The sequence below is a fragment of the Antarcticibacterium flavum genome, from assembly GCF_006159205.1.
GTDB lineage: Bacteria > Bacteroidota > Bacteroidia > Flavobacteriales > Flavobacteriaceae > Gillisia > Gillisia flava.
The window spans coordinates 2,940,200-2,997,870 of record NZ_CP040812.1 but is presented as its reverse complement, the minus strand read 5'-3'; the positions used below and the strand labels follow the sequence as shown (position 1 = coordinate 2,997,870).

Below are 57,671 nucleotides of genomic sequence, written 5' to 3'. Positions count from 1 at the left end.
GGCACTGGATCATTGGGAAGAAAACCAAGGTCCCAGTTAAATGGAGCTGTTACAAGCCCCCAGCCAATCATGAAGATAAGCAATAGAATGGTAACAAGCCTGTTGTAAAGAAAATATTTTATGAATTTGTTGAACATCCTTAAATGTTATTTAATGAAATTGATCCTTCGAAAAAAAATGCGATGCTCCAAAATTGGAGCATAGCAAAGGAGGCATTATCAGAATTACTTCTGCTTAGCCAAATTCATTAAATATCAAATAAGAAAGACCTGGTCCAACACCTGAATGTCGGTGACCAGCAAAGGTGGAGTGTAATCTTTATAAGAAGCTGCCTCTATAGGAAGGCCTTCGAAAAGATGTATATAAGAATATGTAAAAGTGGCAAGAAAAAGCTGCTGGTCAAAATTAAGAGAATTATAGGAAGCCTTTAATTCATCCTGTCCTTCAATAGCTATTTTTTGATTTTCACAACAGAAATCCAGATCTACAAAACCTTCCGTTGTATCGGAATGTTCGTGCATTTCCATTCCGCAGCTTTCAGCCTCTGAAAATATTGCTATGTCCATCAACATACTTCCACAAAAATGCTTATCTACCGTAAAAGAAGATGTAGAGAACAGCACCAAAAATGCCATAGCAATAGAAATAATATTATGGAAAGCTTTTTTCATCGAGGGCAAAGATAGCTTTTTTTTATTACTCTGTAAATTAGTTCTTTCACTATTATAGAAAAATCGTTTAAATGTAAGGAATTCAGCTCCTAAAATTTTTGAGTGGCTATAGATTTAAAGCTTCTCTCAGTCAAGAGTTCGCGGTGGAAAATGAATCTGCTCATTACACGGGGAGTTTAGGAAATAAACGCCCCCCATACCTAAAAGTCACTATGTTAATCTTGGATAAATTCTAATAAAAAAGCGGAGGAACCTCATTCCCCCGCTTTCAACTAATTCAACTAATTCAACAACATTCCATTAGAAGCTTATAGCAGCTTCAAGCACTAATCCATTAAATTGTCCATCAAAGAATCTGCTGTTAGGACGGAAACCATCATATTGCTGATTTACATACTCAACTTTTGCAAGAATGTTCTTTGTCATAAACCAACCTGCAGAGAGCTGCATTCTATTAATGTCTACTTCTACACCACTAACATCATCACCATTAACCGTGTTGTAACGACCTGCGACATACAGGTTTTCATTTTGTCCAAAGCGGTAAATTAATTCTCCTGCCATTTGAGTAAAAGAACGGTTTTCAGTTTGTGTAGATCTTTTTCCACTTGCCACTTCATAAGTTCCAAAGAATTCAAGCCCGCCAAACTTTAGGAAAGGATTCACCATAAACGCAGTTACCTCATTTCCAAAAGCCGGATCGTAACGGCCAGATCTAAAACCATGTACACCTTCTAATTCCATAACCTCATAGTATCTTGATCCAGCACGATCAGCACTGTACAAATAGGAGTTTGGCACCTGGCTTGTGTGGTATACAGAACCAGTAAACCTAAACCTAAAGGCATCTGGAGCAGCAAACTGAAAGTTATCGTATCCAACTTTTCCTAACCAGGATACACCGGCTGAAGATGGATTTGCAACACTCTGGTTTAATTTACCGTTGGTAGCACCTCCCATTAAAAGGAAGCCGTTTTGTCTGTAATAAATTTCAGCTCCCACCTCTGTAGTAAATGAATCCATAATAAGGTTACCTACAAAAGGGTTATAAATAGTTTGAGCGTTATCACTTCTTCTAAAATGAGCATCACCATAATTATTTTCCATATGTCCAATTTTCACTGTAACCTTTTTCATCAAATCTTCCATAAAGCCGGGGGATATAAAATCCAGTGCGTCAATTTGGATATAACCGTCTTTTACATATGGTTCATTGTGGTGACGTGAAGAAAGATAAGTTCTAAGGTGCATTCTTAATCCTGGTGCCAATGCCACGTCTAAATCAAGATTTGCAGTAGGCAGGTTAAAGTTGCTTCCTATTTCTTCAAGGGCCTGAGGATTCCCATTTGCATCTGTCAATTGTCCGGATGTCTCATGACTTAAGCTCTGGAACTGGATGGTAGATGCTCCACCTATTCTTACTCTTACACCATCAAAAGTGCTTACTGTGTCTTTTGGAGCTTCAAACATGTTGATGCCGCGCTGATCAAGTGGCCTGAAGTTATCCAGGTCACGTTGTTGGGCCTGAACATGGAAGCCAAACAGTACTAAGAGTACTATTCCGAAATATTTAACTGAGTTTTTCATTTTAGATTAATTTAATTATTGATTGATTATTTATTAAATGTTGATTGAAATTTAATGGTTACCTGTAAAGGACTCATTATTTAAATTGTATGTTTGGGCCAATGGGATTTGTGAAGTCACAATCATTATAATTAGGCTCCCAAGTACTTTTTTCAAATTTTTAAAATGTTCATGATTATTGTTTTTAATTTGATACAAAGTTGCATAAGGAATGGTGAAAATTATATGACGGGAATCAGCTTTTGGAAAGGTTTAAATAAGCATTCGTTAAGCTGTATTGTTGTGAAGAGAACTTACCGTTTTTTCCGCGTTAAAGAAGAATACGGGGGCCACGAAAGGAGACTGGCCAAGGTAAGCGTCCCTAAAAAGGTGATACTAAATTAAATATACCTCGTATAGCACCTGAAGGTCTTCCGCCAATGTAGGGGATAGATAATGCTTGAAAGGCGGAAGACTTTCTTCAAGTACCACACAACATTTACTGGTGTTAAAAATGAGTTGGGGTGAATATAGGACTGGATATTTATCTTCTTCTGAAATGCTCTTTTTAAGAAAATTATCTGCCATTTTCTTATCGAAAACCTTTAGGCTACAACAATTTGTTTCTCCGGCACAAGGTTTTTCCGTTTGATCAGTTGTTGTTGGTGTTTCATGACAGGTTTTTGAATTACCCAGGAAATCAATATCCACCAAATTATCAGTACAAAAATGAAGACTTGCTGCAAAAGAGGAGGGTGCAAAAAGAACCAAAAGAGCTAAAGCAACGATCGCTATTTTCCGTCTTACAAGGTTCATGACTGCTCTTCTTTACAAATGTTATTTATTTTACTTGGTTAAAGTTAAGGCTCTCCTTTAAACCATTTTATGATATATATCATATTTTAAATTATTTTAAATAAAATTAACCGACTGGAGAAAACCCTACTCATCCCTGGTCGAAAACCCAAACAGATTTCTTTCTCTGCTTTTCAGAAGAAATGTCCTTTAAAATATATTGCTAACTTGAATTGAGAAAGAAGTGAAATTAAATATTCAATGAAATTAAAGCTTGACCAACGATGTTGCTAAACCAACAAGGATTTACATATAACAAAACATTTGGACCGATTAATATAATTTTGGTTTACGTCTGTATTTATCTGACAGTTTGCCTCAAAACAAAGACAAAAACTTATTGAAATAATGGATAAATGCTCGTAAGCAAACCCATGTGGAAGTTGATTAAATCGGTATTGATTTTGCCTTTTAAAGCTAATTTTCAATATAGTAAGAGAGTTGGCAGGAATGTGCCACACTCTACCATTACAATAAAAAAACTCAACAGGATTATAATTCCCCCATTGAGGTTTTTTACCTTAATCATTACTTTTTTCGCATTTTGGCTTTTAGCAGTTGAGCATTAATAGCCACAATAACTGTACTCAAGCTCATAAAAACTGCTCCAACGGCTGGCCCCAGCACAAAACCTGTGGAATAAAGGACTCCTGCTGCCAAAGGAATTGCAACCACATTATAGCCGGTTGCCCATATGAGATTTTGAATCATCTTGTTGTAGGTGGCTTTACCAAACAAAATTAAGTTGGCAATATCCTGTGGATTGCTGTTGACCAGAATAATGTCAGCTGTCTCTGCGGCCACATCTGTACCCGAACCTACTGCAATGCCAACATTGGCCTGTGCCAATGCAGGTGCATCATTAACACCATCTCCAGTCATTGCCACGAATTCATTTTTCCCTTGTAATTCCTTTACAATTTCCACCTTTTGATGAGGCAAAACTTCTGCATAAAAGCCATCCAGTCCAAGTTTATCGCTAACTGCCTTAGCTGTCCTTTCATTGTCTCCGGTAGCCATCAACACCTTTATGTTGTTCTGTTTGAATATTTTTATAGCATCGGCAGATTCCGGTCTTATTTCGTCCGCGAGAGCAATGTACCCTGCTAACTTCCCATCAATGAGAACAAAGACTACTGTTTCCGCAGCATCGCTGTATGCATCTTCCGGGATGGTAATTTTTTCATCCCTTAAATAACCGGGACTAACTACTTTTACCTGCTTACCTTCTACATTTGCTTCTACGCCTTTGCCGGTAATGGCATTGAAGTTTTCGGGTTTTGGAATTGCCACTTTATCTTCTTTTACTTTTTTGATAATACCCACAGCAATGGGGTGCTCCGAACTCTGTTCCAGGGCGCTGGAGAGTCTTAAAATTTCCTCTTTTGAAAATTTTTCATCTACAGACTCTACCCGTGTAACTCCAAAATCACCTTTGGTAAGGGTGCCGGTTTTATCGAAAAGTAAAGCGGAAATTTTTCGCGATTCTTCAAAAGCTGTTCTGTTACGAATCAGTAACCCGTTTTGTGCAGATACGGCAGTAGAGATGGCAACTACGAGTGGAATTGCAAGTCCAAGTGCATGAGGACAGGCAATGACCATAACGGTGACCATCCGCTCCAGGGCATAAACAAAAGGAAAACCTAAAATTAGCCATACAGCCAGAGTCCCAAAGCCGATAGCCAATGCAATGTAAGTAAGCCATTTTGCAGCCCTGTCTGAGAGATTTTGCATTTTGGACTTTGACTTTTGGGCTTCTTCGACCATGGTAATTACCTTGTTCAGGTAGCTGTCCTTCCCTGTATGTTCAACTTTTACTTTTAGTGTGCTATTGCCATTTACCGAACCGCCAATTACTTTATCTTTTTCTTCTTTTTTAACAGGTTTGGATTCGCCGGTGAGCATAGCTTCGTTTAGGTAACTCGAACCTTCCACGATAATTCCGTCTGCAGGGACCTTTTCTCCCGGTTTTATCAATATTACATCACCCTTGAGTAACTCCTTAAGAGGAATGTCTTCAATATTCTCTCCTTTTATCCTGTGAGCCTCAGCGGGCATCATACTCACTAAAAGCTGTAAAGCTTTTGAAGCACCCAGCACGCTCTTCATTTCTATCCAGTGACCAACTAGCATGATGGCGATTAACGTCGCCAATTCCCAGAAGAAATCAACTCCTTCCAAACCAAACACTGTAGCTGAACTATAAACATAGGCCACAGTAATTGCCATAGAAATAAGGGTCATCATTCCGGGTGATCCCTTTTTTATTTCTGACCAGAAACCTTTTAAAAAGGGCCAGCCCCCATAAAAATAAACTACAGATGATAAAGCAAAAAGCACATAGGAGTTACCCGGGAGTAAAAATTCATATCCAAAAAAATCCTGAATCATTTGCGAGAAAAACAATATGGGAATGGTAAGCACAAGCGTTACCCAAAACCGTTTCCTGAAGTCAGCAATCATCATTTTATGGTGGTCATGTCCCATTTGCCCGTGACCGGGCTCATGGCCCGAATGGTCTTTTTGATCGTCATGATCGTAGTGATCCATTGCTTTATCATGACCGTGTTTCGTCTTTTCTGCCAGGTTTTCTTTGAACTCCTTTTCTGCTTTTACGGCATCCTTTTTGGCAGGAAGTTTTTCATTGCTATGATCCGGATGATGATGTTTGTGATCTTTCATAATTGGTGTTGTTTAACAAGTTATCGTAATTTTTTTCTCATTGCTTCCGAAATATTTTCGGCATACACGCCATAGGCATCTACCAAAAGACCCTTTATACCATTTTTGGCAGAAATTGCATAGAGAACGCTGTTGTCATCGGTACTGCTCATTCCTTCAAAGCGATAGGTTTTATCTACTTTAAAATCTTCGGGGTGAATTTCAATTTTCAGTGAAGCACATTCCAGACATTCAGGCTTCAAGTTGAAATCATAGGTATAACCATTTGCTTGCAAATCGCTTATAGCTTCTGAAAGTGTATCGAAATTTTTCATTGATTTTCTATTGGTAATTCATTGTAAAATAACTGCCATCTTCTTCGGTGAATTTTTGAAAGGTCAATAAGCCACTATCGTTAATTTTTTCGTTGACAGAATAATGCAGTTGCTTGATAGGAACACCCCACGCATAGGCTTTAATATTTATTTTTGATGTCATACTGTTCTTATTTTCATCCAATTTTCGGTCGTGAATTTTTATAATGCTTTTTGAACCGAAGAAATTCAACAAGCCCGAATCAAAACTCATTTCCAGTTCAATATTTTCCAGATTATCCAAATTGTACAGTTCTTTAAAGTTTTTTGAAGCGGTATTGATTTCGGTTTCCTTTGATTTCGGATTTGAAAATGGAAATGCCATTACCATTATCCTGGCCTCATCTGGTTTACAGCGATACGTCGTAGTGTATTTATCGGTCAGTTTTTTGTCTTTGTCGAATAATTCAGTAATTACCTCAAGTTCATAATAACCGTTCTTCTCAACAAGTTTTCCCGCTTGAAAGGTTTGTTTATTCAAGAAGGCACCATTTTTATCAAAATTTTCCCGGACTACAAGTCTGTCCGAAATCTGCCCAATGAGCATTTCTGTTTGAGCATTAAGTGTTGTACTGCATAAAAATAAAACCAACAAGAGGAATTGCACCACAACCCAAAATAAATTAGGCTTATGTATTGAACTTATAGTAATATTATGATTTTTTCTCATTAAATAAAATTGTTACTTTCAAGGTTTAAACATTTTTTAAAACAATTTTTACATTATTATATATTTTTTAAAATGAATTTCACACGTTCCATAGGTGGCAGAACGGGAACAAAAACAATTGGAAAACCTAAATTTTCATAAGCCTCAATGATTAATTGGTGAATTTTTTTTTGATCATCTTCATTTTCTGTTCTGGCATAGTCTTTTTTAAAAGGTAGTCTATCTAAAATAAATATTTTTTTATAGGAGGTTTTGTCTATTGCCTTTATTAATTCTTCATCATAATCTAGCTCCAAAAATTGATAATAGGCCAAAGCATCTGGAATGGCTCTATCCAAAAAAACAATGTCTTTTGTTTTAATTGAAGCTTCTTGTTGAATTTGCATATCTAAAACTCCTAATTGAAATTTTCTTTTATTATTTCTAATTTCTTCAATAGAATGTCCTTCATTTCGCATAGAATCGATGTAATGTCTGGCATGCTCTATTGTAGTAGTATATCCTTGTTTTTGCAATAAATCAATTACAGTCGTTTTACCAGTACTTGGACCACCTGTGATAACATACCAATTGGTACGCGTTGCATTATTTAATATACGATTCATGGTGTTAATTTGAGTCTATTAAACTTTTTCAATACTATACAATTGTGGGATTTCGGCATCCCAATCATAGGTTTCCTTGATACCTTTTTGTAATGCTTCCGCACTTTCTTTTTCACCGTGAACAATGAAAATCCGTTCAGGCTTGTTTTTTATCTTATCCATCCACTCCATAAGTTCTGCGTGGTCGGCGTGTGCCGAGAGGCCTTCAATTTCCGCTACCAGCATTTTGAATGGCACCCATTTTCCGTACACTTTTAGTTCCTTATCGCCTTCCAGTAATTTTCTTCCGCGAGTTCCTTCTGCCTGATAACCCACAAAAAGTAAGGTGTTATTGGGGTTTTGTGCTTGGGTTTCAAGATAGTTGAGCATTCTGCCTCCTGTGAGCATTCCGCTTCCTGCAATGACGATTTTTGGTTTGTTATCGGTTCGTAACTCCATAGTTTCACGGTAACTACTTACGACCGTAAAGTGTGAGCACATTTCATCGCATTCATTGTCTTCTAATCGATGCCAATCTCTGGTGCGGTGGAATAGTTCTAGTACATTCGCTCCCATTGGGCTATCCATTATCATTTGTACTTTGGGTATTTTTTTCTCTTTGAGTAATCTCCAGAAAATAAGCATCATAAGTTGGGCACGTTCTACCGAAAAGCTTGGAATAAATAAGCTGCCACCTCTATTGATAGTATCATTGACCAATTTTTCAATCTGTGGAAGCGCTTCCACTTCATCGGGATGAAACCTTCCGCCATAAGTTGATTCTATGAATAGTACATCGGCCTTTTTTGGTTTTAACGGTGGATATAATAGTAAATCATTGGTCCTTCCTATATCTCCTGAAAAGACAAACCGTTTTCCGTGTACCTCCAATTCAATGAAGGTAGCACCCAGAATATGTCCGTTGTATTGGAATCGAGCCTTGATGCCGTCAAACAGTGGAATCCATTGAGATTGCGGAACGCCCTTAAAATGTGGAATGGTTTTTTCAACATCCTTTAAATCGTAAAGTGGTTCTGCGGGGCTATGTTTGGAATAGCCTTCTTTGTTGGCACGTTCGGCTTCCTGTTCCTGTATTTTGGCACTGTCGTTCAGAATGATTTTGGCAATATCCAACGTGGGGTTTGTGCCGTAAATATGACCATTAAACCCTTGTTTTACCAGCCTTGGCAAATACCCGGAATGATCCATATGGCCGTGAGTAAGTAATACCATATCAATTTCTGAAACTTCAACGGGTAGATATTCCCAGTTTTTAAGACGCAATTCTTTTAAGCCTTGAAAAAGTCCACAGTCTATCAGTATTTTTTTATCTCCGGTATCCACCAGATATTTTGAGCCAGTGACTGTTCCTGCTGCTCCCAGAAAGTGGATGTTTATTTTATTGCTTTTCATCTTATTTGTATTTATTTAGTGACCTCCACAACAGGAAGGAGTGTTGCCTTGACCTTGTTCAGGTTTGGATAATGCCACGACTTCCTTAAATAAACCGTGAAAGTCCTCTTTGATGAGATGGGCAATTTTTTTGGTAACCTTTGGGTCGGTACTCACCATTTCCAGTACTATTTCAAAAGCCTCTTCCAGTAATTTTGGGTCATCTTCCAAGGCTTGGTAGAAAGGTTCTAAATCTAAAGTGTTCTGATTTTTTTGTGTTTGCGTTTTCATATTTATTGTTTTTAAGATTAATGAATGGCTACTTTTTATAATTTTTTAAATCATTGTACTTTACATAATTCTTCGGAGTCTTCTAAAATCTTTTTGTGTCTTGTTTTATCAATCCCTATTTGATTTAATAAAGTAGGAGTTTCGTGAAGCTCTTTGCAGAGTACAATGCCTTTGTCCAATAATTTTGTTTTTTCGGCTTTGGTAAGCATTGTTAATGCTGTTAATGGATGCAGCCCCGACTTGTCTATTCTATCTTTTAAACCATTTCCCAAAGGATAATCCCAGCTTGTTAATAATAATCCTACACATTTACCATATTGTATCGCATCAGTAGTAAATCGTGTATTGGTGTAAACGCCGCCTTTATGCAGTTTAGCCTCATGACCTTTTTGATGTTCCCATTGTTTTTCCACATCTAAAAACCGTGAATGGATGTACAAGGGAATCTTGACATTGCAAAACCGTCCTTGGTCACTATGGTATTTGCACTCAATCATAAAATGGTTGTTGTCTTTTTGCGCTATCACATCTACTTCGTGCTGCACACAATTACCTTGCACAATAACTCCCACTTTAGTGTCAAAACCTTCATGTGCCAATAGTTTTCCCACTAACTTTTCAAATGGAAAACCAGAAGGGCCTAATTCCATCAAGGCTTTCTTGAGTTTGTATTTTGATGCGCTTACCCTTGATTTACCCTTTAGCATTTTAAATGCCATTTGGTAGATTTTTTTTGTAGTCATCCCTTCATAAATCGCAGACTTAATTTGTGTTACTATTTGCTGAATTACATCCTCACTTGCTTGGGCACGTCGCAATGAATCTTTGAGTTTGTCAATTTTGAAAGGAACAATATCTCCCGAATGTTTTATTATGTTTATTGAATTGTCCATTGTTTAAATAGGTATAGTCATTACCGGTAATAATGAATGATTGGTTACTCCTTCAGCGATGCTCTTAGAAAATAGACTTAAAAACCCTGTCTTACCAAGTGTAACCATTGCAATCAAATCTGTTGGCTGCTGTTCTACAAACGTATTGATTCCCGTTTCCACTGAAGGTTCATTGTAAACAGCCATTGAGGTTATGAAAAGACTTCCTAAAATAAAACCAATGATGGCGACAATAGGAAAGGTTCTTATACCTGCAAAACCTTGTTCTTCCTTCAACTTATCGTATTCACGCTCCAATCCCAGAATTAGGCCAATGCCCACACTGATGAGTAGTCCAAGGATAAACGGGTTGATATTTTTAAAGGTTTCCTTCATTTTTAGTTTCCAAATAGTTCTAAAAGTTCATACAATTCATCATTTACTTGGTGTTGTTTGACTACGTCTTTAAAAGGGGTTAGGTGCAATTGATTGTTTAAAATCCCGACCATTACATTCTCTTTTTCTCGCAAAAGTGTTTTTACAGTTGCCACGCCAAGCCTAATTCCCAACATTCTATCTAAAGCAGAAGGATTTCCGCCTCGCTGTACGTGTCCAAGCTTCGTTATGCGTAAATCGACATTGGGATTGACTTCCTTAATTTTTGATGAAACAAGTTCGGCACCTATTTCATCGCCTTCAGAAACCACGACCAAAAAAGCATCTTCGCTATCATAATTTTTAACCTTATCCAATAAATACATCAAGTCTTTGCCACTCTCCGGGATTAGTATGGCATCTGCACCTACCATCAATCCCGAATGTATAGCGATGTAACCTGAATCTCTTCCCATTACTTCAACGATAAATACACGGTTATGAGATTCGGCAGTATCCCTTATTTTATCAATATTTTCAATGGCAGTGTTTACTGCGGAATCAAAACCAAGGGTAAAGTCAGTGCCGGAAATATCATTATCAATAGTTCCCGGAATATTAATAAAAGGGATGTCGCATATTTCTGAAAACGCCAATAGGCCCTTAAAAGTGCCATCACCACCAATGGCAATTAGAGCATCAATCTTATTTATTCTTAAGGTTTGAAAAGCTTTTTTACGTCCATCCAATTCCATAAAGCGTTTGCTTCGAGCTGTTTTGAGAACAGTGCCGCCTTGGTGGACAAACTTTTGCAATTCGTGTGATTTTAATGGAACTACATCATTATCGATTAAGCCTTCATATCCTTTTCGAAAACCACTTACTTTTATATCATTTACTTCAGCAGCTTTTACAATGGCGTATAATGCTGCGTTCATTCCAGGACTGTCACCTCCAGAGGTAAATACGCCTATATGTTTGATTTTATTAGTGTTCATGTGATACTGCTTTTTTTGAATTTTCTTCCAAATTGCTAAAATCCTGAATGGTTTGCCAAACGAAATCTGTCTCTTTAAGAAAAATTTGATGGTCTCCTTCAGAAGAAGTAATTATTTGTGCGTTTTTAAATTCCCTTGATAATTTCAAGGCATTTTCTAAAGGTGCCGTGTTGTCTTTTTCTCCGTGAATGAACAGTACCTCTTTGTCTTTGATGCCATTCGCTAAAGCGAATACATCTGTTTTAAGGACTATATCATTGAGTGAATAATAATAACTTTGCCATGTATGTTTTTTGGCATCTTCAAAAACATCATCGGTAAGATTATCCGGTTTCAAGGGACGTGTCATCAAAATGGTATGGAGCATACAAGCATATTTAGAATATTTGCTCCCTGACACTCGATCTACAAAGGAACTTGTGGATAAACTTTGCTTAAATTCATCAGCATCCTTGTAAACAGGTATGCTTATAAAAACTCCGGTTTTAAACCAATTGGGGTGTTTTTCCAATAAGGCCAATGAAATTATAGCTCCCATTGAATGCCCACCAATAATGGATTTTCCATCATTGAATCCTTCTTTTTTAATTATTTTTTCAAGCGCGCTTAATTGGACCGAAAGGGAATAATCATTATTTGGCATTGGGGAATCTCCAAAACCTAACAAATCTATTAATAATAATTTGTGGGTTTTACCAATACTGTCTAAGTCTTTTTTCCAATAGTTTTTTGAGCCGGCTAAACCGTGTAGTAAAACCAATTTTGTTGGTCCGGAACCTATAATTTCATAATTTAATTGCATGGTTTCAGGATTGTATTTCGGAGCCAGTGCCACTTTTAAATATTCATATCCGCCTACCAGAAATAATATACCCAATAGAATCAACAACACAACTATTAACATTTTGCCATATTTTATTAGGTTTTTTTTCACTTTTACAATTTTGTTTTTTTGTTCAAACTGTCTTTTTTGCAAGTTGGCACGACGTTCACAAAGAATGCTTCGAGCTTACTTTGCGTACCTATGACTTTCGTCCATCAGTTTGCACCTATTGGGTTTTCAAAAGTCACCTTCTAAGAAGGTGTGATTTTTACTTTTTTATGCAATACTAATGTTACCGTCCAAATAGACTTTTTGCACCAATCTTAATAGTTCAATCCCTTTAGCGAATGGTTTTTGAAATGCTTTTCGACCCATTATCAAACCAGAGCCACCAGCTCTTTTATTGATGACAGCAGTTGTTACCGCTTCGACAAAATCTGATTCGCCTTTGGAACCACCACCGGAATTAATCAATCCTATTTTACCCATATAACAATTGGCAACTTGCAACCTGCATAGGTCAATGGGATGGTCTGTGGTAAGGTTTTTATACATTTCATCATCATATTTTCCAAATCCTATTTCTTTAAACCCAAAATTATTGGTCGGTAATTTTTGTTTGATGATATCTGCCTGAATGGTAACGCCCAAATGGTTGGCCTGTCCTGTTAAATCGGCAGCAGCGTGATAGTCTTCTTTTTCAGTCTTAAATGCATCATTGCGTGTATAACACCATAAAATGGTTGCCATTCCCAAATTGTGGGCTTCTTCGAAAGCATCGGCAATTTCTTTGAGCTGTCTGTTACTTTCCACCGACCCAAAATAAATGGTAGCACCTACGGCAACAGCACCCATATCCCACGCAGATTTTACTTTTCCAAATAGTGTTTGGTCATATTTATTGGGATAGGTAAGTAGTTCATTGTGGTTAATTTTCACTATGAACGGAATTTTATGTGCATATTTTCGAGCGTTCAATCCCAATACCCCAAATGTGGATGCCACACCATTACAGCCAGCTTCAATAGCGAGTTTTATAATATTTTCGGGGTCAAAATAATCCGGGTTTTTATAGAACGAAAAGGCTGCACTGTGCTCAATGCCTTGATCGACCGGAAGGATACTTAAATAACCCGTGCCTGCCAGATTTCCGTGATTGTACAATTGGGCAAGACTTCGCAGTACCTGCGGATTTCTGTTGCTATTACCAAACACCTTGTCTATACTGTGCTTGCTTGGGGTTTGCAACTCATCCTTTGTTATTTTTTCACAAGTGTGCTCCAAATAAAAGGATGCTTTATCTCCTAAAATCTCTGATATGTTTTTATCTATTTGCATTTCAATAAAATTTAATGTATTCCTAAACTTTCATTGGTTTTGGCAATAGATTTTGCTCCATCCATTTCAATTCCGGTAAGTGCCCTAATGGCATCGATAGTTTCAGGGATTACAATCGCTTGATTATCTACTACATAGGCATAGAACAGTTCATCGCCCACAACTTTTAGCATATCTTCCCAAAGGGCTACTTCATACATATCGCCCCAGGGTCGTCCCATATCCAGAAACATTTCCTTAATGGTGTTATTTGAAACAAGGCCTTGATCGTACCGAATCAATTTAATGCGGCTGGTGGTTTTAAAAACATTCAGCACTTCTTCTTTTGTCACCTGCTTTTTCAACTTTACATTCCAGTAGTGCATATGGCTTAAAGTCTCCGGTACTTTTACTGCCGTAGTTATTACATCCAAATCAGGGTCAACACTTTGAGCATCCGGTCCTTGATGGCTCGGAATGTCTTTTTCGGGAACCATAGTGTTCATAATACCACCGAGATGGCTTTCCCAGGGATCAGTTGCCCTTCTTAATAGTGTACCTCTTGCATAATCGAGTAAGTTGGCTCTTTTTAAAGCGGTCAATGTTCTTAAGATAGAGGTAGTGTTGCAGGAAACAACCCTTGTAGCATTTAGTTTTATAGCCGATTTGTAATTATTCTCGGCACTAAAGGAGTGACCTGTAGTTTCGTGTTTTTCTCCACCTTGAACTATAAATTTGATTCCTATTTCTTTATACATTTTTATATTCTGGGCAGCGATATTTTTCGGGGTACAATCCACGACTAAATCTACCTTCTTTAAAAGTTCCTGAATATTGCCTTTTACTGAAATTCCTTCAGCCTTCATTTTATCAGCGGCATCTTCGGTAGCCGCATAAATGTTGTACTCCTTTCTTACGGCATTTTGAATGCGCCAATCACTAATAACATCGCACACTCCCGTGAGCTTCATATCGTTTTGTAGATGAATGGCATCTGCCACTCTTTTTCCAATGACTCCGTAGCCTATTACTGCTATTTTTTTCATATATTTTAAAATTTAATTATTGTTTTTTGAAATTGTTTCGAGATTGGATGCTTTAGGCTTTACTATAGTGTTGTTATTTTTAAAATTCCTAATAATCACGCGGTTGCTCTTTTCATACGTGAAATAGCTTACCGCCCAATTAAAACCAACCATCAATCTGTTTCTAAAACCACTTATGGACATCAAGTGAACGATAGACCAAAGTAACCAGGCGAAATATCCAGCAAATTTGAATTGACCCAAATCTGCCACTGCCTTGCGTTTTCCTACTGTTGCTAATGAACCTTTATCGCTATATTGGAAAGGTTTAATTGGTTTGTCTTTTATGATATTCAGTATTGAGTTACCGAGATATTTGCCTTGCTGAATGGCTGCTTGGGCTACCTGAGGATGTCCTTTTGGTGTTTCTTCTGTAATTATAGCTGCGATGTCACCTATGGCGAATATGTTTTCGTAGCCCTCTACTTTTAAATTGCTATCGGTCTTGATACGGTTACCTCTAACCACGTGTTTCTCGTCAATGCCTTTTGGGAACTGTCCTTTTACACCTGCTGTCCAGATGAGGTTTTTAGCCAAAATGGACTTGCCACTTTTTGTGATAACCTGTGCCCCGTCATAATCACTTACGGATTCATTGAGTAATACGTTTACATTCAAATTTTCCAAATATTTTAGTGTTTTTGATGAGGCTTTGTCTGACATCGTGCTTAACAACTCATCAATGGCTTCAATCAAATAGATGTTCATTATAGAAGAAGGGTATTCCGGGTAATCTTTCGGTAAAATATATTTACGGAATTCAGCCAAGGCTCCTGCCATTTCTACACCTGCCGGACCACCGCCAACGATAACGAAATTGGTCAGTGCATCCCGTTCTTCATCGTTACAGGTAATGGCCGCCTGTTCCAAATTTTGCAACATCATATGGCGGATGTTTAGGGAATCGCGAATATCTTTCATTCCCAAGCTGTTTTGGGCTATTTTGTCTAACCCAAAGAAATTGGTGCTTGTGCCTGTAGCCAACACCAAATAATCGTAATTAACATTTCCTTTGTTGGTTATTATCACATTTGAAGAGGGTTGAATTTCTTCTACTTCAACCAAACGGAATACTACATTTTTGTAGCCATTGAATTGCTTTCTAAATGGAAATACTATACTATCCGGTTCCAACGCGCTTGTAGCCACTTGGTATAACAAAGGTTGAAATTGATGAAAGTTATTTTTATCGAACAACACCACTTGCAACTTTTGATGTCTTAGTTTTTCTACCAAAGCCAAACCTGCAAACCCTCCACCAATGACAACTATTCGTGGGAATTTGGAATCTGGAATACAGATTTCATCTGCTACCATACAAGTAGAATCCATTGAGTTGTTAAGTGCGCTGTTATTTTTCATACAATATCTTTTACCATTAGGTATCGGTTCATTTTTTTTCTTTTTCTTTTACAATCATTACTGAACATTTGAAGTGTGTTGCTGGATACTGCGAATTAATTACGCGCTTTATTTAAGTGTATAAGTTTCCGCCAATAGAAGTGTTCAAACAATCCAGACCAGTACATCCCAAAGGTGAAGGCGAACAATAATTCTTCAACTGGGATTCCCAAAACAAGGATATGTGTCAGGTTTTCGAGGTTCCAGTACAACTCCACATATTGCGGATAGAACAGCAAGATGCTTCCAAAATAAATGACGTACAGTAGGGTAAACAAGAATCCGCCAACCCATATCTTTCCTTTTAAATCCGGGCGACAGTACAATGTTGCCAAACCTCCCGAAAATAATGCAATGGTGCCGCAATAAATATGATTAAGTGGCGTGAAAAACGCCAGTAAAACAAATACAATCACTGGAACAAAGAGGATATAAATATGCAATCGGTGCATGCTATGACTTCTTTCGCCTTGTGGTATTTCTGCCAGGTTTTTTTTGAATATAAGGTTATACAATACCGTCCCGATACCACCAATAGCGAAAGAGAAAATGAGACTCTCAATGTCAAAGCCGGTTTTCTTGGCCAAATCAAACAGCGAGGGTGGAAACCAATATTCCGGCACAAACAAGGGTTCTGTCAACCCAAAGGGCATAGTAATAAGGCTCATTTTGAGCATTTCTTTTCTATGCCCCTTTTTTGACAAATAGGTTATTGCCCAAAGTGCCAAAATTATTAACGACCATATAAACCAGACGTTCTGCATAAGTCTTATTTTACTCTTTTAACTTTATCTGCGCATTATAAAAAGCACCAATGCAAGCACCTATAAGCCAACCTAAAATAAACGTTTGTATAATGCCAAAGAACGCTTCCAGCAATGGTACATCCATTCTAATAATGCTGGTAGTGTCCAAACCATGTATTAGGCTGTTGAAAAAAGTAATTGTTCCATCCTGTCCTGCTGTTGCCATTACGATCATACATCCCAAATAAATTAGTGCTCCCGTAAGGCCGAAGGCAAATCCGAGTTTTTTTACGTTTAAACGATACATGATTTATAAGTTTAGATTAGTTGTCTGAGGTTAAAACCTTTTTTGATTCTTCAAATTCTTCCTTAGATATTTCGCCTTTTGCATAGCGTTTTTTAAGGATATCCAGAGGACTGTCTTTCTTTGTTCTTTGATATGGAATATCTGCCGGGATAAAGAATATCCAGGCAAGAAATATGATCCATATAATCCACCATACTAGGTGCATTCCTCCAAAATGTCCGTCATATAGATACATAATTTTTAGTTTTTAAATTGTTATTGTTAAATTGCTGTAATTGTGTAACCATTGAGCCTATCAAGCTGCTTTTGTAGTTCGGCAACCGAAAGGGATTCGTTCATAGTAATTTTTGTAGTGCCTTTTGGCGTTAGCGAGATTTCTGCCTTTTCGATGTTGGGATGTTCTTCCAAAGTCTTTTTTACTCTTGCTACACATCCACCGCAACTGATTCCGTTAATTTGAAAATTTTGTTTCATTGTATTTAGTTTTTAATGATGTTGATTTTCTTTTGTTTTTTCTGTTGAATCATCGTTTGAGTGCTTTTGAGTATGGTCGTGACCATTAGGGTTTCCATTATTGTGTTTGTGCCCTCCGTGGCCGTGAGACCCGTGCGGCATAAACATATGGATAGCGAACATAAAAAGAATAAAAATGAACAGAGAAGAGCCTCCGCCTATACCAAAAGATGGCGCTAAAAAAATGATCAGTAGTGGTAGGCCACAACCGATGACCATCCATATCCAGTGATTGTTTTTCATTGTTATCAATTTTTAGTTTAGTTTTTAAAACATCTGTAACAGTCTTTGGGGCCTCGTTCTGAAGTATCAATTTTGACACTTGAACATTGCCCATTAAGTATGTTGAGGCTCATCACAGTCTTTAAACTTTTCAGGCGTTTTCCCACAAAAACTACAGGGCTCGCCATTTTTATTGAGCTTAGGGTTTTGGCTTGCACAGGTTCCTGCAAACTTACCATCCCTTTTAGCCCAAATTTTTATAGCTATTCCAGCAACTGCCAATGCTAAAAGAATAACAGTGATTATTATAAGTTTCATTTGTTTTTATTTAATTTACATTTTGTACTAATTTGTATGCATATTTGCCCTATTTACGCCGTTTTCTTCCATCATTAATTACAGGATCCTATACAGTCCTCGCTCCTCATCTCTTTTTCGATTTTATTGTTACCATCTTTAACTGCCGAAACGCCTGTCCAGAATATCCATTGGATTCTCATTCTTCTCTGTGTTTTGTCTATTATTTCTATTGTACAGAAATACGACCAATACAAGAACAACCGGTATCAATATCCACGACCACATCATCATAATTATATAGTTTTAATAGTTGATAAATGGTTTTGAATTGTAGTTATACCAATCTTTAGGGCAGGGATTTATTGTCCTTTATTTTTCATTTTTTCTTTCATCTTCTCTTTCATTTCAGGATTTTTCTCCATCATCTTTTGCATCATTTCTTTCATCATTTCTGGGTTTTCATTCATCATTTGCATCATCTTCGTTTTCATCTGATTAGTCATCATTTTGTTGTTATGGATTTCATCCATCAGCATTTCACGTCCCTTTTCACTCTCCATCATTTTATTGAGCACTTTTGATTGCATCTTTTGCATCATTTCCGGATTTTTTTCCATCATCATCTGAAAATGGGATTGCATTTTTTCCTTCATTTCAGGGTTTTTCTCCATCATCATTTTCATATTTCCAGATTCCATCTGTTCCATGTGAACTTTCATCAATATCTTTTTGGCCTCCTCGCTTTTTTGTACCTCACTGAGGAAATTGGTTAACTGAACAGGGTTTGAAATGATTTCTTGATAAATGGCAGTTCTATTTTCTTCAACCTGCAATGTCTCGGTTGCATTGAAGGTTGACTTGCAACTGTTTAAGCTTAAAAGTCCAATGGCCGATAAAACAATTAGTAGTGATTTCATGATTTTTATTTTAGTTAACATTTATTACAACTTTAATGAACCCATTCCCAATCCAAATCATTGTAGTTGAAGGAATGTATTTTAAACATCAGGTGTGGTGAGGTTTTTATTAGTCATGCCAAACCGTTTCTTTGACTCCACAGAGTTTCCTCGAATCTTCTAAAATTTTGATCAACCCATTTTCACCAACATTCATTTCCTTAAGTACGCTGGGATTCTCCTGTAGTTCTCTGCATAGCACAATTCCTTTTTCAGTAGTATTACTTTTTCTGCCTTAGAAAGATTTACAAGGGCTGTTACCGGATGCAGACCTGCGCTGTCTATTCGGTCCTTGAATTGCCTCCTTCGAAAACCGGGTGTTATTATAAACTGCGCCCTAGTGAATTTTCTCTTTGTATCCCTGCTGGCGTGTCCATTGTTCTTTTAGATCAAGGAATCTCGACTGGATGTACAAAGGAATTTTTTCATTACAAATTCTCCCCTGGTCACTATGGTACTTACATTCTATCATGTAGTGACGGTTTTCCTTTTCTGCGATGACGTCGATTTCATGCGAGACACAATGCCCTTGGACCACGACCCCAACCTCGGGTTGAAAGCCCTCAGCGTCCAGTAATTTTCCCACAATCTTCCGAATGGATCTCCGGAGGGGCCCAACTCCATCAAAGCTTTTTTTAATTTGTATTTTGATGCATTAACACGAGAATGGTCTTGAAGCATTTTAAATGCCACCTGGTATATTTGTTTTGAACTTATCCAATCAAAAATTTCTTCCTGCACCTTTTTAGAAATTGTTTTCACCTGATTGCTATCGGCTCCGGCGCGATTTAAAGATTTTTGGAGCTTACTTATGTCAAAAGCTTCCAATTCTCCTGAGTACTTCCTGATTTGTGCCGCTCCTCTCATCGCTCTATCCTAATAGTCATCACCGGCAAGTCTGAATGATTTGTTACCTTTTCTACAGTACTACTGGAGAAAAGACTCAAAAACCCTGTGCGCCCATGGGTACACATCGCGATCAAATCGGCATTTTTGTACTGCAGATAGTTATTGATACCTTTTTCCACGCCAGGTTCGTTGTACACATTCAATGAGTAATCCTTCAAACTGGGGAATTTTTCAACAAATTTCTGTAAAGGCTTTAAGCCTGACTCGATATTGTTGTAATTCTTCTCTGTGTTTACCTTTAATAAATGGATTCGGGCAAGGCATTTATCAGCAATTGACTTTACCCGCGTAAAAGCTTCTGTTACATCTTCCTCAAAATTAGACACGAACAAAATATTCTTAAAAGGGAAACACACCTCCTGGTCTTTGACCACAATTACAGGCACATCCGCTTTTCTTACTATTTCTTCCACGTTGCTTCCCAACAGCTCTCGAATTCCACCTTTGGTACCACTGCTCCCGGTGATTATAAAATCATGTTTGAAATGACCACTGTGATTTAGAATATTATCAAGGTCTCCGTTAAATTCCAGAAAAACTCTACATCTTAATCCCTCTCGTTCCGCTTGTTTCTCAAGTTCTCTCAAATCTGCTCTTGCACTTCCTATATTTCTTGCAGTTTCTGGATACCTGAGTTCTTTTTGTTTATCTAAATTGACCCAGTCTACAGGAGTGTTCATCAAGTGTAAAAAGTGAATCTCTGCATTGTAAAGTTTAGCCATTTTTATGCCCAGCTCTTCAGCTTTTCTACAGTTTTTAGAAAAATTAGTTGGTACGAGTATATTATTCATTACTTTGAAATTTTAGAATTGATTTTTACAATTTTTTTATTCATTGTCACGACGACAATTCCCAGGGGACAAAGTTTTCCGGTCCATTAGTTGTAAAAGTTATCGTGTGGCCGAGTTTTGTATTACCAGAGTAATTTAATCTTCTTCGAATTTAAAACATTCTCGTAATCCATAATATGATATATATCATATTATGCCACCTCTTTGAAATAAACTTTTAAAAAATACCACCTTTAAAGGTAGGATGCGAATAAAAAAGATCACGTATCTCTTAGAAAAGCTCCGTAAACTGCCAAAAGGAATATTATAAGAAAGGATAGGAAAGCAACAATTTTGTCCGTCGTAGTTATTCTCTTAGAAGGCTTTTTGTTTCTCTCTTTCAACCTTTTTTTTTGTTCTCTTCTACATTTTCTGTACGTTGCCATGCCACGCCTTATTTGGAGGCTGCAGTTTTAAACTTTGTCTTCCTAAAATCTAAAGTTCATACCGACTGCTTTCTCCTGTTGTCACTTTGAAAATTTCTTCCACCATAGTGATGTAAATTATACCGTCTCCTATTTCTCCTGTACTGCCATTCTTGTTGATAATCTCAACAATATTTTGAACATCTTCCTGCTTACAGACCAATTCTAACTTGGCCATTTTATTATGAGTGACAGTGAAATTAAAGGATGGTTGTGCTTTACGACTGGTAATGCTGCCGGTCCCTTCTACTTCAATTATCGTTATACTTTTAAAGTTTTATTGCGCTGTCCCTTTATATCTTCATTGAGTCTTTCATGCCTGACAAATGCCTTAACTTCTCTCATTTTTTTAAAATATTCTTCAGTTAACTAAAAAATAAAGGTCTTGGTTGGAAAAACCTTCCGTCTTATTTACTAATGTGCGACTTGTAATTTTGTTCAGATTCAAAATATGCCACATTTCCATTTTCATGCTGGAGGACTATAAATGCAGTGGCTTTATCTACCGTGGCACCACTGAATGGATCTATTGAAATGCGGAAGTTTCTTCATTAGTTAGCTTTCCCACGCACATCTCACAACAGCCATAGTATGTTTTACCATTAACAGGTACAGGCATTTGAGATTTACCCATATAGGCGTTGTTGACCATACACACCAATTCATTTGGAACATGATCCCCAACCTGGTAGTTTGCTTCCAGCTTTTCCGTTTTGAGAATTTCCTGCTGAACAACCTCATGAACATCTTGATTTTTCCCTACGGAATAATTGCATGAAATAAAAGCTATACTTACAAAAGCCATCCAAATTATGTTAATTGACTTTTTCATCTTAATCGTTTTTGTTAGTGCCTGCCAATGGGTTGAACAAGTTTTGGGGTTGCCCAACCCATATTCTGCAGGACTTAATTATTATTGAATGGTTTCTTTGACACTACCGCATTTTTTCATGTTTTCTCCCATGTACGGGTTTACTATTTCCTGTTGGCTTGAAAGCCAGTTAGCTCCGGTGAGACCATTGGCCATAGGACAGAAGTGAACATATACTACACCCATAGATAATTGACCGTTTTTTACGAGTGCGGTCATCTCATCGCTTAGGGCTGCAAAGGATTTTCTCTGGGCTCCCAGAGAAGTTGAAGATGCTATTATTGCAGCCTCTGCCCGAGCCTGCTCACTGTTGTCCATTTTTTTAAGGGTCTTTAAAAGACTTTGAGCTGCTTTTTGTGCCTTTCCCGCTTCGGCAGCTATCAAAGCATCTTTTACATCAAGATAAGCCTGATAGGCCTTGGTTACTTCTTTCGACTTGAACAACGGTTTTGTTTGGATAATCTCCTGTTGCACGGCCTGGCCACCGTGGTTGTGTTGTGCGTTTGCTCCCCAGCTTACTAAAGCCAGACATAGCATGATCATTGTTTTCTTCATTTTTCTATTTGTTTAATGGTTAAATACTTGAATCAAGGTCACACCGATAACCAAGAGGATCGCAATCCTCCAGGCCGCTCGGCCCAACCATACTTTTATTTTAGCTGGAGACGCTTCATCTCCTGTTTTGTAGCAACCGGTCATGGCGTTGTGGTTGTTGTTTTGATTTGTATCGATTTGATATTTGAAAGCCCGAAAATCACCAGCAGAAAACTCTGCCCCACCTCCATCATGACAAGCAGTTTGGCTGGTATGGAAACCGGCACTATATCGCCATAACCAAGCGAGGTAAAAGTGACAACACTTAGGTATAAGTAATCAAACAGCCCATTCCAAAAGGACAGGTTTTCATCATTGTTTAATCCCTCAAATGAGTGCTTGTCAAAGCCTGCCAGACAGGAGAAATCCGTAGCAAATGAGAAGCTCATCAGTACAACCAGCAAGCCAAATGTGAATAGTACTTCACCTATAAATGCACAGCTATTAATCACTGCCTGCATTTGCCTGAACGTATAGAAGGTGAAGAACACTACCTTGACAAGTGCCAGAAATACGACAAGGATCAACATCTAACTACTGCTGTGGTTCATGTACTGCATCAATACCGCATAGAGCAAAAAGACTGCACCAATAAATAGGATGGTCGGACTTGATTTGATTACCAATTGCCTGATGAACTTCAAGGATTTCATTACTTTTTTTTACATTTGATTCAATGAGTCATTTTAGTGATTATGCCCTCCGGCAGATTGCTGCTTAGCAGGGCCACCCTCTTCAAAGACCTTTTGTCCTTTCAGGTACGTCTTTTTTACTTCTCCACAGGAGACCATTGTTTCTCCAAAATAGGGATTCAGGATTTCTTCGGATTCGCTCAGCCAGAAAGCACCCTTATTGTCAAAAGCCATCGGGCAGAAATCCTTGTACACCTTTTCTTTTTCCAATCCGAATGATTCGGTTATTTCCAGCATGTTTTGCGAAAGCATAGAGAAATGTTGACGCAGCGTTTCCAAATCTTTGGCCTCCTTCATCATTTGAATAGCTCCGGTCAATTGCTCTTTCAAGGCCATCCAATGGTCATGTGCTTTTCCTTTCAGGTTTCGCATTTCCACTTGGGTAATGGCATTTTCCACTTCGTTCAAAGCCGAAGTGGCTTCCTCAGAACTGTCTTCTACCAATGCATTTTTCACCTTGAAGTAGGCATCAGCAACAGCTGTGATCTGCTGACGAAATGCCTGGGGCACGTCCATCGTTTTTGTTTCGGGACGCATTAACATACTGTAGTTGCCGGAAAGCTGGGCAGCGGCATCAATGGCAAATACACCATTGGTGACGATTTCCTCCCCTGCCTCCAGGCCAACTTCCACCAGCCACATTTCGCCCATGCGTGGGCCAATGGTGATTTCACGCATTTCGAAGGCAGGAAATTCTGTTTCTGGCACTTTTACATATACAATAGAGCGTTTGCCAGACCAGAGTAAAGCCGTACGGGGTATGGCCAGCGATGACTGGCCTTTGCGCAAGGTGGTACGGATGCGGGCATTGATGAACATCTCAGGCCGCAGCTCACCGCTTCCGTTGGAAGCCTCTGCACGAACGGATGCTGCACGGGTGTTGGCGTTGATCACCGGATCAATATAGGTGACTTTTGCTGTGAAGGTTTGGCCGGGAATCCCTGCAGCCGTGAAGCTGACTTCATCACCCATTTTCACAAATGGAAGATCAGATTCATACGCATCGATCATTATCCAAACCCTGCTGAGATCTACCACGTCGAACAAAACCGAGCCTGTACTCACATAGTCGCCAACAGCGATGTTTCGCTGGGTTACGATACCTGCTTTGTCGGCCAGTACGTCAAATTGGTCCTGCACCTTTCTAGAATTTTCAAGGGCGTCAATTTGCTTTTCATTCAGTTTCCACAAGCGAAGTTTTTCCCTGGCCGCATCATACAGCTCCGGATAAGTAGCTTTCGTAGAAGCAGCTTCTAAAAGTTCCTTTTGCGTTGTGACCAATTCCGGTGAATAAATGGTGGCTAGCCTTTCTCCCTGCCGTACTACCTGGCCCGTGAAATTGACAAAAAGCTGTTCTATCCGTCCCGGGAACTTGGCCGTAACAGAAGCCAATTGGCGTTCATCGGCCTTCACTTTTCCGGTTAGAAAAAGCTCCCCTTCAGGAGACACTCCCGTAACCCTTGAAGTGTGGATATTGGCCATAGCTATTGCTTGAGGGGTCATTTCATGTACCAGAGGATTTTCATCTAATGTTGAGCGCTGGGATGTTGCAGGGATCAGATCCATCCCACAAATTGGGCAACTTCCTGGCTCTGATAGTCTTATCTGTGGGTGCATGGAGCAAGTCCACACTTCATCAGTTGTTTCGGTATGCTGATGTTCCGTTGATGCTTTAGTTTGATTATTTGATGCTTTGATTAGCCATCCGATAAGACCTCCCAATACCAATGCAAGCAGCAATGCGAAAAGGACTTTTTTATTTTTGAGAAAATTTTTCATTTTTTTAAATTTTAAAGCGTCATTAATTCAGTTCTGTTGCTGCCAGGTTTTCCAGCATGGAAATGGTTATGTGCTGATCTACTATTGAAGTGATCAGTTTCAATTGAAAATCGAGTAATTGCTGTTGTACGCGCAGCACTTCTTCGAAATCCCGTCCGTCCGTAGCGTAGCTGGCCATCAGCAGGTTCAGGGTTTGCCTGGCCAGGTCGGTTTGCTCCCTGTACAGCTTTGTTCTCCTGTTTGCATCGTCCAAATCCCGCAGAGCGGTTGACCATCGGGTGGTCAACTGATTGACGGTGTTCTCCCTGCGCTCTTTTACTGCCGTTTGCCTCAATTCGGCTTCTTTTTGCATGGCGTTGTACTTTTTGCGGTAGATGGGAATAGTCAACCTCACCATGGGCATAACCATGTCATCACCCCCCATTGACACTCCATTCTCAGTTCGTGGACTAAAAGGCATGTAATTAACACCTGCTCCCAGCATTGGCCTTCCCTCAAGCTTTGCCATCCTTTTTTGAGCCTCGTAGGCTTCCTCTTCAGCATTCAGCATTTTCACCATGGGATTGTTGTGCGTAATGCTGTCCAGCAATGCCTGACGTTCCCATATTATTACTGATAAGCTCAATGAATCGGCAATCGCAACCTCTTCATTGACATTCCGGTTAAGCAACTGATTGAATTCGGCTTTTAAGGGCAGTCGGGTGTCTTGCAGCAAGGCACTAGTATTTTCCAACTCCTTGATTTCAATTCTTACCCTGAGTACATCACTCATGCCGGACCCACCTCCGCTCATTGATGGGGAAGAACCCATTGAAGACCCGCCTTTTGGGCTGCTTTTACCAGTAGTACCGCTGTTCATTCCACTGCTCATTCCACCCATTGAAGTTGCTGATGAAGTGGAGGTACCGCTGCTCATGTTTGAAGTTCCCTGCATACCGGTAGAACCGGTACCTGAACCTGAACCTGCACTCTGAAAGCGGATGAGTGCCAGCCGCTCATACTGTTTGAGAATGCCGAGGTTTTCCTCCGTAATGCGGATTTCCTCTTCCAGCCTGTATAGTTGATACCAGGTGTTTTTTACCTGATAAAACAAACTGTATTTGGCATTCTGAAACACTTCGTACCGTGCCAAGGCCATTTTGCTTGCCTCATCCTTTCTGGCACTCAGCGTACCGAACCATGGGAACATCTGCATCAACTGTAACTGACCTCTTTGATTACCCATAGTGAATTCCATTGGTCTAAGGAAAAAGCCCATATCCAGTTCCGGATCAGGCAGTGACCCAACCTGTGGTACTTTTTCCAAAGCGGCCAGATATTCATTGAAGTAAGCTTTTAGCTCAGGGTTGTTTTCGGCTGCTATTTTCAGGTATTCATCCAGGCTTTGTGAAAAGCTTGTGAACTGAACGCCTAAAAGCAACAGGAATATGATTGCTATTTTTTTCATTTCCTTGATTTATGATTCTGTAAATACTTCGGGATTGCGTTTAAGCTTACGCTCTGCCCACCAACTATAAAGCACCGGAACTACCAACAAGGTGATCAATGCAACCACCATTCCCCCGAAGGAAGGAATGGCCATTGGAATCATGATGTCTGAACCCCGACCTGAGGAGGTGAGTACCGGCAACAAGGCCAATAAGGTAGTAGCTGTAGTCATAAGGCAGGGTCTCACTCTTTTCATCCCTGCTTCCAGCACTGCCCTACGCACTTCCTTAATATTTTCAGGAGTGCGCTTTTTAAAGCTTTGATCCAGATAAGTGGCCACTACCACACCATCGTCTGTGGCAATGCCGAATAAGGCTATGAAGCCTACCCAAACTGCCACACTCAGGTTGTAGATTTTCATCTGGAAAAGCTCCCGCATGTTGGTGCCAAAGACCGAAAAATCCATGAACCATCCCTGGCCATAGAGCCAAAGCATGAGGAAGCCACCGGAAAATGCCATAGCAATTCCCGAGAACACAAACAAAGTGGTAGATACTGCTCTGAACTGAAAATACAGGATCAGGAAGATAGCGATCAAACAGAGCGGGACTACTATGCCCAACCGTTTTTCAGCCCTGATCTGATTTTCATAACTTCCTGAAAAGACGTAGCGCACCCCGGCAGGAACAGACAATTCCCCGGAATCTATTTTCTCCTTCAAATAGCGCTGAGCGTCTTCCACAACCGTTACCTCTGCAAATCCCGCCTTTTTGTCCAGTAGGACATAGCCAACCAAAAAGCTGTTCTCCCCACGGATCATTTCAGGGCCGGGCCGGTAAGTAATATCCGCCAATTGGCCTAAAGGTATGTAAGATCCGGTAGGAGTGGGTACCTGCATGGTTTCAATGGCTGAAGGGTCATCCCTCCACTCCCGGGCATAGCGAACCCTGATAGGGAAACGCTCCCTTCCTTCTACGGTAGTACTAATTTGCATACCACCAATGGCCGTCTCCACGTAATCCTGGACGTCCCTTATGCTTAATCCGTACCTTGCAATTTGTACGCGGTCAATATCAATTTCCAAATAGGGTTTCCCAACAATCCTATCTGCAAAAACAGCTTCAGATTTAACAGAAGGGACTTCTTTCAAATATTTCTCCAGTTGAAGTCCAAATCCTTCTATTGTTGCGAGATCTGGACCATAGACTTTTATACCCATAGGTGCCCGCATGCCGGTTTGCAGCATGACAAGCCGGGTTTCAATAGGTTGTAGCTTGGGTGAAGATGTTACTCCCGGAATATTGACCACACCCACAATTTCATTCCAGATATCATCTGGGGTTTTGATGTGGTCTCTCCATTGGCGGAAGTATTCGCCTTTAGGATCAGGAATAAGCAGCTTTACATTGAGCTGCTCAGGAGACATGGTTTCATGATTGTAAATTTCTCCATTTGAAAGCTCAAAGTGTCCGTCTTTGTTGATTTTAAACCGGAGTTTGGTTCCATTAATATCAGAGACATATTCACTCTTGTAGCTAATGGTGTTTTCAAACATAGATATAGGGGCAGGGTCGATAGCCGTTTCTGCCCTTCCCGCCTTCCCCACCACCATATCTACTTCCGGTATAGCCGTGACCATCATATCCAGCTTTTGTAATACCTGGCGGTTTTCCTCCACACCTGCATGGGGCATGGAAGTCGGCATAAGGAGAAAAGTACCCTCATCAAGCGAAGGCATAAACTCTTTGCCCAATCCCGGTAAAATTTCTGTCATTCCTGACCATGCAGAACTTTCCCTTATATTCCATCCTACCTTTTCTGTAGCCTTTGGAATGATGCCAAATACTTTATCAAAACCCAGCCAAATACTGACTCCAATCAATAAAATTATGGCTGGCAGGGTTAAAAAAATCGCTTTATGATCAAGACACCATAATAATATCTTAGGATAAAACTTTATGAATATGGAAAATCCGCCCAGAACCAAGGCAATAATTATCCCGATGAAAAGAAAATTGGTCAATATACTATTGGAAACGCCTAATGGCACCCATTCGACTGTTAGCAGCCACGCTACCGCCACCACGGTAAAACCGACCAGCATTAAGTTACGATGTTTTGCGAACTTCTCTGGATAATGGTGAAGCAGTATGTTGATCAGTCCGAAACCAAAAAGTACCCAGCCGCCCCAAGACCAAACTGTAAACGCTAAGATAGGGCCTGAAATGACCAATAAATAGTTGAAATATTGCCCAAATCTCCCCTTTCCTTTTTTCATGGAGAAAATCCAGTGGGCAAAGGCAGGCATGATGATAAGCGTGAAAATCAAGGCAGATATCAAAGCAAATGTCTTGGTATAGGCCAGCGGGCCGAACAGCTTGCCTTCTGCTGCCTGAAGTGTAAAGACAGGTAAGAAACTTACTATGGTGGTGCTAACCGCAGCAAGAATTGCCGAGGCAACCTCGGTGGTGGCATCATAAACGGTTTTAAGTTTGGATTGGCCTTCGGGCACTTCATCCATATGCCGCAGAATATTTTCATTGAGGATAATCCCCAGATCGACCATCGTGCCAATCGCAATGGCTATCCCTGACAGGGCGACAATATTGGCATCTACTCCTACGTATTTCATGAAAATGAAAACCATGAGCACGGCCAGTGGTAATAAGGCGGATATCATGATAGAGGCCCGCAGGTTGTACAGCATCACGATGATGACAATAATGGTAATGAGTATCTGTAAACTTATGGCTTCATAGAGTGTGCCGAGCGTTTCATAAATCAATCCGGTGCGGTCATAAAATGGGACTATAGTAACCTTGGATACCGTTCCGTCTACGAGCGTTTTAGAGGGAAGGCCAACGGCTATCTTTTCGATTTCCTCCTTTAAACTATTGATGATTTTGAGCGGATTATCCCCATAACGTGCGATTACCACTCCTCCAACAGCTTCGGCACCTGACTTGTCCAATAAACCACTCATATTACGTGGTTGAGGACCTATATTTACTTTACCGATATCTTTGATACGAAGCGGCACATTATCCACAACCCTCACCACAGCCTCATCCAAATCACTTAATTCTTTAACATAGCCCAACCCCCTGACAAAGTAATCCACCCTGTTTACTTCTATGGTATTGGCTCCCACATCGATGTTGCTGTTTCTCACCGCCTGCATCACGTCCATTAAGGATACATCATGCGCTTTCAGAGCGGCAGGATCAACATCCACCTGGTATTCCTTGACATAGCCACCCACGGATGCTACTTCGGCCACACCTTCTACACTTGTGAGGGCATAACGGATATAATAGTCCTGGATAGTGCGGAGTTCGTGCAGGTCCCAACCACCTGTTGGTTTCCCCTCCTTGTCCCTGCCTTCCAGCGTGTACCAATACACCTGTCCAAGGGCGGTAGCATCCGGCCCCAATTTGGGCTGGACGCCAATGGGTAAAAGGCCACTGGGAAGGGAGTTAAGTTTTTCCAGTACACGGGAACGGCTCCAGTAAAATTCAATATCTTCATTGAAGATGATATAGATGCTGGAAAAGCCGAAAGCCGAACTACTTCGCACGCTTTTTACGCCCGGCAAGCCAAGCAATGCGGTGGTAAGTGGATAGGTAATCTGATCCTCCACATCTTGCGGGGAACGACCCATCCATTCGGTAAAAACAATCTGTTGGTTTTCACCTATATCCGGGATGGCATCCACTGGCACAGGATCGCGGGGAAGGAAACTTGTTTCCCAGTTAAAAGGAGCTGTGACTATGCCCCAGGCTACAATGAGTAGCAATACGAGAACAGTAACGAGCTTATTCTCGAGAAAGAATTTGATAATTTTATTAAGCATGACAAATTTGATTAAGAATTGATTATGAACCCCTAACAAGTGGCCCCTCCAAACCTACTGTATTAACAATCTGAATAAATACAGGGTGCCGGAAATCAAAACTTAATCAAATAAGAAAAATCTGGTTACGCAATTGAATGTCATAAACCAGCAATGGAGGACAATAGTTTTTAAAGGGAACTACCTGACGCTTTTTCCCCTGAAAGAATTGGCCAAAAGAAAATAAATACGAGACGAGAAAAACCTGCTCATCAAGGTCCAAAATATTTAAAGGCAGCTGTAGTTCATCTTGTCCTTCTACTGTTGATTTTTCTTCGTTACAGCATCCTTCTTCCAAACTTTCAATTGTGGGAGATAACGGTTTCTGAGCATGCAGACTACAGGATTCGGCTTTACCAAAAACAGAAGCATCCACTAAAAAAGTTCCACAAAAATGTTTTTGTACGGTAAAAGAGGTGGTGGAGAACAATACCAGCAGAGCTAATAAAAAAGTTGATATTTTATAGAATCTGGTTTTCATTACTTAGTTCTATCTTTTATCCTTGTGCCCGTTCTGTATACCTTTAACTATACCTTTTGGGAGCTGATATGTGATATTGTAAAGATAGACCACCTATTCTTTGCTAAATATGATTAAAATCATATTTGATAAACTTTTGTAAAAAAACACGGGTAATCCCGGGGAGCATTTTTGTTAAACAACTGTTAAGCTCTTGGAATGCTTCTTAGACAGTTTTTAACTTGCTCATGCGGAGCCATAGTGTTGCTCTTTTAGGAGATCTTTTCTAAAAAGAAAAGGAGGGGAAAAGTAACCAATACCCGTTTTTTAATTCTTTTTCCATTTTATGAACTAAAAACAATTGTTATAATGAAGACACTTAAAACAACAATAGTATTTTTACTCCTTACAGCCTTTATGGGGTGCAAAGAAAATCAATCGGTGGAAGTAAATACTCCGGAAGAAGTTGAGCAGGAAGCAAAAGAGACTGCTGATATTGCTGACCAGGAATTTATTGATGGAATGACTGGTGCAATATGGCACCATTATCTTACAATGAAAATGGCATTGACTGCATCTGATGCAGATCAGGTCCAACAATCTGCTGGGGATATTGCAGAGATTTTAACTGAAGAAAGAGTTCAAATGAAAGGGATCGCTCAATCTATTTCAGAGACAGATGATATTGAAGCTCAAAGGAAGTTGTTTGCCCAATTTACTGAAGAAATCGGGCCGATGTTTGAAGAAGCTCTTTCAGGAGGTACGATTTACAAACAGTTTTGTCCAATGGCTTTTGATAATAAAGGAGCATATTGGTATTCCTCCGTAAAAGAAATTTCCAATCCGTATTTCGGTGAAAAAATGCCTAATTGTGGATCAGTAGAAAAAACCATTTCGAAATAAAAGAACTTTTAATTAACAAACTATAATTTCAAAAACAATGGATCAAAAAGATAAAAAACACGAAGGAATGAAAAAGGGGATGTATAGCAAATTCATTACTATGTTGGTTCTTTCATTTATTGCCATGTACATAACTATGTATATGAACACTTATGAATGGGATCACCTCTATTTTAGTATTACAAGATTTTATATGGCACTACTCGGGATTTGCGCAATGGCTGTAATTATGCTTACCGTGATGCTGGGTATGTATAAAAACCGAAAAAAGAATATTGCTATATACGCAGGGAGTTTTATAATTTTTATTGGTGCTTTAGGATTGGTAAGGGCTCAGGAACCAGTTGGAGATGTGCTGTGGATGAAGGCAATGATACCACATCACTCAATCGCTGTTCTAACCAGTAAGAGAGCTGATATTAACGACCCGGAAGCAAAAAAACTGGCAGAGGAAATCATTGAGGCCCAGTTAAGAGAGATTGCGGAAATGAAAAAAATAATCTACCGGCTTGAAAACAGGGAAGATTAAATAATTTCCTTTTCATACAAATTCAAACAAAGCCCAGTTAAAATAGTGATGGACTTATGACCTCCTGTTCATTATTCGTCTCCCTATTTCACCGTAGGTGAATGATATGAACTGGTTCTTATCCTTCTTTTTCATGCTTCAGTTTTTCTACATTTAAATAACGAAAATCCCTTGCCCTGGATTCTATTTATCCTCCGAAGCAATTTTATGTTTGCTTTTAATCTTTCGAAAGGGAAATCCCTTTCTTTTTAATGTAGCTCTGAAACTAAAAATATAAATTTCAAATGATGAAATTTTTCACCCTTACTCTCTTCTTGTTGCTATTTAATTTTTCTACCTACGGCCAAACAAGTCTGGTTCTCGAAGGCACGGTAGTAGATAAAAATGGAGCTGCTGTTAACAATGTACAGGTTGAAATACTTAATACTGCTTTTTCGACAAGATCCGATTATGATGGAAAATTTCGTTTTCTTGAAGTTCCGTATGGCCGCTACGTTCTAACTGCTAAAAAGTCGGGCTTCACTACCACATTTAAAAGCTTTCAGTTTAATTCTGAAACAGAAGAAATAAGGTTGGTTATCGAATCAGACTTGAAACGACTGGAGACGGTAGTGGTAACTGCTCAAAAAAGAGAGGAAAATATTCAGGACATCCCCCTTAGCATTACAAGCCTTTCTGCTGGAAATGTGGAGCAGAGCCAGATCCGGAATGTAAATGATTTTACAGCCATTTCCCCAAACCTCTACGCAAGTGATCCTGGCGATCGCAGAACAGTGACTTCAATAAGAGGAATTGTCACGACTTCTTATGATCCTGCAATTGCCACTTATATTGACGGCGTGAATCAGTATAACCTGGATACATATATCACCCAGCTTTTTGACATTGAAAGGATTGAAGTTTTACGGGGGCCGCAAGGAACTCTTTACGGAAGAAATGCTATGGGCGGGGTTATCAATATCATTACCAAAAAACCTGAAAATGAAACAGCTGTCTTTGGAGAGGCTTCAGTTGGAAATTATAAACAACAGCGACACATGGCAGGAATTAGAACTCCTTTGGGAAAGAAATTCTTTTTAGGAGCGGCTGGCCTTTATGAAGAGAGAAATGGATTTTATACGAATGATTACACTGGTTCAAGCTATGATGATCAATTTAATTTTTCAGGAAATTATTACCTTAAGTACCTCTTCAGCTCCACCTGGGATGCAACTATTAATTTCAAACATTTTACCGCGGAAAATAAAGGAGCTTTCCCCTTAAACATGGGGATTGAGGCTGCTTTTGAAGATCCCTACATTTTAAATCAAAACGAGATTTCCACCATGAAGGACAATACGTTCAATACTTCTTTGGTAATCGATCATAAAGGGAAAAATGTCAATTTTAGTTCGCAAACTGCTTATCAACAGAATTATAGGTATTATGAAACTCCAATTGATGCCGACTTTTCCCCTCTGGATGCTTTGTCGATCATTAATAACTATGGAAAAGACTGGAATACCGTGAAAGTAGCTACTCAGGAGTTTAAATTCTCCTCCACAAAAGGTCCCTGGAGAGACCTGGATTGGACAGCAGGAACTTATATGTTCTACCAGGAAAGCCCGGTAAAACAAGCGACACACTTTGGTGAAGATGCAGCCTCAATAGGGTCTGAACAAACAAATTACTCGCTTATTAATACCACAGAATCAACAGGTAAAGGAATTGCTTTTTTTGGGCAGCTAAATTATCAGGTCACAAATAAAATCGGAGTTATAGCCGGGCTAAGATACGATCACGAATACAGAAAGCAATCGGTGCTGGGAGAATACCAGCTGGATTCTGATAACGAACCACAATTCGAATATCAAAGCGATTCAACGGCTACTGCAAGTTTCAATGCTTTCTCACCAAAATTAGGTTTAACTTATGATCTTTCAGAGGAAAATCTCATCTTCCTTACCTACAGCCGTGGGTTCAGAGCCGGCGGACTTACACCTTTGAGCACAGATCCTTCCCAGCCACCTTTATTTGTGTTTCAACCTGAATTCAGCAACAACTATGAAATAGGTACAAAAAACTCATTTTGGGAAAATAGGCTTTTGGTAAATGCTACTCTTTTCTTTACGGATGTGAAAGACGTACAGGTGCCAACTTTAGTATTGCCCGATGGTGTAATCATAACACGAAACACCGGAAGCCTTACGAGCAAAGGCTGTGAAATAGAAGTTCGTGCCTTGCTCACCCGTGGCCTTGAATTGAGTTATGACCTTGGCTTTACTGATGCGAGTTACAAATCGCTCCTTATAGCACAAGATGGTAATGAGGCAAACCTGCAGGAAAATAACCAGATCTATACACCGGAAGTAACTTCCATGTTCGCCCTTCAATATAATTTAGATTTTGGACCTGGGGATAAATGGAATTTTATAACCCGTGCAGAGTGGAAGTACCTGGGAGAACAGTATTTTGATCTTGCAAATAATCTAAGGCAGGAGCCTTACAACCTGTACAATGGGAATATTGGTGTCTCCTACCAGGATATGAAGCTCATGGTTTGGGGCCGTAATATTTTTGACAAAAAGTATGTTAGTTATGGGTACGACTTTGGTGCAGTTCACCTGGGTAATCCCGCCACCTACGGAGCAACTTTATCATTTAAAATATGATCTATAAATAATAAGAAAACCACTCCAAAGAAGGGTGGTTTTCTTTTTTCATGAGGACCCGCTGAAAATTTTAATTTCCTGATACAATTTTAAAAACTTTACCTGTATTACCTACAGGTCCATTTTCATCTGTTGTAAGAACAAACATCTCTCCCTCCTTATTTTGCCCAAAAGAAAGCAAATAATGCCCGATTGAGGTAGAATTGGTTTGAGCAATTTCCAGCTCTTTAAAATCCCACATTCCGGTCTCTTTTGGAGTTGCCACAAACATAGCTCCTGCAGGTTTACCATGTTGTTGTGTCCAGGTCCCGAAAATATATTTTCCCGGCAGGTTTTCAACTACTTTACCTCTATAGACATAACCACCTATCACCACAAGGCCTTTACCTCCATGATCCGTACCGCCTTGTTTAAATTCGATGACGGGATCTATTAAAGGATTGCCCATCTTATCTTCTTCAGGACATTCCTCCTTCTCCTTGTCATTGTTATAGGCATTAAAGCAGTGAGTTCCTTCTTTTACATTCCATCCGTAATTGCCACCCTTTTTAATCAAACTTACTTCTTCCCAAAGTACCTGTCCCGCATCACCGGCAATGAGATCATTGTTCCCCTTCATATCAAATGAGAACCGGTAAGGATTCCTAAGTCCATAGGCATAGATCTCATCCATTCCGTCTTTTCCTACAAAGGGATTATCATCCGGAATACTGTAGGGAGAATCACCGTCAACATTTATTCTTAAAATACTTCCAAGTAAAGTCTGCTCTACATTTTGCCCGTTTCCTCCTGCGTTTTCGTCATACCAATCTGGTACATGTCCCCTGTCAATATCGTTTGCCCCTCCACCGTCTCCAAGGGCAATGTAAAGGTAATTATCCGGGCCAAAGGCCAGGGTTCCGGCATTATGATTATCCTGTGGCTGATGAACCTTCATAATAATCTTTTCTGAAGACTTATCGGCCATTTCCGGATTGTCCTGAGAAACCCGGAATTCAGAAATGTGGCTGGTATGATCCCAATTTTCAGGACCATCCTCACTCAGTGGCGCACTGTAGTGCACGAAAAATCTGCCGTTCTTGCTATATTCGGGATGAAAAGCAAGCCCGAGCAGCCCTCTCTCCTCGTGTTCGTCCTTAAGGGGAACTATTTTTTCCTTAAGATCCAAAAAAGGTTTCTGTAAAACACCTTTCCGGGGGGTGTGTACTCTTATTACCCCAACCTGATCCACAATAAAATATCTTCCAGAATCGTCGGGAGATTCAACCAATGCCACCGGAGAAACAAAATTGTCAGCCAACAGTTCCAGCCCCACCTTTTCCTGAGAGAAACCAGGGTGCAAAATCCCGAGACTAATTAGGAAGAAGAATAGTCTGTTTTTCATATTTAAAATATTTTAGAAGTTAATTCAGTTCTCTTAGAATTTAAATCATTAATCTATAGAAAAAAGTTAACCACATGTTAATTTACGTGTTAAAAGGATCTATAGAACGGATCAAATCCTGAAATTTTACCCTAACCTGTAAACGTAAGTGCCTGGAGTTATGTTGTTCTAATTCTTTGTTTGGAGTTCCTGAAGGTAAAGCTGAGTTTTTACTAAAATTACCTGCCAAAATGACAACCATAGCAAAACCTAAAGCTTATCATTATAGTTGCTGTTTCCATCAACGGTTTTTCCTATTACCTCATTTCCGACATTGAAATTTTCCTGAAGAGAGACAGGTACAGAATATTTTTCTGGTTCAGACCTGCCGCAATTTCTAAAAACAACTTCCATTTTACTATGGTTGAAATAAGCTGAACCAAAGAAGAAGCAGGTTCTGATAGTTCGGTAAAACCCATCAAGATCTGAAGATTCGGATAAAAAGCAAGACGCAATTTGTTTACCTAATAGCTACATTCATCCTATTAAAATAAATTAGAGCAAAGAATTTCCGCCTTTCACACAAGTCAAAAAACGTAGTCAGGTCGAAATACCGAATAAATATTTTTTCCTGATTTCAATATATTTTGATACTATTTGAGCATATAGAATCAAAAACACGAGATAAAATCCGTCCAAAATACCTCATATTTCAAGATGTTAAACTTTTACCGTACTACGGTAGAACTAGGGAATAAATCTCATTAAACCTCTCCAAATTTGTAGAACGAAAGTCAAATCCTGAAAGGGGCTACCAACTAAAAAGTATTAACCGTTTGGTAGTCTCTTTCTTTAAAAACTGTACTTATATGCCAACAACTATTATTACCACCGACGATCTTCGGGAATTCAAAATGGAATTACTTGAGGAAATTAAAAGTATCCTAGCAAAACAAACTTCTGGAACTTTAAAGCGATATCTCAAATCTTCTGATGTCATGGATCTCCTCCAGGTGAGCCCCGGGACTCTTCAGAATTTAAGGATCAATGGCACCCTGCCCTACACAAAAATTGGGGGTATTATTTACTATGATGCCGAGGAAATACAGAAAGTAATGACTGCCAACCGGGTACAAAACAAATTCGATTACTAAGATGAATTACATAAAGCAACTGAACTCGGCTTTTGAAAAGTTCTACTTTGATGATCGTCTCAACCCTACTCATATAAGCCTCTATATGGCTTTGTTCCAGGAATGGAACAGCAGCCGATTTGCAGCAGAATTTTTTGTGAACCGAAGAGAACTTATGCAAGTAGCCAAAATCGGTTCGAAATCTACCTATCATAGATGTATTGTTGAAATGCATCAATGGGGATACCTCTCTTATTTACCTTCCAACAATCCCTACAAAGGCAGCAAAATAAGGATGACTACTATTAGAGTGAAAAAAGAAGTGTTTGAAGAAGATTGTGATCTACTCTTAGAAAAATTGGCCGATCAACACCGTCCCACCAGCGACCCGGCAGTGAGCCGGAGCAGTCCCATTTCTGAACAAGTAATGGACCGCCACCGTCCCATAGGTGGACAAGCATTGGTACCTTATATAAACAATTCTAAACAAATAAACAAAAATAAACAGCCAAAGGACCTGCAGGCGGTTTTATTATTTTTTACAGAAAAAAGTTTTTCTGCTGAAGAAGGGAATAAATTTTTCGAATACTACCAGAGAAAAAACTGGAAAACCAGCGATGAACAAGAGATTAAAAATTGGCAGGCAGTAGCAATAACCTGGATGGACCGTGTTGAATTATTTGGCTCACAAAACAGCCAAATAAAAAAGAGAACATCCCAAAATCGGGACAACCTTAAAACTACCAAAATGAAAGACTATGGACAACCCCTCTAAAATTATGGAAGGTGGCGTAGAGTTTTCCATTGGAAAATTTGATGGCAAATCCATGAACTATGATTTTCCAAAAATCCTGGTATATCTCAATGCTAAGGGAAAACTTCTTTTTGGCGAAAAATTTAAGCTCTACAAAGAGGACAGGAATATTTTACTTAAGCTATGTTCATATTTTATCAAAGACAAAACGATTTGCAAGAAATTCGGAATAGATGTTGAAAAAGGTCTTTTACTCTCCGGTCCTGTGGGATGTGGAAAAACCACATTAATGAAACTCCTTCGTCACCTTGTGCCCCTGCAACGGCCATACGAGATGATCCCCTGCCGTAACGTGACCTTTAGTTTTAACCATCTGGGATATAAAACTATTGAAGATTACGGAAACTCCAGGTTCTATTGTTTTGATGATTTAGGTGTAGAACCTCCGGGAAGGTTCTATGGCAAAGATTGTAATGTCATGGGTGAAGTCCTTCTCTCCAGGCACGATCTTTTTCTTCAAAGCAAACAGAAAATCAAAACCCATGCAACTACGAACCTCAATGCGGAAGAACTGGAAGAGCGTTATGGAAACCGGGTTAGAAGCCGGATGCGGGAATTGTTTAATTTAATTGCTTTTGATGAAGGGTCTGGGGATAAAAGGAGATAACTCAAATTATAGTATTTCTCCACCTTTTTATGATTACCTTTTTATTAAAAATTTAAGATCTGTAACAGATTTTTATTTAGGTCAATAGTCATAATTACTATTTATCTTTCTGCCCTGCGAAGGCAAAAAAAGGAATTTAAGAATTTCTTAAATAGACTAGCAACAAATATATTTGGATCAAGAAAATTGGAAAATGGAAAAATTTAACATAACCCAAAATTCCCTTGAAATTCAGAATATTATTTCCAGATATACAAAAGGAAGCTTTGTGTGTTTTTTTGCGGATTATATTCGCCATAATCCAGAGAGAGATCATTTTAATTTCTCACATAAAATGAAATCAAAGTTAAAGGATTCCCTTTATTTAATAATGCTAAGGCTTTCTTCTCCTGCCGAGGGAGAAGAATATTTAAGATTTTCAGAGGAGGTTGATAAAAAGCTGAACAGAGTAATGGATATACTTTTACAGATAAATCACTTTTACCTCAATGAATATAACTCTACGGAGGATCTTCAGGAAATTAAAGATGAGAGACAGAAAAAACTCATACACGAAATGGTTTTTAAGGATTATTTCTTAAATGGCATTCTCAATTATAGAGAACAGGAGTTGAATAAAGTAATCCGATTATATCATCCATATCAAGATAAAATTCGCGAAAGATTAGGAATTGATTTGAAAAGCCTTATTGAGATCTGTCAATATTCAGAAGAGGATTATATCAAGAAATCTATTAAGTCTAAATCATTTGCTTTTACAAAAGAATTTTTCAAATTTAGAAGTGGTTTAAAAGGAACAATTCCACCTACTGAATTCTTCAAAGAATTTTCAAACCTATCGGAAAAAATTCAGGATGATTTTGTGAATTTTTATGAGCAACCGCATAATTGTCTTCTATTTACAAAAGAAGATTATTACGAGAGATTTGAGAAAAAAGATGTTGATATTTTCTGCAAGCTCTTCTCTCTTGATATAAATGAAAATTATAATGTTATTTATTATTCACAATTAAACCCGCTGGAAGCCAAACCAATAATTAGGATTAACAGCACAGAATATCTCCACGTATATCAAAAACAATTACCCACAGCCCTGCTTAATTTGCTTTATGTCACCCTAACAACAACCCAAAAAGAAAAGGAACAGCTTAATCTCAGAAAAGGCAAAGTAATATTAGAAAATGAAACTAGAGAAATTTTTGAAAAGTTTTTCAAAAATTCGAAAACTTTACAAGTGTTTAGTAACTATTATATTGATAACAATCCTGAAGAAAAAGATCTTCTTATAATTAACGAAAAGTATGCTTTTGTTATTGAATGTAAATCCTCTCGAAATAGAGAGCCGCGAAGAGATAGAAATCAGGCTTTCAAAAGGATAAAATCCGATTTTAATGATTGTATTCAGAAAGGTTACGAACAGTGTTATCAGGTAGAGCAATTAATTCTTAAAGGTCAAAGGGTTTCTATAAAGTGCAAAAACTCCTGGCAAGAAATTGAAACTTCCACCATAAAGGATGTATTCAATATTGTAGTTACTTCTGAACGATTTGCATCTATTCAAACTGATTTGGGTCTACTATTAAAAAGAACGAATGACTCTGATCTTTACCCATGGTCAATAAACCATGACGATCTTGAAGTATTTCTAAAAACAATAAGTTTGGTATGTAATAATCCTTACAGAAGTTTCACTGAATTTTTGGAATATCGCGAATTATTGAATGAAAGATTAATTGCCAGGGATGAATTAGATGTCTGTGCAATGTATTTAGAAAATCCATTTAAGTTTAAAAAAATATGTGAAGGCAAGGAATATGTTATTCCTGACCCAACCTTTCAAAATTATTTTGATAAATTGTATTTTGCGAAAAAATTAAAATTTAAAATTGAGGATTTTTAGTCTTTTATTCTGCTAATACAGCTACAGTAATTTTTTTCGCAGTATTTTGAATTTTACTGTTATACACTTGGTAATAAACTAAGTAGGCAATCACCACTTCCCGAATCCCCTTTTCAATCACTGCATCAGGATCTTTTTCTCTTTGATCATTATCAATAGTGGTATTTTTTGACGTTCTTCTTCCTTTCCAAAAGCAAACTATTTTTTCAGGCCGCAAAGTATAAATCTGACGTCTTTCAGTCTCCTTCCCCTTTAATTTTTTTAGACTACTCCTTTTCCTTCCTCTCCTTTTAATAAAGTTTAATATCAATTTCCATCAAATTAATCCATTGATAACCACATAATATTTTTTGTTTATTTGTTTGATTTTCAGTTAGTTATATTTAAATAATTGTACTTTTTCCATAACGAGAACAACACTAAAATTTAACCCGTTCGTTATGAAAAAATCAATCTATCCCATGCTCTTTTTGTCTCTGATTTCTTTCCCGCTTTTCGCCCAGATTGGCGGGATTGAAAATTCAGTTAATGATGTTGCCGATACCATTAGAACTATTTTCCCCATTCTCCTGGGAGTAATTTTCCTGGTGGGCTTTCTATTTAACGCAGGTCACTTCTTTGGAGAAAATGCAGATCTTAAAAAAGGAATTACCCGCGTTCTAGTTTTTGTTCTTATTGCAGGCGCGGTGGTAGGCATCTTCACCTATTTAATTTCAATTGTGGTCTAGTGAAACAATTTGAAATTTACAGGAACATAAGGAAGGGAGCCGTCATTTTTGGACTGCCCGTCTCCTCCTTTGCCATAATGATGATATGCATAATAGCTTCATTACTGGTCGTCATTTTCTCCTTTAACTTCTGGATCATCATTGGTGTTTTGATCTTTAATTGTGCGCTCTATTTAGTGCTAATCAGAATCAATAATATGCTCCAGCTCTTCCAGCTCAGGGCAATGTTTCCGGATATCATCAGTAACAAAAGAAATTCAGGTTTTGATTATGATAAAAATTAATCTTTCGGCAAACAGCCCAATAATTGAAATACAGGATAACGTTGTTTTTGCAAATAATGGAAATGCAATTCTTTGTTATAAAGGGCTGCTGCCTGAAATCTACTCTTTATCTGAAAAAGATTTTGAAGATATTCATGGAGTTTGGTTCCAGGCTCTAAAATCCTTGCCCACAGGAACTGTGGTTCATAAACAGGATATCTATTTGAAGAAGGACTATTCTGCTGAATTATTACCGAATACCACCTTTTTAGAAAAGGCAACATACGATCATTTCAAAGGCAGAAAATATATGGATCATTACTCCTATTTATTTTTCATTCTCACCAAAAACAAAGCTTTAAATAATCCAAAGTATATGAATCCTTTTAAAAAAGTTTCCAAAGGTACGTGGCAGGAACTTGATGATATTCTTAAAAGCTTTATCAGCTCCGTCAGCGATTCAATTTCTTTTATCAACAACAGCCGGAAAATGTCTTTTCATCCTCTGGATGTTAAGGAGATCCAAGGTTTGACTAATAATTATTTCAATGGCTTTCAGGAAGGTTTTGATACGGATATGTTGTTGGAAAGATCCAACATTCAGATAGGCGAAAATTTTGTTGATGCCTTGGCCATCAACAGCGAACTCTGTTTTGGGGAGAGTGTGCAGAGCAGTAAAGTCGATGAGCGGTTTACTTCCGATGACTTTATATTCCACCAGGGTTTTATTGACGGCCTTGGATTAACTCTTAACGAAAATCATATGGTAAACCAAGTTCTTTACCTTGATGATAAGCAAAAATGGCGGAAGCTCCTTGATAAGAAAATTGAAGAGCTCCATAAAAGTTCGAATTTTGGATCTCAGAATAAAGTTGTGCTGGAAAAAATTCAGCATATTCTTAACCAGATAAACGCAGATGATACATCCCGAATCATCCGTGGGCATTTAAATGTCATTTACTGGTCTAAAGACGCCAGGGAGTTAACCAAGATAGCTTCAAAGGTAAAAACAGAACTGAAGGAACTGGATATTACGCCCTACTACCCCAGGGGAGAAGAGCGTAAAAACTACGTGCTAAACAGCTATTGTTGTTTTTCTTCCAACTTTTCTAATTCAGATCTATATGTGACAGATTTGAAGCACGCTCTGTGCCTGCTAATTAATAACACAAATTATAAATCAGATTCTACAGGAATTATCTTCAATGATCGTCAGCATAATATACCGGTTCTAAAGGATGTATGGGACGAACAAAAAAAACGAATTAAGGCACGCAACTTTGCCATATTTGCCCCTACCGGTGAAGGAAAATCTTTCCTGGCCAACAATATTCTTCGGCAATATTTTGAGAGTGGAGTGCGCCTGGTGATCATTGATCTTGGTGGATCTTATACAAAGTTCGCAAAGTTATATCCGGGAAAGTATACGATCCTTAGATATGAAAGCGGAAAAAACCTGGGGATAAATCCTTTCTACATCACTAATTCAGAAGATATCAATCCTGAACGCCTGGAGGATTTGTCAATGTTCCTGTTTGAACTATTCGGTTCAGATTTGAAAGTGACCAAAGCTCAGTCTGTTTCAATTAAGAAAATTTTACTTCACTACTATTCCAATGTCTCAGACAAACATTCTCTAAATAGCTTTTACCAGTTTATTGAAGCTAATCAGAAGGATCTGCTTCAGAAATTAAAGATTCATCCGGACTATTTTAATATAGTGAACTTTCTACACGTAATGTCGGAATATGTGGGTGACGGCCTTTATAGTTTCCTCTTTGAAATTGATGAAGATCAAACCTATAAAATCGAGGACAAACGATTAATTGTATTTGAGCTTGATGAAGTGAAGGACAATAAGGAAGTTCTTTCAGTAATGCTCAAGTTGATCAAGTCTGCAATACAACGAACTATCTGGAAAAACCGTGCGGAGAAAGGAATTATCCTGTTTGATGAATTTGCCAAGCAGCTAAAATTCGAAAATGTACTGGAAAGCGTGGAATTTTACTATCAGGCCATCAGGAAACAGAACGGGGCAATCGGTATCATTTTACAATCCATTAACCAGTTACCTAATAATTCCGTTTCGGCGAGTATCCTGGACAATACACAGGTTATTTACAGCCTTCATAATGAAAAAGGATATAACGAACTGGTAAAACGCTTAAACCTCTCCAGTCACGATCTTAACCAGTTAAAATCCATCAGGAACAATCTTTCCGGAGAGCGTAAGTACACTGAAATATTTATTAAAATCGGGAAGCAGAGCAATGTCTTTCGTCTGGAAGTGCCCAAGGAAGTATATGCTGCTTACCTAACCGATGGATTCCAAAATGAAGAAATCCTGGAGCTTTATGAGAAGTATCAGGATATGGAGAAGGCAATAAAAGAGTATTCATCAAAAAAATAAAAATATGAAAACAAAAATTTTAATCCTTGGAGTGGCAGTGCTTTTCAGCCTGAATATTCAGGCTCAGGGAATGCCGGTTTATGATAATACAAATTTTGTAAGTCTTGTAAAATCTCTTGTAGAATCTGCAAAACAAACCTCTCAACTTTTAAAGACTGTTGAATTTCTAAAACAACAAAAAGAAAATCTTGAAAAGGTAAATTCTGTTGTGAAACAACTCAATGCAGTGCGGGAAATAAGCCAAAACAATCAACGGCTCATTGGAATTATGCAAAATGATTTAAGGGAAATATTGAACTCGCCTTATATCAAACCCGAAGAAGTTACGAGGGTATCGGAATCCTTTAATTCCATTGTACAAAATTCTTTAGAAACAATGGATTTTATAGATCAAATTTTGTCCAGTGATTACCTCAAAATGAGCGACGCGGAGCGTTCAGAAATTCTTCAGCAAAAGGAGATGCAATCACGGGAGATGGTTGTGGAGATAAGTATGAAGACCAAACGTTACAGGGATATAATTTCCTTTAGGAAAATGCAGGATAAGATCAATAATCGTGAAGCAAACTTTTAGGGATGGCCGCTATCATACCTTTAGGAATTGGACTGGAATATATCGATACGGTCTTCCAGACCATAAAGAACAGCGAATTTTCCCAGTATACAATTGTGGGTATGAAGACACTTGCTGTGCTTTTTTTTCTTGTGAATATCCTTAAAAAGTACAATGAAGGCATTGCCGATAAAGATGGATATACCTGGGGATTAAGTCCAGGAGAACTTGCGAAAAATTTTGCCGTAGTACTCCTTGTAATTTTCTCAACACAAATATTAGGTTTTTTCGATGAAGTATTAGTAGCCATAGAAAACCGTTACCGGGATACGGCTCCTGCTTTGCTTCCCCTGCAGATGCAGGATATACCCATTGAAGAAGACGTCACCGCACTTGAAGCCGCAAGGAAAGCTATGGCATTACTTTATGAAGTACTGGTAACACCCCTTTACGGCTTTAAGTTTTTCGCTTTTCTAATTGGTTTGTTTTTATGGATATTGGATCTTTTTATCTATCCCCTATTCCTGGCTGAACGTTATTTCCTGTTAGGATTGATGCAGGCATTTTTCCCCCTAGTCATTAGTCTGGCTGTGTTTGAAAAGTTTCGGTCTCTGGCATATAATTTCTTCAAGTTATATGCTGCAGTTTATATGCTTGTTCCAGCGTTTTTCTTAGTGAACGTTTTTATTAATGCCATTTACACAGAAATTAATACCAACTTCTGGACAAACCTGTTCGGCACCGATGTGGGCAGTGACTTTTTTTCTCCGGTAGTTCAATTAGGATCCGTTGGTTTTATTGTTTTCCTAAAATTCAAACTTTACAGGCGGGCCACTTCTTTCACTCTTAGACTTTTTACATCATGAAAACCCCTTACCAAAATATATATTCCGTATTAAAACTAAACCGCTTTATAGTTATTGCTGTAGTTCTTTGCGCATTTTCTTCAAGTTTAATTTCCGGCTGGATGGCATTTTCAATTCATAAGAGGGCTTTAAACAGCGCCTTTGCTGTTAATACTAACGGGGAAGTAATTCCCTTAAAACTGGTTTCCCAAAAGGAAAATTTTCAAGTAGAAGCTTTAGCTCACCTGGAGCTTTTTCACAACTACTTCTATAATATTGATGCCAGCAATTATATAAAAAATCTTGATAAAGCGCTTTGGCTGGGAAACAGTTCCGTGGACAACCTCTATCGACAAAAGAAGGCTGATGGTGTCTATAACAGGTTAATTCAATATTCCCTTGTACAGAAGGTATTGAGCATTAATTCTGAAATAGAGGAACAAGACCAGAAGTTTAGCTTTAAAACCACTACAATTTTTGAAATCAACCGCGGATCTATTATAGATACTTACGAGTTGGTTTCTACAGGTAATCTAATTACGGTGGACCGCCATTTTCCTAACAACCCCCACGGCTTACTTATCACGGATTATTTTGAAAACACTCTAAAAAAATTAAATAATGAAAATTGAAAAGAACAAAATAGTATTTGGATCTGTAATAGCTGTTATAGTCCTATTCTTGATTTCTTATTCGCTATTAATTATGGATGAGGAAGAAACTGAAAACTTTCCTTTGAAAAATACTCTGGTACCTGAACTGGAGCAGGAAAATAAGCAATATGATTCTAAACTCGATGCTATTAATGACCTGAAGGTCGTACGGGAAACCAACGCTCCCAGTATTTACGATGAGAAGCTAATTGATTCTTTAGGATTCTTTGACCCGGAATTAACTGAAAAGGAAAAGGAAAGAATAGTTGACAGCATCTATGAATCCGGAGGAATAACATATTCAAAAGAATTTAATGAGGAACCGGAATTGGAAGAAGAATTGATTTCCCCTACTCTAAAAAGGGATGTGGACGAGATAGAGGAGGAACAGAAAATACAGACTAAAGAGATGGGTCTTGAGCACCAACTTTTTTTTGCCTCTTATAGCTCACAAAATCCAACTTCTTCTAAAGCAGAAACTGATTCAGTTATATCTGTTTTAATTGATGGGAATCAGGTTGTAATGGCTAATTCCCGTCTCCGGATGCGCGTGGCAGAAACGGCGAAGATTAACGGCCAAGTAATCAAAAAAAACACCCTTGTTTATGGCTTTATTAGTTTTAAGCCCAACAGGGCTCTGGTGGAAGTTGAAAACATTAATCATCATCCTGTCAACTTAAAAGCATATGACCTTCAGGACGGAAGCGAAGGTATTTATGTGGAAAACAGTTTTCGGGCTGAGGCAACCAGCGAAGTTTTGGATGACATCATTCAGGATATAAACATTCCCAGCGTGCCACAAATAAGCGGAATAACTAAAGTACTCCGGCGTAATAACCGAAACGTAAAGGTTACCATACTCAATGATTACAAACTCATACTAAAAGAAAAACCATGAAAACTCTTATGCAATTTCTCGCCCTTTCCATCTTTGCTGCAGTTCCTCCTTGCCTGGCACAGGAGAGTAAAACCCTCGATACAATTTTTGCTAATGACCAAAAGAACGTAGCCTTGTTCTTTCCCGATCCTATAAGGCAGGGAATTACCGGCTCTGATAACTTTGTTTTTACCTACAACAGGGAATCACAGCAGCATTTTGGGCTCTTACAGGCTAAGCCCGGAAAAGAAAGTAATTTACTGGTAGTCAGCACTAACGGTTCCGTTTTTTCGTATATTGTGAAGTATAAAGAACAGCTTAATCAGCTGAATTATTTCATATCAGCCACGACCAAAATAGGTATTGAAAAGCCGGATAGTAACAGCGGGTTAGAGATTCGAGAAGAAAAGATTGAAAAGAATGATAAGATCTTTTATTACAACAAGTTTTGCTCCTACTTAGCTGAAAGCAAACAGCATATAGGAGGTTTAAAAAAGCGAAAGCAGGATATTATCTTAAGTGTTGAAAATATAGTTTTTGATAAAGAAGAACTCTACTTCGTAATCCAGATAGAAAACAAAAGTTCTTTGGATTACGATCTGAATTTCCTGAAGTTTGGAATTGAGACCAGGCCAAAAGGAAAGAAGAAATCTTCCCAAACTATTTATCAGGAACCTGTTTTCAAATACAATTTACCCACTAGGATAAAAGAAAATGGAACAGAAAAACTGGTTTATGTATTCCCTAAGTTTTCTTTGGGAGATGACCACCGGGTAATCCTGGAAGTGAATGAAAGAAACGGCGGGAGAAATGTGAGATTAAAAGTACCGCATAAATTTGTCAATAATCCTAACTAGAAACGTCATGAAAAGAATCCTCCTCTATTCGTTCCTTTTAGCACTTGTTGGATGTAACGAAAAAAAAATGTCCCATACAGAAACCGCTAAAGCTGTAGCAGAAAGCTTTTATCAAGGTGATAAAGAAAAACTTGAAAAACATACTACCGCTGAGACCTATGCTAACTTCATGACTATCCAAAACTTATATTCAGAAGATAGTGAAGCAAATTTCAATGTTATACAAGAACAATCCGATGGCCAAACTGCCTGGGTGAAATTCACAACCTCCTTTACCGATGAACCAGAAATTTTCAAGCTCATAATGGAGGATGGGCGATGGAAAGTTGCCGAGCGAGATGAAGGGGAGAAGATTCCTTTTTAGACCTCACAAAACAGACAACTCCACCAGTCGTATTCTTTGGCCTCATACATCGTAATGTCTGCTAAATTTCCCTGTCAATTTCCTCATCAATGGCATTTGAATATGCTTGCAAATCAATGGCGGCTACCGTGCCTATCGATTGCTGAAGATAACGAGTTAGTTGAAGAAAAAATGTAACCAAGGAATTTTCAGATTTGCTGAAATGGATTTCCTTTATTATTCTTTTTGAATAAAAATCCATATAACGATTTTCGATATCAGTTATATCAGGATTTTCCTCGCCTTTGTAATCAACAAAAAAACTACCATAGTCGGCTATACACCCGAAATCAATACTTTTTAAGCCTGATTGTGCTTTTAAATGTTTTTTTAAAGTTTCGTTACTAGTTTTGGAACCAGATTTAGTCGAAGTTAAAATACCTCCTACAATTTTTGTCAATCCCCTAGGGCTTTGTTTTTGACCAACACTTATGATGCTTGTTGTTGTTCTTTTAAGTTTTCTTACACTTTCTATTTTTTCAGCAGCATACTCGATATTGTTTACACCTTCTGAACTACCTGAAACATCGGGTTTCACTTCAAAAATCGCATAAACTCCTTCAGCAGGAATATAGTGGAAGCCATTCTGCGAAAAAATGAAGGGCGTAAACCAGTTATCGTAAATTACAATATCTATTTGTTGACTAGTGTTTCCATTACTATCTATCACAATAGCTTTATCAACACTATACCTATTAGGTAAATATTTTTGCAACCATTCAATCCAAGCATTTTCAAGAGAATCTCCCTTTGAGCCAGGATGAGTGATAAAATCTCTATTAGTACTAAGTTGTGAAATCATCTGTTTTTGAAGTCCTTCAAACAGTGATTTTAAATCTATTTTATTCATAGGCTAAAAGCTGATTGTCTTTATAAATATAAAATTTATGTTTAATGGGTTTAATTTTTGAAATACTGATGATTAGTAAAACTGGATTTAAAATATTTACCTTTTTATGATCGGCTATTACCTTCATAGCAACTAAATCAGTTTGACTATATTGGGGTGAACTTTCGGGGTGAGTGTGCCATTCACCAATATAATACTGGTTTTTCTCTACAAATAGCCGTTCCAGTTTTTCCTTCAGTCCGTCGGTACTCCTCTCAAACATACTGGGGAGCCCAATGTATTTCTTTGGAAGAATAAAATCTGTAATGTATAGGATTCTTAAATCGTCCGAGTACCTTCCTACTAAGAATCCACCAAATTCATTCGGGTAGTATTCCAGTCCTATTTGGCTCATTTCTGAAAGCAAAGCTTCAGGAATAATTAATCTTAATCCATTACGTTCTTTTACCAAATTCAATATTCTTTGATATAAGGGTTAGTGGTTTCATCATTTGATTTGATCACAAAATTGAGTTTCTGTTTGTTCTCACTGTAAACCTTATTTAGATGTTTTAGGGCAAACTGGACGAGAAAATTTATGTCATTATAAGATGCTTTAAATGTCGGACTCCAACAGCCTGTGGGATTATATAAATCCTCCAAATTATTCTCTAAATTCTCATATTGAATTTTAAAGAAGCGATATGAATTTGGATGAAAACCTGCAACCAATGCCTTAGCTTTATTAGTTATAGATAAGCTAAGAAGAGTACAATCCAAAGATAACTTATCGAAAATGTACATTAAATCATCATCCGTAGTACAGTCAATTACTAAATCATACTTATTTAACTCCTTTATAAAAATTTCTCTTGCAGTCTTTTCCTTGTAGAACCATTTAACGATAGTTTGAAAATAATCTTTATTAAGAGGAGCTATTTCAACAAAGGGAGATATTGCCGTGAGTATTTTTGCAAGCTCGTCTACTTTGTCGTTTAATCCTAAATTGAAGAGATATTCAGAACGGCAGACATTCTCCGGTTCTTTAACATCAAAATCTGCTAAATCGATTTTTGTACACCCTCCTCTTACTAAGGTTTTTGCAACCATACTACCTACCGCCCCTATTCCGATTATTAAAATCTTTTTATCGGTAATATGCGGAGTTAATTTACCTCTCCCGAAATAGTAGTTATAGGAGGAGTTTCTGGTCAACGCCCAGTTAATTGATCCAGTGGTCAATTGACTGGTCCATTTTCCTGTTTTTCTTTCATTGATTTTGATCGGCACTCCTTCTATTGGAAATTTTCCTATCTCCATAAGCGCTACCTGCCAATGAATTTCACCTTCAGTTGTATTATAGCCAAAAAAAATTGGAGTGATTTGGCCTCTAAATTTCTTTATGTTGTTGACTTGAAACGTATGGAGTAAGGATAAAAAGCTTTCAGGTAGTAAATCATAAAAATCCTCCCAGTCTTTCAGTATAAAACGGTTTAACCTGGCTGGAGGATCCTTAATAAAAAAATAAATCCCGGTATTTACCAATGGCAAATTCAGATATCTTGTATTCCATTGACAGGTAATATCGCCATCGTCCCTAACCGAAAAATGACGCACCAAAAAATTAAAAATTTCTTTTTCTCTATAAAGACCATTACTCAAAGAGACCACACCCACAGTCCCATAATCTCCTTTACAAAATTTATGTTCTACATCCGTAAAGCAGAAAGAATAGTATTTTCCATTAACAGGGTTTTCAGGAACTATGATATGCTCATAATGAGTATCATCTTCTTTATGTATGTAATATTTCACAATCCAGTTTTTCAGGGATGTGAGGTCCATAAAAAGTTTTTGTTCCAGGTTGGGATTATGAGAGGTATGAATACAAATAGAACCATCACCCATTACGTGTTTGTAATTGATTAGATCCTCATTTATAAACTTAATGGATTCTGAATCATAGCTTCTTAAAGGGTAATGAGCTGCTATTTTTATATCAAAATCAAGAGGTTCAGGTAATTCCTTAAAATCGATTTGAATTTTACCATTTATAAAAATATCTCCTGCCCTTAAATCAACAATTTTTGTGACAAAAGGGATTTTTTCCAAGATGGTTTTTATGGTGGTTACGTTGAGCAACATTTACCCGAAACGCTGGTTTGTTGGAGGTATTGAAGCAGCAACTGTTGAACCTTTAATTCCATAGCTAGAATTACCTAATTCTTTGTTTTCAAATTCTTCATTTACCGGAAAATAGGATTTTAAGTTTTCAGCGTTTTCTTCCACTCTGTCTAGAATGGTTCCCATTCGGGCTGAAAGATTACGTCTTTCCCAGTCTTCCAAAGTATCTATAACATTGTTGTTAGAATTACCTGGGTCAATTAATTTAAAATCTTCTTTTTCCACATTGTCCCTGATATACTCCATTACCGCTTTAAGTTTATCCCATATATTTCCAGATATATCTTCTTTATAAAAAGCTTTTATAGTCATTAGTTCAAGTAGAAAGGATTTATATTTTTCTCCATTGCTATTTTTCCAAATCTTTAATAGCCTGATAATTTTTCTCTCATTCTCCTTTGCTTTAATATGTTCAATTTGGGAATGGATGTTTGTTTGGATATATGTACTTTTTTGGAAAAGACCATACTGGGAATATACATATAGGTTCAGGTTTTTATTTTCTAAATATTGATCTTGATTTAATTCTCTGCCTGGAACTATATCTAAACTTATGACATCCTTATCCTCGTCTTCGTAAAATTCTATACCTATAGATACTTTTTGTTTACGTACATAACCTTCGTCTCCGTATTTTTTATACAAGAAATCAAAAAGGCCATTAAACATATCTTCTAATGTTCCAAAAGAATCTTTTTTAAACGGAGCGACTACATCTAAATCGAATTTGGTATTAATAGCTGTGTGCTTCTTGAAAGAACCCGAACCAAAAGGATTGTACATAGCACTACCATACTCTTCCTGTATAGCCGATTTTACTTCATCTCTTTTTGACTTGAATTTTTTAACTAAGTCATCAATTTTCGACATTCTATGTGTTTCTAACACATCGGATAGATATTCTACTTTATTTAGCGACATATTTATTTATTTACATGAGTAACAAAAAAATTTATAAAGCTGTATTTCCACTACACTGTATACTTTTCTTCTAGTTTTTAAAAATTATCCTTAAAACGCACTAAACTTATCCCCTAAAAAATGCTTCAGGTTCCACTTTTTTGTGGTGTCCAAGGCTCGTTCCAAGACGATCATCTTCTGACCTGTATGGGTTTTAAAATGGGCTACGGTTTCATCTGCCAAACTTACATCCAGACAAATCAAAGTTTCTTTATCGCCATCTGAGGCCAGGAAAATCTCATTCTGTTTAAACTGCTCTTGTTTCTCTAAGGAATAATTGAGTTTAAAGCCGTTTTTAATTAAAATTTCTGTTATGAGTTCTTCGCGGTTAAAGGCCGAAACAAGTTGAGCCTCTTTTTCAGCAATATATTTTTTGAGGAGGGCTACATTTTCCTCATCAGATTTCTCCGGGTCAGGAGCATAATCTACCCTTGGGAAATTAGATTTAACCAGTTTAAAAACTTTAAAACCCAGACCTTTTAGTTGGTCTTTTTCGTCTTCCTTTTTCGAGAATATATCTAGTGTTTCATTTTTCTTTTCGGCAATAATGTTTTGAATAACTCGTTTATTTCGCTCAATTGTGATATCGCTTATTTTTTTATATCCGGACTTAAAAGCTTCACTTTTTTCATCGGTTGCTTCGGGTAATTGGACTAAAATATATTTTCTATTTCCACCATCTTCTTGATTAAGTTTGGTTACTGCTTGCGCTATAGTACCAGAACCCGAAAAGAAGTCTAGTACCAAATCCTCATTGGAACACGCAATCCGTAAAATTTTCTCAATTAACCGAACCGGTTTAGGCGTACTAAAAATTTTTCGACCAAGAATTTTTGCTGTCTCTTTTTGGCCCTCATCGTTATGACCAACCTCCTTAAAACTCCACCAAGTTCCAGGAACTAAACCGCCTTGGATTTCTGAAAGAAATCTTTTAAGCCTTGGCTTTTCATAATTAAAATCCTGACCCCAATAAAGTCGGTTTTCTTTTACGATATTTTGATGTTTGTCCTTTGAATATCGCCATACCGCGCTTTCATCTGGCCAAACTTCTTTTTTGGTCTTTGGATGCAGAATTGGATAATAAAGTGTTGGTCTTTCCTCTTTTGTTTTACTACTAACGTATTCAGCAGACGCCCAAGGGCCTCTAAAATCGTCGTCTGGATTTTTATACCGTAATAATTGCTTCTCCGTTCTGGGTAAAAGATTACGATGAAATTTTTCAGATTTTTGGAAACATAGAATGTAATCGTGCATAGCTGCGATACCAGGATCGTCATTGGAAACAGAGTATTTCTTTTGCCATATAATACTGGAAACAAAATTTTCCTCTCCAAAAACTTCATCGCATAACTTCCTTAGATGATGCACCTCATTATCATCAATGGATATAAAAATCACGCCATCCTCTCTTAAAAGCTGCCGTGCCATCAACAGGCGGCTATACATCATATTCAACCAGTTGCTGTGAAAACGTCCGTCTGTTTCTGCATTAGTATCTACCTTAATTCCATTTTCTGTCATTTCGGAATCCTCCCAATACTCCTTTCTATTCTGATTAAATTTATCTGAATACACAAAGTCCTTTCCCGTATTATACGGCGGGTCTATATAGATGCACTTGACCTGTTCCCTATAACTGTTGCTCAGCAACTTGAGCACTTGCAGGTTCTCCCCCTCAATTATTAAATTTTCACTATTCTCCGGGTTTACACTTCGTTCTTCATCATAAACAAGGGTGGCATTGGTAGGAGTAAATGCCTCACGTTTAGCCTTACTCTTACCAAACCAGCGAAATTCATAACGTTCTGTTTCGCTCACACTCTCCGGGTCAACCACTTTTTTGAGTTCGTTTAAATTCAGTTTCCCTTCATTGGTAAAAAGATCGGGCATTAGCTGTTTTAACTGCTCCAGCCGTTCTTTGTTCCAGTCGTGTGACTGTACCTTTTCTAAAGGATTCGCTATGGTTTCTTTGGTATCACTCATAAAATGCTATTCAAGGTCTTTTTCAATAAAATGTTGCAGCTCTTCCTCACTGGGCAGGTACATTTGATATTTTGAGGCAAACAAGTTGTTCTTGTCACTAAGTACCGAATATTTTGCCACCACATTATCGGTATCGGCACATAAAAGGATTCCTATCGTTGGATTATCGGTGTCAGATTTTTCCAGTTCATCAAACATTCGCACATACATATCCAGCTGCCCTATATCCTGGTGAGATAACTTCCCGCTTTTGATATCAATAACCACAAAACATTTGAGGTGGTAATTGTAAAACACGAGGTCTATAAAAAAATCGGAAGTTTCAGTGCGAATTAATTTTTGCTGCGCTACAAAAGCAAAACCTTTACCAAGTTCAAGTAGAAAGCTTTGCAGGTGGGCTATAATTCCTTTTTCAATATCTTTTTCCTGATGGGTAAGATTTGCGGGAAGTTCCAGGAATTCCAGTACATATGGATTTTTGATAAAATCCAGTTTAGACACTGCTTCTGTTTCCGCAGTATTTTCTATATTGGACTGGCTGGATAATATTCGCTGATAATATTGACTGCTAATATTGCGATCTAATTTTCGGGTGCTCCAATGTTGGCTGACCGATTCCCTAAGGTAAAAATTTTTTACGGTTTCATCTTCTATCCTTATCAACAAGCGATAATGTGACCAGCTCAATTCGGGACGCACTGTGTCCCGAATTGGAAAACTTAAGTAAAACTGGCGTATTCTTCTAAGTTCACGGGCATCAAAGCTTTTACCAAAGTCATTGCTTAAGTTCTTTGCCAATTCCTTCAGCAAATAGGACCCATATTCCGCCCTTTCGCTGCCTTTCTGCTCTTCTTGTACAATACGTTTCCCAATTTCCCAATACGCAAATACCATCGCCGAATTAACCGCAGTGACAGCCTGCTGTCTTGCTTGCTTCAAAATACTCCTAATTTCTTCCAGGAGTTGAATATTTTTCGTTTTGGGTTTCATACGTATTAATCGGCTTTTATTTCCTGTACTTTCCGAATCTCCTTTTGGGCCTCCGTTTTAAAGTATTCATATTCTTTAAAGGGTGCTTTGTATTTTACCTCCACACCCAATACGGCGAAGTGTTTTAAAGCGCATTCTATTTTATATTTCTCACTTTCCTTCAGAGCTCTTTTGTCATTGATGTCATTAGTTCCTTTTGTTTCTATAACAAAATAAAATTCATTCTCCATACCGTTCTTTAGACTTTTCCGCTTCATCACGATACCAAAGTCGGGCTCATAGTCACCAATGGGTGTTGGGATTTTATAGTAAGCAGGAAGTTTAAGAAAACAAATAACTTCATCATCATTATCGGCAGATAAAGCAAATTTGTGCTCCACCTCACTATCTACTAATGTTTTATCGAAAATGCCGCGATTAGGAGTTGGCGTGAAACGTTTATCATCAATCTGCTTTACGAAATCTTCAAAATTAAAAGGAAAAGTTTCATTGGTTAATTTATAATCCAAACCACGAAGCATTTCTTCCAGTTCAATATTCTTAATTAGTGCCGTAGCCCGGTGGATAAACTGCGGCGGATTTTTAGCGAAATGTGTGTGGTCGATATCCCGTATAATGGCAAAGGTTGTGTTGTAACTTAAGCTTGTGTTTTCACTGAGTTCTTCCACTAAATCCAAAGCGGTATAATTGGCTCTAAGTTTATAGCTTTCGCTCCCGCCAAAATCATCCTTAAACTCTTCTTCTGTTATTGCACTGATGGAACGGCTGCTGACTTCTGCCACATAATCGGCAATATTAATTTGATTTAAGGCTTCCCTACTTCTTGAGATTATGGCTTCTTCATCAAAGGCTACAGTATAATTTGTTTTCTTCGCCAGAGCCTTCCAAAACCGCTTGAAAGCTTTATTAATATTCTCACTGTCATTCCGTTTGAAACGAACCTCGTTCTGAGGAGTTCCTTTGTGCGTATGTGTCATTCCTGCACCGGCAGTTGGAGTGCCATAAACTTCTTTTATTTCTTCCTGATACTGGGTTACAAAAGTTTCATAAGTCTCATTGGGTATTACGGTAAGCTGATTAATACGTTCCGCGTCTGAAACATCTACTTTATCATAGACACGGTGTCCTTTATCATTTAAGCATATGCGTAGACCCCGACCTATTTCCTGTCGCTTCTTAATTTCCGAATAAGAATTGCTCAAAGTAGCGATATTGAAAATGTTCGGGTTATCCCATCCCACACCTAAAGCTGAATGTGAAAAGATAAACTCGATTTTATTGGCCACGCTGTTTCCATAATTCAGAAGCCCTTCCTTATCTTTTAATATAGCATCAAACACTTCACTGTTCTTTCGCATCGAGCTTTCATTGTCTGTAAACTCTCCCTTACCTGTTTTGGCAAAGTATGAGCCTTGTATATGCTCAATATGTTCTGCTGAAGGAATTTGGTTATTGTGAAACTCCGGGTATAGCTCTAAATATTTCTCTATGAAAATATTTTTAATAATGGGATTATCGCTCACATAGTTTGACACCTTATCGATAAAAATTAATGAAAGGCATTTTATGCCTTGTTCTTTTAGTTTCTGCTTCTTGGTAAAATGACGAATAATAAGCCATTCCAATTGCAGGTTCCAGATACTCTGCACATTGCCTGAGGTTTGTTTCTCCAAAATTTCTGTCCCATTTGTAAAGGATACAGTCCATTTTTGAGTTCTTAAACTTTTTTGAATGCGCTCTATTTTATAATTCAGGTAACTTGTATTTTTTGTTTTTTCGCCAAGATTATCGCCATCTTTTAACCAACCGGTATTTTTAAACTGGATTTTTCCGCTAGCCATCTGGTGCCAGGCTTTTATTTTGACTTTGATTGAACCCTTAGCGTTTTGCACTTCCGCTAGCTCCAGCTTTAAGGTGGCTTCATCGTTTTTTTCTGTAACCGTAAGCACCTCAATTTTTTTCACCAGTCCATCCTTGTAACTATCATAGGGGGTCAACCGGTACAACTTATTTTTGGAAACTTTATGGGTAGCGGAGTATCTTAATTTAAAAAGAGGATTGAGCTTCGCAATCTGTTTTATTGAATTTGGCGTGTCCATTCCTTCCTGCGGTTCATCCATTATAATAATTGGATTTGTGCGACCAATGGCCTCAATAAAAGGAATGTTGGCAAACAAATCCTCCCGTTTCGCCTGGTTCAATATCTTATCTTCAGAATTAAAAGAAGCCAAAGTCATTATCATTATTTGAGGATGTTGCTCTTCAATAAAGTTGGTGACTTTGTTCAGCCGCTTGCTATCATACTCAAAAGCCTTGGGTGTAAAACCGTAGATATCCTCTAACTGTTTATTAAAAGTTTCCAGAGTACTTAGCACTC

General features: G+C 38.1%; 61 protein-coding genes (2 of these 61 running past the window's edge). 16 read left to right on the top strand and 45 right to left on the bottom strand.

From position 1 onward, the window contains the following. From FHG64_RS13000 to FHG64_RS12855, 30 genes are all read right to left on the bottom strand, one after another. Positions 1–137, bottom strand: the beginning of a protein-coding gene (locus FHG64_RS13000) for an efflux RND transporter permease subunit (protein WP_139066808.1). The gene continues 3,709 nt to the left of window position 1, outside the view; 137 of the gene's 3,846 nt are visible here — the first part of the coding sequence; it begins with the start codon at positions 135–137; the stop codon falls past the left edge of the window. Positions 138–254: 117 nt separating this feature from the next. After that, the gene (locus FHG64_RS12995) at positions 255–671 is read right to left on the bottom strand and encodes an HYC_CC_PP family protein (protein WP_139066807.1); all 417 of its coding nucleotides are present in this window, start codon (positions 669–671) and stop codon (positions 255–257) included. 300 nt (positions 672–971) lie between these two features. Then, positions 972–2,258: a hypothetical protein gene (locus FHG64_RS12990; protein WP_139066806.1), complete on the bottom strand. Its 1,287-nt coding sequence runs from the start codon at positions 2,256–2,258 to the stop codon at positions 972–974. A gap of 375 nt (positions 2,259–2,633) precedes the next feature. Next, complete coding sequence (locus FHG64_RS12985) at positions 2,634–3,053, bottom strand: HYC_CC_PP family protein (RefSeq protein ID WP_139066805.1); 420 nt, start codon at positions 3,051–3,053, stop codon at positions 2,634–2,636. A 567-nt stretch (positions 3,054–3,620) separates the two neighbouring features. Next, the gene (locus tag FHG64_RS12980; protein WP_394344223.1) at positions 3,621–5,642 is read right to left on the bottom strand and encodes a copper-translocating P-type ATPase; all 2,022 of its coding nucleotides are present in this window, start codon (positions 5,640–5,642) and stop codon (positions 3,621–3,623) included. A 152-nt stretch (positions 5,643–5,794) separates the two neighbouring features. Beyond that, positions 5,795–6,088, bottom strand: coding sequence for a phosphoribosylpyrophosphate synthetase (locus FHG64_RS12975; RefSeq protein ID WP_139066803.1), 294 nt, complete (start codon positions 6,086–6,088; stop codon positions 5,795–5,797). A gap of 7 nt (positions 6,089–6,095) precedes the next feature. Further along, the gene (locus FHG64_RS12970) at positions 6,096–6,797 is read right to left on the bottom strand and encodes a hypothetical protein (RefSeq protein WP_246054099.1); all 702 of its coding nucleotides are present in this window, start codon (positions 6,795–6,797) and stop codon (positions 6,096–6,098) included. Between the two features lie 56 nt (positions 6,798–6,853). After that, a complete protein-coding gene (locus tag FHG64_RS12965) occupies positions 6,854–7,402 on the bottom strand; it encodes an AAA family ATPase (RefSeq protein WP_168191359.1) in 549 nt (182 codons plus the stop codon). 18 nt (positions 7,403–7,420) lie between these two features. Further along, positions 7,421–8,794 (bottom strand): MBL fold metallo-hydrolase RNA specificity domain-containing protein, encoded by a 1,374-nt coding sequence (locus FHG64_RS12960; RefSeq protein WP_139066802.1) that lies wholly within the window; start codon positions 8,792–8,794, stop codon positions 7,421–7,423. Between the two features lie 15 nt (positions 8,795–8,809). Further along, on the bottom strand, positions 8,810–9,064 hold the full coding sequence (locus FHG64_RS12955; protein ID WP_139066801.1) for a hypothetical protein: 255 nt from the start codon (positions 9,062–9,064) through the stop codon (positions 8,810–8,812). Between the two features lie 50 nt (positions 9,065–9,114). Continuing rightward, positions 9,115–9,957, bottom strand: coding sequence for an ATP cone domain-containing protein (locus FHG64_RS12950; RefSeq protein WP_139066800.1), 843 nt, complete (start codon positions 9,955–9,957; stop codon positions 9,115–9,117). A 3-nt stretch (positions 9,958–9,960) separates the two neighbouring features. After that, positions 9,961–10,332, bottom strand: coding sequence for an MgtC/SapB family protein (locus FHG64_RS12945; RefSeq protein ID WP_139066799.1), 372 nt, complete (start codon positions 10,330–10,332; stop codon positions 9,961–9,963). A gap of 2 nt (positions 10,333–10,334) precedes the next feature. Further along, positions 10,335–11,309, bottom strand: a complete 975-nt coding sequence (locus FHG64_RS12940; RefSeq protein ID WP_139066798.1) for a 6-phosphofructokinase — start codon at positions 11,307–11,309, stop codon at positions 10,335–10,337. After that, positions 11,299–12,243: an alpha/beta fold hydrolase gene (locus FHG64_RS12935; protein ID WP_246054097.1), complete on the bottom strand. Its 945-nt coding sequence runs from the start codon at positions 12,241–12,243 to the stop codon at positions 11,299–11,301. The genes FHG64_RS12940 and FHG64_RS12935 overlap by 11 nt, the downstream gene beginning before the upstream one ends. 165 nt (positions 12,244–12,408) lie before the next feature. Further along, positions 12,409–13,470, bottom strand: coding sequence for a class I fructose-bisphosphate aldolase (locus FHG64_RS12930; protein WP_139066797.1), 1,062 nt, complete (start codon positions 13,468–13,470; stop codon positions 12,409–12,411). An 11-nt stretch (positions 13,471–13,481) separates the two neighbouring features. After that, a complete protein-coding gene (locus tag FHG64_RS12925) occupies positions 13,482–14,495 on the bottom strand; it encodes a type II glyceraldehyde-3-phosphate dehydrogenase (RefSeq protein WP_139066796.1) in 1,014 nt (337 codons plus the stop codon). Between the two features lie 12 nt (positions 14,496–14,507). Continuing rightward, positions 14,508–15,896, bottom strand: coding sequence for an NAD(P)/FAD-dependent oxidoreductase (locus FHG64_RS12920; RefSeq protein WP_139066795.1), 1,389 nt, complete (start codon positions 15,894–15,896; stop codon positions 14,508–14,510). Positions 15,897–15,991: 95 nt separating this feature from the next. Further along, a complete protein-coding gene (locus FHG64_RS12915; protein WP_139066794.1) occupies positions 15,992–16,699 on the bottom strand; it encodes a lycopene cyclase domain-containing protein in 708 nt (235 codons plus the stop codon). Between the two features lie 10 nt (positions 16,700–16,709). After that, positions 16,710–16,988 (bottom strand): DUF5676 family membrane protein, encoded by a 279-nt coding sequence (locus tag FHG64_RS12910; protein WP_139066793.1) that lies wholly within the window; start codon positions 16,986–16,988, stop codon positions 16,710–16,712. A 16-nt stretch (positions 16,989–17,004) separates the two neighbouring features. Next, on the bottom strand, positions 17,005–17,223 hold the full coding sequence (locus tag FHG64_RS12905; protein ID WP_139066792.1) for an SHOCT domain-containing protein: 219 nt from the start codon (positions 17,221–17,223) through the stop codon (positions 17,005–17,007). A gap of 26 nt (positions 17,224–17,249) precedes the next feature. After that, positions 17,250–17,462: a heavy-metal-associated domain-containing protein gene (locus tag FHG64_RS12900; protein ID WP_139066791.1), complete on the bottom strand. Its 213-nt coding sequence runs from the start codon at positions 17,460–17,462 to the stop codon at positions 17,250–17,252. Positions 17,463–17,474: 12 nt separating this feature from the next. Continuing rightward, positions 17,475–17,744, bottom strand: a complete 270-nt coding sequence (locus FHG64_RS12895) for a hypothetical protein (protein ID WP_139066790.1) — start codon at positions 17,742–17,744, stop codon at positions 17,475–17,477. Between the two features lie 93 nt (positions 17,745–17,837). Beyond that, a complete protein-coding gene (locus tag FHG64_RS12890; protein WP_139066789.1) occupies positions 17,838–18,041 on the bottom strand; it encodes a membrane or secreted protein in 204 nt (67 codons plus the stop codon). 341 nt (positions 18,042–18,382) lie between these two features. Next, positions 18,383–18,940 (bottom strand): hypothetical protein, encoded by a 558-nt coding sequence (locus FHG64_RS12885; protein ID WP_139066788.1) that lies wholly within the window; start codon positions 18,938–18,940, stop codon positions 18,383–18,385. Between the two features lie 507 nt (positions 18,941–19,447). Beyond that, positions 19,448–19,846, bottom strand: coding sequence for an ATP cone domain-containing protein (locus tag FHG64_RS19615; RefSeq protein ID WP_246054095.1), 399 nt, complete (start codon positions 19,844–19,846; stop codon positions 19,448–19,450). Further along, positions 19,843–20,679 carry a universal stress protein gene (locus tag FHG64_RS12875; protein ID WP_139066787.1) on the bottom strand — a complete coding sequence of 279 codons (837 nt, stop codon included), beginning with the start codon at positions 20,677–20,679 and terminating at the stop codon, positions 19,843–19,845. The genes FHG64_RS19615 and FHG64_RS12875 overlap by 4 nt, the downstream gene beginning before the upstream one ends. Before the next feature lie 474 nt (positions 20,680–21,153). After that, positions 21,154–21,375 carry a P-II family nitrogen regulator gene (locus FHG64_RS12870; RefSeq protein WP_246054379.1) on the bottom strand — a complete coding sequence of 74 codons (222 nt, stop codon included), beginning with the start codon at positions 21,373–21,375 and terminating at the stop codon, positions 21,154–21,156. Between the two features lie 294 nt (positions 21,376–21,669). Then, positions 21,670–21,975, bottom strand: coding sequence for a hypothetical protein (locus tag FHG64_RS12865; protein ID WP_246054093.1), 306 nt, complete (start codon positions 21,973–21,975; stop codon positions 21,670–21,672). Between the two features lie 81 nt (positions 21,976–22,056). Further along, entirely contained in the window at positions 22,057–22,569 is a 513-nt protein-coding gene (locus FHG64_RS12860; RefSeq protein ID WP_218937517.1) for a DUF3347 domain-containing protein, read from the bottom strand. 140 nt (positions 22,570–22,709) lie between these two features. Next, entirely contained in the window at positions 22,710–23,069 is a 360-nt protein-coding gene (locus tag FHG64_RS12855; RefSeq protein WP_168191358.1) for a potassium channel family protein, read from the bottom strand. Here FHG64_RS12855 and FHG64_RS19210 point away from each other — a divergent pair, their 5' ends adjacent. Then, a complete protein-coding gene (locus tag FHG64_RS19210; RefSeq protein ID WP_168191357.1) occupies positions 23,070–23,207 on the top strand; it encodes a hypothetical protein in 138 nt (45 codons plus the stop codon). 87 nt (positions 23,208–23,294) lie between these two features. On the opposite strand, the gene FHG64_RS12850 is transcribed toward FHG64_RS19210, so the two are convergent. The 4 genes from FHG64_RS12850 to FHG64_RS12835 all read right to left on the bottom strand — a co-directional run bounded on the left by FHG64_RS12850 (position 23,295) and on the right by FHG64_RS12835 (position 30,880). Beyond that, entirely contained in the window at positions 23,295–25,079 is a 1,785-nt protein-coding gene (locus tag FHG64_RS12850; protein WP_139066785.1) for an efflux RND transporter periplasmic adaptor subunit, read from the bottom strand. A gap of 22 nt (positions 25,080–25,101) precedes the next feature. Continuing rightward, positions 25,102–26,526: a TolC family protein gene (locus FHG64_RS12845; protein ID WP_139066784.1), complete on the bottom strand. Its 1,425-nt coding sequence runs from the start codon at positions 26,524–26,526 to the stop codon at positions 25,102–25,104. A 9-nt stretch (positions 26,527–26,535) separates the two neighbouring features. Next, on the bottom strand, positions 26,536–30,360 hold the full coding sequence (locus FHG64_RS12840) for an efflux RND transporter permease subunit (protein ID WP_139066783.1): 3,825 nt from the start codon (positions 30,358–30,360) through the stop codon (positions 26,536–26,538). A 106-nt stretch (positions 30,361–30,466) separates the two neighbouring features. Further along, the gene (locus tag FHG64_RS12835; RefSeq protein ID WP_139066782.1) at positions 30,467–30,880 is read right to left on the bottom strand and encodes an HYC_CC_PP family protein; all 414 of its coding nucleotides are present in this window, start codon (positions 30,878–30,880) and stop codon (positions 30,467–30,469) included. A gap of 348 nt (positions 30,881–31,228) precedes the next feature. On the opposite strand from FHG64_RS12835, the gene FHG64_RS12830 reads away from it, so the two are divergent. The 3 genes from FHG64_RS12830 to FHG64_RS12820 all read left to right on the top strand — a co-directional run bounded on the left by FHG64_RS12830 (position 31,229) and on the right by FHG64_RS12820 (position 34,942). Next, complete coding sequence (locus FHG64_RS12830; protein ID WP_139066781.1) at positions 31,229–31,762, top strand: DUF3347 domain-containing protein; 534 nt, start codon at positions 31,229–31,231, stop codon at positions 31,760–31,762. 37 nt (positions 31,763–31,799) lie between these two features. Next, positions 31,800–32,291 carry a DUF305 domain-containing protein gene (locus FHG64_RS12825; protein WP_139066780.1) on the top strand — a complete coding sequence of 164 codons (492 nt, stop codon included), beginning with the start codon at positions 31,800–31,802 and terminating at the stop codon, positions 32,289–32,291. A gap of 284 nt (positions 32,292–32,575) precedes the next feature. Then, positions 32,576–34,942, top strand: coding sequence for a TonB-dependent receptor (locus FHG64_RS12820; protein WP_139066779.1), 2,367 nt, complete (start codon positions 32,576–32,578; stop codon positions 34,940–34,942). A gap of 70 nt (positions 34,943–35,012) precedes the next feature. Here FHG64_RS12820 and FHG64_RS12815 read toward each other — a convergent pair whose 3' ends face one another. Next, a complete protein-coding gene (locus tag FHG64_RS12815; protein WP_139066778.1) occupies positions 35,013–36,326 on the bottom strand; it encodes a PQQ-dependent sugar dehydrogenase in 1,314 nt (437 codons plus the stop codon). Positions 36,327–36,575: 249 nt separating this feature from the next. Continuing rightward, positions 36,576–36,719 (bottom strand): hypothetical protein, encoded by a 144-nt coding sequence (locus FHG64_RS19205; RefSeq protein WP_168191356.1) that lies wholly within the window; start codon positions 36,717–36,719, stop codon positions 36,576–36,578. 455 nt (positions 36,720–37,174) lie between these two features. Here FHG64_RS19205 and FHG64_RS12810 point away from each other — a divergent pair, with 455 nt between their 5' ends. From FHG64_RS12810 to FHG64_RS12795, 4 genes are all read left to right on the top strand, one after another. Further along, positions 37,175–37,459 (top strand): helix-turn-helix domain-containing protein, encoded by a 285-nt coding sequence (locus FHG64_RS12810; RefSeq protein ID WP_139066777.1) that lies wholly within the window; start codon positions 37,175–37,177, stop codon positions 37,457–37,459. A gap of 1 nt (position 37,460) precedes the next feature. Next, positions 37,461–38,213: a hypothetical protein gene (locus tag FHG64_RS12805; protein WP_139066776.1), complete on the top strand. Its 753-nt coding sequence runs from the start codon at positions 37,461–37,463 to the stop codon at positions 38,211–38,213. After that, a complete protein-coding gene (locus FHG64_RS12800) occupies positions 38,197–38,859 on the top strand; it encodes an AAA family ATPase (RefSeq protein ID WP_139066775.1) in 663 nt (220 codons plus the stop codon). The genes FHG64_RS12805 and FHG64_RS12800 overlap by 17 nt, the downstream gene beginning before the upstream one ends. Positions 38,860–39,052: 193 nt before the next feature. Next, positions 39,053–40,759, top strand: coding sequence for a nuclease-related domain-containing protein (locus FHG64_RS12795; protein WP_139066774.1), 1,707 nt, complete (start codon positions 39,053–39,055; stop codon positions 40,757–40,759). A 4-nt stretch (positions 40,760–40,763) separates the two neighbouring features. Here FHG64_RS12795 and FHG64_RS12790 read toward each other — a convergent pair whose 3' ends face one another. Further along, positions 40,764–41,069, bottom strand: coding sequence for a hypothetical protein (locus tag FHG64_RS12790; RefSeq protein ID WP_139066773.1), 306 nt, complete (start codon positions 41,067–41,069; stop codon positions 40,764–40,766). Positions 41,070–41,199: 130 nt separating this feature from the next. Here FHG64_RS12790 and FHG64_RS12785 point away from each other — a divergent pair, with 130 nt between their 5' ends. Next, positions 41,200–41,487 carry a hypothetical protein gene (locus tag FHG64_RS12785; protein WP_139066772.1) on the top strand — a complete coding sequence of 96 codons (288 nt, stop codon included), beginning with the start codon at positions 41,200–41,202 and terminating at the stop codon, positions 41,485–41,487. Between the two features lie 16 nt (positions 41,488–41,503). On the opposite strand, the gene FHG64_RS19830 is transcribed toward FHG64_RS12785, so the two are convergent. Beyond that, positions 41,504–41,629: a hypothetical protein gene (locus FHG64_RS19830; protein ID WP_262710266.1), complete on the bottom strand. Its 126-nt coding sequence runs from the start codon at positions 41,627–41,629 to the stop codon at positions 41,504–41,506. A 128-nt stretch (positions 41,630–41,757) separates the two neighbouring features. On the opposite strand from FHG64_RS19830, the gene FHG64_RS12775 reads away from it, so the two are divergent. From FHG64_RS12775 to FHG64_RS12745, 7 genes are read left to right on the top strand one after another with little or no spacing between them, the layout of a single operon-like run. Further along, complete coding sequence (locus tag FHG64_RS12775; protein ID WP_139066770.1) at positions 41,758–44,160, top strand: TraG family conjugative transposon ATPase; 2,403 nt, start codon at positions 41,758–41,760, stop codon at positions 44,158–44,160. A gap of 4 nt (positions 44,161–44,164) precedes the next feature. Beyond that, positions 44,165–44,734: a calponin homology domain-containing protein gene (locus FHG64_RS12770; RefSeq protein ID WP_139066769.1), complete on the top strand. Its 570-nt coding sequence runs from the start codon at positions 44,165–44,167 to the stop codon at positions 44,732–44,734. Between the two features lie 2 nt (positions 44,735–44,736). Continuing rightward, positions 44,737–45,579, top strand: a complete 843-nt coding sequence (locus FHG64_RS12765) for a hypothetical protein (RefSeq protein WP_139066768.1) — start codon at positions 44,737–44,739, stop codon at positions 45,577–45,579. After that, positions 45,576–46,190: a conjugal transfer protein TraK gene (locus tag FHG64_RS12760; RefSeq protein WP_139066767.1), complete on the top strand. Its 615-nt coding sequence runs from the start codon at positions 45,576–45,578 to the stop codon at positions 46,188–46,190. Before FHG64_RS12765 ends, FHG64_RS12760 begins: the two co-directional genes overlap by 4 nt. Further along, entirely contained in the window at positions 46,180–47,109 is a 930-nt protein-coding gene (traM, locus tag FHG64_RS12755) for a conjugative transposon protein TraM (protein WP_139066766.1), read from the top strand. Before FHG64_RS12760 ends, traM begins: the two co-directional genes overlap by 11 nt. After that, positions 47,106–47,945, top strand: a complete 840-nt coding sequence (locus FHG64_RS12750) for a DUF4138 domain-containing protein (RefSeq protein WP_139066765.1) — start codon at positions 47,106–47,108, stop codon at positions 47,943–47,945. Before traM ends, FHG64_RS12750 begins: the two co-directional genes overlap by 4 nt. A 7-nt stretch (positions 47,946–47,952) precedes the next feature. Then, positions 47,953–48,309, top strand: coding sequence for a hypothetical protein (locus FHG64_RS12745; RefSeq protein ID WP_139066764.1), 357 nt, complete (start codon positions 47,953–47,955; stop codon positions 48,307–48,309). A gap of 61 nt (positions 48,310–48,370) precedes the next feature. On the opposite strand, the gene FHG64_RS12740 is transcribed toward FHG64_RS12745, so the two are convergent. From FHG64_RS12740 to FHG64_RS12710, 7 genes are all read right to left on the bottom strand, one after another. After that, complete coding sequence (locus FHG64_RS12740; protein ID WP_139066763.1) at positions 48,371–49,198, bottom strand: DUF6602 domain-containing protein; 828 nt, start codon at positions 49,196–49,198, stop codon at positions 48,371–48,373. Then, positions 49,191–49,649 (bottom strand): Mov34/MPN/PAD-1 family protein, encoded by a 459-nt coding sequence (locus FHG64_RS12735; RefSeq protein WP_139066762.1) that lies wholly within the window; start codon positions 49,647–49,649, stop codon positions 49,191–49,193. Before FHG64_RS12735 ends, FHG64_RS12740 begins: the two co-directional genes overlap by 8 nt. A gap of 2 nt (positions 49,650–49,651) precedes the next feature. Next, the gene (locus FHG64_RS12730) at positions 49,652–51,322 is read right to left on the bottom strand and encodes a ThiF family adenylyltransferase (protein WP_139066761.1); all 1,671 of its coding nucleotides are present in this window, start codon (positions 51,320–51,322) and stop codon (positions 49,652–49,654) included. Further along, positions 51,323–52,231 carry a nucleotidyltransferase family protein gene (locus FHG64_RS12725; RefSeq protein WP_246054091.1) on the bottom strand — a complete coding sequence of 303 codons (909 nt, stop codon included), beginning with the start codon at positions 52,229–52,231 and terminating at the stop codon, positions 51,323–51,325. 141 nt (positions 52,232–52,372) lie between these two features. Beyond that, entirely contained in the window at positions 52,373–54,304 is a 1,932-nt protein-coding gene (locus tag FHG64_RS12720) for a site-specific DNA-methyltransferase (protein ID WP_139066759.1), read from the bottom strand. 6 nt (positions 54,305–54,310) lie between these two features. Further along, entirely contained in the window at positions 54,311–55,294 is a 984-nt protein-coding gene (locus tag FHG64_RS12715; RefSeq protein WP_139066758.1) for a PDDEXK nuclease domain-containing protein, read from the bottom strand. A 5-nt stretch (positions 55,295–55,299) separates the two neighbouring features. Beyond that, positions 55,300–57,671, bottom strand: partial view of a restriction endonuclease gene (locus FHG64_RS12710; RefSeq protein ID WP_139066757.1) — the 3' portion only. It continues 352 nt past the right edge of the window; only the last 2,372 of its 2,724 coding nucleotides appear in the window; its start codon lies off the right edge, out of view — the gene reads right to left on this strand; the stop codon is at positions 55,300–55,302.

Excerpts from the sequence above, each read along its gene's own strand:
- FHG64_RS12770 (WP_139066769.1), top strand. The coding sequence starts at position 44,165 with ATGAAAACAAAAATTTTAATCCTTGGAGTGGCAGTGCTTTTCAGCCTG.
- FHG64_RS12955 (WP_139066801.1), bottom strand. The coding sequence starts at position 9,064 with ATGAAAACGCAAACACAAAAAAATCAGAACACTTTAGATTTAGAACCT.
- FHG64_RS12820 (WP_139066779.1), top strand. The coding sequence starts at position 32,576 with ATGATGAAATTTTTCACCCTTACTCTCTTCTTGTTGCTATTTAATTTT.
- FHG64_RS12845 (WP_139066784.1), bottom strand. The coding sequence starts at position 26,526 with ATGAAAAAAATAGCAATCATATTCCTGTTGCTTTTAGGCGTTCAGTTC.
- FHG64_RS12895 (WP_139066790.1), bottom strand. The coding sequence starts at position 17,744 with ATGAAAAACAATCACTGGATATGGATGGTCATCGGTTGTGGCCTACCA.
- FHG64_RS12815 (WP_139066778.1), bottom strand. The coding sequence starts at position 36,326 with ATGAAAAACAGACTATTCTTCTTCCTAATTAGTCTCGGGATTTTGCAC.
- FHG64_RS12760 (WP_139066767.1), top strand. The coding sequence starts at position 45,576 with ATGAAAACCCCTTACCAAAATATATATTCCGTATTAAAACTAAACCGC.
- FHG64_RS12915 (WP_139066794.1), bottom strand. The coding sequence starts at position 16,699 with ATGCAGAACGTCTGGTTTATATGGTCGTTAATAATTTTGGCACTTTGG.
- FHG64_RS12995 (WP_139066807.1), bottom strand. The coding sequence starts at position 671 with ATGAAAAAAGCTTTCCATAATATTATTTCTATTGCTATGGCATTTTTG.
- FHG64_RS12785 (WP_139066772.1), top strand. The coding sequence starts at position 41,200 with ATGAAAAAATCAATCTATCCCATGCTCTTTTTGTCTCTGATTTCTTTC.
- FHG64_RS12925 (WP_139066796.1), bottom strand. The coding sequence starts at position 14,495 with ATGAAAAAAATAGCAGTAATAGGCTACGGAGTCATTGGAAAAAGAGTG.
- FHG64_RS12860 (WP_218937517.1), bottom strand. The coding sequence starts at position 22,569 with ATGAAGAAAACAATGATCATGCTATGTCTGGCTTTAGTAAGCTGGGGA.
- FHG64_RS12750 (WP_139066765.1), top strand. The coding sequence starts at position 47,106 with ATGAAAACTCTTATGCAATTTCTCGCCCTTTCCATCTTTGCTGCAGTT.
- FHG64_RS12900 (WP_139066791.1), bottom strand. The coding sequence starts at position 17,462 with ATGAAACAAAATTTTCAAATTAACGGAATCAGTTGCGGTGGATGTGTA.
- FHG64_RS12725 (WP_246054091.1), bottom strand. The coding sequence starts at position 52,231 with ATGTCGAAAATTGATGACTTAGTTAAAAAATTCAAGTCAAAAAGAGAT.
- FHG64_RS12940 (WP_139066798.1), bottom strand. The coding sequence starts at position 11,309 with ATGAACACTAATAAAATCAAACATATAGGCGTATTTACCTCTGGAGGT.
- FHG64_RS12975 (WP_139066803.1), bottom strand. The coding sequence starts at position 6,088 with ATGAAAAATTTCGATACACTTTCAGAAGCTATAAGCGATTTGCAAGCA.
- FHG64_RS12965 (WP_168191359.1), bottom strand. The coding sequence starts at position 7,402 with ATGAATCGTATATTAAATAATGCAACGCGTACCAATTGGTATGTTATC.
- FHG64_RS12990 (WP_139066806.1), bottom strand. The coding sequence starts at position 2,258 with ATGAAAAACTCAGTTAAATATTTCGGAATAGTACTCTTAGTACTGTTT.
- FHG64_RS12795 (WP_139066774.1), top strand. The coding sequence starts at position 39,053 with ATGGAAAAATTTAACATAACCCAAAATTCCCTTGAAATTCAGAATATT.
- FHG64_RS12930 (WP_139066797.1), bottom strand. The coding sequence starts at position 13,470 with ATGCAAATAGATAAAAACATATCAGAGATTTTAGGAGATAAAGCATCC.
- FHG64_RS12825 (WP_139066780.1), top strand. The coding sequence starts at position 31,800 with ATGGATCAAAAAGATAAAAAACACGAAGGAATGAAAAAGGGGATGTAT.
- FHG64_RS12850 (WP_139066785.1), bottom strand. The coding sequence starts at position 25,079 with ATGAAAAATTTTCTCAAAAATAAAAAAGTCCTTTTCGCATTGCTGCTT.
- FHG64_RS12810 (WP_139066777.1), top strand. The coding sequence starts at position 37,175 with ATGCCAACAACTATTATTACCACCGACGATCTTCGGGAATTCAAAATG.
- FHG64_RS12775 (WP_139066770.1), top strand. The coding sequence starts at position 41,758 with ATGATAAAAATTAATCTTTCGGCAAACAGCCCAATAATTGAAATACAG.
- FHG64_RS12800 (WP_139066775.1), top strand. The coding sequence starts at position 38,197 with ATGGACAACCCCTCTAAAATTATGGAAGGTGGCGTAGAGTTTTCCATT.
- FHG64_RS12920 (WP_139066795.1), bottom strand. The coding sequence starts at position 15,896 with ATGAAAAATAACAGCGCACTTAACAACTCAATGGATTCTACTTGTATG.
- traM (WP_139066766.1), top strand. The coding sequence starts at position 46,180 with ATGAAAATTGAAAAGAACAAAATAGTATTTGGATCTGTAATAGCTGTT.
- FHG64_RS19205 (WP_168191356.1), bottom strand. The coding sequence starts at position 36,719 with ATGGAAGTTGTTTTTAGAAATTGCGGCAGGTCTGAACCAGAAAAATAT.
- FHG64_RS12720 (WP_139066759.1), bottom strand. The coding sequence starts at position 54,304 with ATGAGTGATACCAAAGAAACCATAGCGAATCCTTTAGAAAAGGTACAG.
- FHG64_RS12830 (WP_139066781.1), top strand. The coding sequence starts at position 31,229 with ATGAAGACACTTAAAACAACAATAGTATTTTTACTCCTTACAGCCTTT.
- FHG64_RS12970 (WP_246054099.1), bottom strand. The coding sequence starts at position 6,797 with ATGAGAAAAAATCATAATATTACTATAAGTTCAATACATAAGCCTAAT.
- FHG64_RS12905 (WP_139066792.1), bottom strand. The coding sequence starts at position 17,223 with ATGTATCTATATGACGGACATTTTGGAGGAATGCACCTAGTATGGTGG.
- FHG64_RS12910 (WP_139066793.1), bottom strand. The coding sequence starts at position 16,988 with ATGTATCGTTTAAACGTAAAAAAACTCGGATTTGCCTTCGGCCTTACG.
- FHG64_RS12855 (WP_168191358.1), bottom strand. The coding sequence starts at position 23,069 with ATGCAGGCAGTGATTAATAGCTGTGCATTTATAGGTGAAGTACTATTC.
- FHG64_RS12865 (WP_246054093.1), bottom strand. The coding sequence starts at position 21,975 with ATGAAAAAGTCAATTAACATAATTTGGATGGCTTTTGTAAGTATAGCT.
- FHG64_RS12715 (WP_139066758.1), bottom strand. The coding sequence starts at position 55,294 with ATGAAACCCAAAACGAAAAATATTCAACTCCTGGAAGAAATTAGGAGT.
- FHG64_RS12945 (WP_139066799.1), bottom strand. The coding sequence starts at position 10,332 with ATGAAGGAAACCTTTAAAAATATCAACCCGTTTATCCTTGGACTACTC.
- FHG64_RS12875 (WP_139066787.1), bottom strand. The coding sequence starts at position 20,679 with ATGAATAATATACTCGTACCAACTAATTTTTCTAAAAACTGTAGAAAA.
- FHG64_RS12765 (WP_139066768.1), top strand. The coding sequence starts at position 44,737 with ATGGCCGCTATCATACCTTTAGGAATTGGACTGGAATATATCGATACG.
- FHG64_RS12980 (WP_394344223.1), bottom strand. The coding sequence starts at position 5,642 with ATGGATCACTACGATCATGACGATCAAAAAGACCATTCGGGCCATGAG.
- FHG64_RS12840 (WP_139066783.1), bottom strand. The coding sequence starts at position 30,360 with ATGCTTAATAAAATTATCAAATTCTTTCTCGAGAATAAGCTCGTTACT.
- FHG64_RS12890 (WP_139066789.1), bottom strand. The coding sequence starts at position 18,041 with ATGAAACTTATAATAATCACTGTTATTCTTTTAGCATTGGCAGTTGCT.
- FHG64_RS12960 (WP_139066802.1), bottom strand. The coding sequence starts at position 8,794 with ATGAAAAGCAATAAAATAAACATCCACTTTCTGGGAGCAGCAGGAACA.
- FHG64_RS12805 (WP_139066776.1), top strand. The coding sequence starts at position 37,461 with ATGAATTACATAAAGCAACTGAACTCGGCTTTTGAAAAGTTCTACTTT.
- FHG64_RS19830 (WP_262710266.1), bottom strand. The coding sequence starts at position 41,629 with ATGATGATCCAGAAGTTAAAGGAGAAAATGACGACCAGTAATGAAGCT.
- FHG64_RS12740 (WP_139066763.1), bottom strand. The coding sequence starts at position 49,198 with ATGAATAAAATAGATTTAAAATCACTGTTTGAAGGACTTCAAAAACAG.
- FHG64_RS19615 (WP_246054095.1), bottom strand. The coding sequence starts at position 19,846 with ATGAGAGGAGCGGCACAAATCAGGAAGTACTCAGGAGAATTGGAAGCT.
- FHG64_RS12885 (WP_139066788.1), bottom strand. The coding sequence starts at position 18,940 with ATGAAATCACTACTAATTGTTTTATCGGCCATTGGACTTTTAAGCTTA.
- FHG64_RS12835 (WP_139066782.1), bottom strand. The coding sequence starts at position 30,880 with ATGAAAACCAGATTCTATAAAATATCAACTTTTTTATTAGCTCTGCTG.
- FHG64_RS12950 (WP_139066800.1), bottom strand. The coding sequence starts at position 9,957 with ATGGACAATTCAATAAACATAATAAAACATTCGGGAGATATTGTTCCT.
- FHG64_RS12745 (WP_139066764.1), top strand. The coding sequence starts at position 47,953 with ATGAAAAGAATCCTCCTCTATTCGTTCCTTTTAGCACTTGTTGGATGT.
- FHG64_RS12730 (WP_139066761.1), bottom strand. The coding sequence starts at position 51,322 with ATGTTGCTCAACGTAACCACCATAAAAACCATCTTGGAAAAAATCCCT.
- FHG64_RS12985 (WP_139066805.1), bottom strand. The coding sequence starts at position 3,053 with ATGAACCTTGTAAGACGGAAAATAGCGATCGTTGCTTTAGCTCTTTTG.